Raw genomic sequence first — 48,940 nt, forward strand, 5'->3', positions numbered from 1 at the left:
TGGTCGGAGGCTGACAACAATATCGCGGAAAACGCGCTGCGGACGGTGAGCCTGGGGCGGAAAAATTACCTGTTCTTCGGGTCAGACCACGGCGGGGATCGTGGCGCGCAGCTGTACGGTTTAATCGGAAGCTGCCGGTTAAACGGCATCGATCCTGAACGTTATCTTCGCCATGTGCTGTCGGTAATCGCCGACTGGCCGGTCAACCGCGTTGGTGAGTTACTGCCGTGGCGCGCCACCCTGCCCGGGGAATAATCTCAGGGTCATCCTGTCAATACGGTTCTGACTGTACGCTTACCGTGATTGTCACGGCGGACAGTAATCAGGGCATGGTCGACATACACGATCGGCGTCCACTGGTACTTTATCCAGACGCAGTACGGGAATGGCTGAGTAATGAAACACGTTCAGAACGTGCTGAAGAGATCATTTACCATGGTGTTCTTCCTGAATCAGCATTTGCCTGGCATCCGGTGAGTCGGGCTGTCGGCAATATACGTAATTATGGGGAAAATCTAATAGCCAGAATTGAAAACCCGGAAATATGACAGGAGCCTGTTGAACATACTCCTGTCCCCCTCTAATAACCTAACCCGAGCTCATGCTTAAGAGTCATCGGCCGGGCCATACAGAACTGGAGTTTTCAGCGTTGGCCAACAACAGATACACCGATGAGGATTTGTCCCCGTCAGCAAGTCTACGACGCCATCCGCAACGGTTTAGCAGTTTATCCAGTCCTGCCAGGTTGCCAGTGAGTCTTGCTGTAAGAGGAGTAATTTGCTTTCCTTCACCATCGAACGCGGTATTTAGTGAAGTTCGGGGCAGATAAATACCATTTACATTCTGGTTTATCGGTGCAGCGTTGCGCCCGGACCACTCTCTGTCACTGAGTTGCCGATATACCCATTTCATCTGTTTGGCTGTTTCGATCGCATAGGTCAGACGGAATAAATCATTCTGCTGTGTTAGGTCGCCGGTGCAGGAGCGCCAGAGATAATCGAGTTTATGCCGCAGCTTGGCTCTTGTTCCGAGCATCCTGCCCTGCTTCAGCAGCCATTGAATATCTGTTGCCACTTCTCGTGGGAAACGATGTTGTTTGAGAGCAGTCGCCAGCCAGCGTGTCAGAAAAATATTCTCCTGGGACTCGGAGCTTACCTGTCCGTCATGCCTGGCCAGCTCAAGAGCAACCAGAGCGCACCATGCCAGATGCCCCGATTTCTCTGTCATCGATTCAGTAATCACACATTACCCCTCCCTGTAATTAACAACTGATCCAGTATTATCCCGGCTTATGCGCTGACGGGTTTATTCATATTGAAAATCGATATCGATATTTTCCTCAGGAACATTCACGGTAATCATGCATCTGGTCCACATTGCCATACCCCTGTTCGTATTTTCTTCGATAAAAATGCGCTGTAACTCTCTTAATGAATCAGACAAGTCGGTTACGGCATGCGGATCAGGATCAAACCAGTCTGGTTCACTATCAGCATCCAGGTAATCGAATTCAAATTCACCACCGTCCTCTTCCGGAAATAGTGTTGCTTTTACGTACAGCTCGGTAGCATTGTCTGGACCACAGCTAAAAACGATTTGTCCGATTTTTTGATACAAATCTTCAATCTGCATTATATTTCCTTAAACAATTAATTCTGTTACCCGATCAATCTGCTGTGTATCGTATGGATGGGAGCGATATACTTAATCAACGAAAACAATCTTTCGTCATTCATCGTCGGAGAAACGGGATTTTATCATCATGAATGCTTTCCGACCTGGTTTACAGTCCTGAAACAAAGAAAATTACGTTTCCTTGCAGTACTTCAGATTTTTTCTGATATAAATAGTCCGGTTACAGAGTAACGAAGGTGATTTAAAGGACCCTCTAACGGACCAGAATAAAATCAGGCTTCTTGTCATTTATTGCGTTAACTACTACTTTTCTGTAATGTACCAGGTGTATACAATCCAATCAAAGCAGTCTTCATAATCATGAGGACATTATTAGTTGATTTTCTATAACCCAGATTCTGGAGACGGACATGAGTGAGTCACTTAAAGCACTAAATAACATTCGTACACTGCGTGCGCAGGCTCGTGAGCTGGCACTGGTAGATCTTGAAGAAATGCTGGAAAAATTCAGTGTTGTTGTAGCTGAACGTCGTGAAGAAAGTCATGCAGAAGAAGCTGCTGTTCGCGAGAAAGAAGAGAAACTGGCTAAATATCGCGAGTTGCTTCTGGAAGAAGGTATTGATCCATCCGAATTGCTGGGAGCCCCGCAAGGTTCAGGCAAACCGCGTGCTAAACGTGCCCCTCGCCCGGCCAAGTATAAATATACCGATGAAAATGGCCAGGAAAAGAACTGGACTGGTCAGGGGCGTACTCCTGCACCAATCAAAGCTGCGATTGAGAATGGTAAATCTCTTGATGATTTTCTAATCTAATCTCCTGAAGTTAATGAGTTAGAAGCTAAGAACATCATCATCATTCCAGCTCATAGATATATGTGGTGTTTGAATTAGCTCATTTCTGAGCTAATTCATTTTTCTTAACCGCGAACATGCCAATGGTTGCTTTCATCTAAAACAGTCAGCCCGGCATCCGTGGCAGCCTTTAGAAATTTTTGCTTATCATCTGCCGTCATATCATTACTTCGAATATCTGCCTGATTTCCATTTCTATGTTCTTTATGGGGAGGACCCCAATCCTGGTTTAAATCGAACCGACCTCCCCACTGAAGGCTGGCGTCGGTGATTGTCAGAGGTTTATTTGTTGCCTGGTTATATGCAGCTGCGCAATGATTGAGTTTTTCAATCATTGTCTGAGTAGCCCAGTAGGGGGACGGATGAGCAGCAGTTGGCGTTTTCAATTTTAAACAGCTTGAGGATTGTATAGGCTGAAGTCCTTGTATCATTATTTCAATAAGATGTTCAATTACTGATGGTTTTGCAGTGCGAACTATCAGTCGCACACTACCACAAGTTTCAGAGGCTGTGTAAGTAGCCGGTACATTTTGAGGATAGCTCGATGGAAGGACTATCGTGGTAGGTGAGATTGCTCCAACCACTAACGGATCGTTTGTATTAGAGCCATGGAAATGGCCTCCTGAGTCAGGAACCCGTTCCAGATTAATGGTTAATGTTCCTCCCGGAGGGCCATTAGCGTACCAGGTTAGAGCACCGCCGGGCACTACCTGTTTAATTTCTTTTTCTTCAAAACCATCCCCGATAGTTAATTTTACAGGAGTTAAAGATACGATAATCGCATCGGATGAAAAAACGCCCTGATTCAAGTTAATAGGTTTGCTATATTTTCTGTTCTTTTTAGCTGGATTTGTTTTCTTCATTGGTTAATCCCCCTTAGTTATTGTTCGACAATTCCTACTCAGGAAAACCGGATTGATGATAAGTATTTACTATTTAAACTCAATACCCACGAAAAAACTAAGAGACAATTGTAATAGCTCAGTATTCCTACCTGCTATGCCACCTTATCCGGTCAGTGGATATTGACATGAATAATATAAGCATGATTTTCAAATGTGGTAAATTTGCTCAGATTAATTTTGGGATATCTTTCCCATTTAGAAGAATGGAGCTGGTCGCAGCCTTTCCCTGATAAGCCTGACCTCCTGTCAGCGATGATTTACTTAACGCTAAGCCCAACGCCCCGGTGAGCAGATTTTGTGGCGCCTGCGACGCGAAATCAGTGATTTCCGGGGTCTTGCCTTTCCTGTTTTGTGAACAGGAAAGGTTAGAGGCTTAGTTACAACAGACATTAAGAGCTACTTAAAACATACGGGCCTGCGGCCCGGCGGGGCGGCCTGTCAATGGGCACTCGGAGTTTCAGGGTGCACGAGGGTGTTCCGAAAGGGCACTTCGCTCAGATTCAGCTCTGTGGTTTGTATGGAGGGGCTGGATGGTGGATTTTGGCAATGACGTTGAGTTAAAAGCGCCATTTGTTTGTTGTAACTAAATAGTGGGGGAATGTTTGAGCCCCGCCTGAAAAACGGAAAAGTTACCTTCGCTTTTCTAAATCGGCTAACGCATACATCCCCCGTTCGGCAACTGATGGTGATGTATCGGATGCTAATACTTTTGCTAATGTGAATGCTTCCTCACCAATATATTCTAACTCCCTGATTAGCATTTCACCTGCTATACGACGAACCATCGGAGAACGATCAATGATTGCCATTTTTAAATTTTCAATAAAAGGTTTTGTTGTGTGTATCATTCGTTCATTCAAAACAGGAACAAGTCGTTGCTTTCCGTATACTTTGTCTATCCACTGCCATGTCATTCCCTCAACCCAAACAAATTTACTTTCAAACTGGCAGCGATAAGCCTTTGCGCGCAAAGAGGGTTGAACTGATAGTTCTGCAATCTCTGTCAAAAAGGTATCTAACGCCTTGGTTCGGCCCGCTTGAGTGAATATTGCAGTAACAGGGCCCGAAGCGGATATCATAAGCCGCCTTTTAAGGGCGTTCGCTACTTTATCCATTGTAATAATTTGCAGTACTACATGTTTTTCATCATCACCCATTCTTCCCCATGAATCCCAAAAGGGAAGCGTAAGGAACAAGACATCAACGACAGTTTCCGGATCTGTCAATTCAGCAATCCGTGGTAATGTATCACATGCTGCATTTCTTACCTGATTAACCCAGTCATTAAGTCTTCGGAATACTAAAGCAAGTAAAAAACTGTTTGGCGCCCCTGCTGCTAATGTCCTTAAAGCTCTCTCTCGTTTGTAGCCATCACCGTTACATAAATCCAGCCAACCAAGAGAACCCATTGAATTGCTCTTTAGTTTGACGTTTGGAGCGAAAGATGAATAAATCGCCCCGCGGATCAAACGCTCCCATTCATCTAGCTTTTTTAGTTGCAGATTCGAGGTTACGGCAATGAATGTTGATATGTCAGGCCTAATCCGTTGATAAAAATTTTCGAAATCGAATGTTTTGTTTACAGCTGAGATTATTTCCTGTTGAAGACTGTTTTGGGATTGCATAAGAAAACTTCCTGTTAAAATTTTATAACGTCTTCAAGACAATACAAAGTCGGCATAGCATACAACCAACTCATATTAGTCCTCATACCACTTGTTAGCATACAGATTTCGCCCAAAAAATGGTTAAGTCTGCCTGGAATAGAATCGGTAAAATTATCAAAAACTTTAGCACTCTAAATCTCTATCTATCAGATTTCTGAGCAATAGCAGTGATACTTTTCCCGGCGTTAAGACGTACTGCTATGGTTTGTTTTTGTTACTCACTCAGGGCGGGTGTGCGACAAAACGTCCTCCCCAGGCCCTTGCCCGGCCAATACCTGCCTGGATATCCACTCTTCAGCGCTATGTAAAGCACTGGTTGATGAACTCAGCATTGATGTTAAACAGTGAGATGGCAAACGCGTCGCTTTAAACCTACTCTTCCCGTTTAATTATGCGTGGCACTGCAACTCCCCTTTCCGTCTGAATATCTTCTTTTCTTTTGATCTTCTCTTTCTGACCTGAAGGTCAGGAATGTTTTGCGGCATACAGCGTCATCAGTTGCAGATTAGGTTATCTCTCCGTTTGCAGATAAGTGTGGGAAAGAGTCTGAAGCGTGCTGAATGACGACCCGATCCGCAGACAACACACATTTTTAGCACATTCGACTGAGCTGACATGAACCGGAACAAACAACTTCACCGCCAGTAAAGGCGGTAAATTCATAACAGTGAATATCAGTGAAGCGGTTCGGGCAGGGTTAGCTCGTATCTGAGTCCCAGTTCAAGCCGGTTAAGGTTCTGCCACACCAGGCGATTAAAACTGTCGCTGTCCATATTAAACAGCTCGTGAGCGGGATATGTTCTGATTATCCACGCAGCCATTGCGTATCGCCTTTCATCCAGTGGCAGGCGTGCCAGGTGTTTCTTCTGCTTCCCGCGTAGCGCCCTTTCCCGCCGCTGACGCAAGGTGGCGATCCGTGCATTGTCGTACCACCGTTCGCGGGCTTCCCGGACTGAATCCCCGGTACCAGATTCGCTGCAACCCGCCGCCTCTGATGCCAGCCGGGCATTGCGCTGCGCCAGCAGCTTATCCATATTCACACCGCACAGCTTCCAGAACAGGTCCGTCACTCTGATATTCCGCGGCAGCCAGTATTTCTCAACCGGATCCCACTCAAGCGCGGGCATTTCGGTAATGCCGAAGCGGGTAAATTCCTGGAACAGGCGTGACAGACGGGAAGGTTCTACGCGAGTCTCCGGAATGACGTTCCCGTTTTCATCTTTGGGACTCATGTCCTCTGCCAGCTGACCCACATTTGCCGTCACAATCCAGGTCGCCAGGTCGGTACGCTGAACCAGCAGCGGGAAGATGGCATCGATAAGGGCGGCTCGCTCACGGCGGAACCTGCGCGTGCGCCCCGCCGCTTTGCGCAGAAAGACAAAAAAGGGATCGAGCGACACCCGTCGCCGCAGCCGCAGAGTCCCGGTGGCTTTATCTTTGATTACCAGCTGGCGCATGGCGTGCCCCAGTTCCCCGGGCAGTGAACGGTAACTTTTGGGTGCGAACCACTCAGGAGAGGGGCACTTACATGCCGTGGAATGTGTGCCGCGATGGCGGCGATCAGGTCGCAACTGCGGCTCCGAAATAACCGTGACCTCACCCACCGCAGCCTGCGCTTATGCTGCGCAGCCGGAGTCGATGCAGAAAACATTTCATTTTTTCTGGCATAAATTTATACTCCCCACACAGGTCAGCAGTACCTGTGCGGTTTACGTCAGCCCCGTTAATCTTCCAGGTCGCCAAACTCAGGAAAGATTTTCGGGGTTTTCCTTTTTCTGGCTCCGGCACGTTAATGCCATCCCAGCTCCCTGCCACCTTCGGGTGTGGCCCGCCCTCACGGATCCAGCGTTTTTTCTGGCACCGGGTGAGATCCATCCCGCCCGTGCCGTGAAATGTTCACTTCATCATTCATAAAATGCTGCCTGTTTCCCTTCGCGGCCTGTTCCGTATCCGGGTATTCACCGGCGATATCCCGCAGCGCTTCTTCCGCCTCATATTCAGTGTCCGGATCGCAGTCCTCTTCCGGCGCAGGTTGATCCTTTTCTTCAGCCATATCCGGTTCCCTGTCCCCGGTTTTAAAGGCTTCTTTCACCGCTTTTTCCAGCTCTTCATGTTCCTTAAATGACAGCTCTTCCCCGCCGGTCTCTTCATTGGCGTCAGACTGCTGTTGATCTGTTCCTTCACTGCAATCAGCTGGCAGTTCAATCCGGCTATGAGGATGCTCAGCCATCAGCACCCTCGCTTCACTGATGTCCGCGGCCTGCAGGGCGTTGCCGGGATCATCGCCCTGTTGCAGCACGATGCGATCGCCGTCGGTTGCTCCCTTATAGTGGGCCTCGCTGAAATCCATTTCACCGGTCGCCGGTGAGAACGGAACGTGCCAGTTACCCCGTTGTTTTCCATGCTCATTGACGACCTGCCAGAGCAGCTCCGGGGTACTCCCGTACCGGAAGCGCGCATCGGCCGTCAGCGCCGGATCGGTTCTGACCGCAAAGCGCGTCGCCGACACCGGCAGGCTTTTATTCCACAGCTGCGTTTCGCGCCCGGCACGGATATCTTCCGCGCGCATCACCACATCATGTACCGTCTCGCGTTCCCCGCTGTTGTGTTTAACGACCCCCAGCCATTCCCCCATATCATCTGCATATACCTGGAGATGCTCTGCCGCCCGTGAAAACGCAACATAGGTGCTGTCCAGCGCGGCCATAAATTGCCGTCCCTGTTCAGTCCCCACCAGCGCGATGACATACGGGATGGACGTACCCTGTGAGCTGTAAGTCGTCACGGCATAGCCATAATCTATATGCCGGTCGGCATGGCTGCCGGCAGGATCCAGCGACAACGTTCGGTCACCGGTATTGAGCAGAATCGTACCTTCATCAGTCATGCCGGTGACCGTGGCCATATCGCTCGCCCGCAGGTTACGCTCCCGGTCGGTTGCCGTCAGCCTGACCTTCTCACCCACGCTGAACTCGCGTTCTGCCGGTTCGAAAACCGCCACATTCTCTCTGCGCAATTCAGCGGGCCTGAACCAGCGGTCAGCCAGGCCGTCCAGGCCCTCCATCCGGATAACACCACTTTCTGCATCCGGCGCACTCACGCGGAAATACGCTTCCCCGACTCTGACAATATTACCGGTCTGCTCCTGCCAGAAAGCCCGCCGCCCCAGGTCAGCCTGACTGTTATTGACCCGACAAAGCACCGGTAGCGTGACGCTGTCACCCAGAGTGCCATTTTCCTGCAGCCGCTGATGGATGGCGTCGTTTATCGCGGTGCGGTCGGCATTCAGCTCTGCCACGATCAGCGTATCCGCACGCGCCTGCGCGGTACGTCCGGCATAGTCATCGGCAATCATGCCGGTGAGATCGGGGGGATCGTCTTCCGCCAGGTTATACAGTGATTTACCATTCACCGTACTGAACGCCGGGATAAATGCGCCCGCCTGGCGGGATACCACATCCGGGCGTGTCTCTGCGGCCACGCGCAAGGCTTCACTGACATTTCCGGCTATCATGGCTTCCACCACCGGACGCAGCGCCGGCGTTTGCCGGACAATTTCGCGCATCACGGCCCGATCTGCGGCACTGCGATCGAGTGCAAGGGCAAAAGGCACACCGGACTCCATCGATTTCAGCTGGTTACGGTCGCCACTCAGCACCGCACGGCCTCCGCCTTCCATGATCACCGTCAGCAGGGAGGCCAGCTGGACATTGCCGTTCATCGATGACTCATCGATAACAAACAGTCTGTTCCGGTAATCCTGTGATTGCCCGTCCACCTGCCACTGCCCGTTTTCACTGAGGAAACTGGCAATGGTCTGTGCCGGTATGCCCGCATGACTCAGTTCACTGACCGCCCGGTGGGTAGGGGCCAGGCCGGTAATCTCAGGCGGGTGTGTAAGCTGCCCGAGCGCGGCGGCAACCGTGCGAAACTGCGTGGTTTTGCCGACACCGGCATAGCCCTGAATTGTGGTGATGCGATCCCGCGAGGTCAGGATAAGCCGGGCTGCCTTTTGCTGGCCGGTGGTCAGCCCGGTTGCGTCTTCCTGGCTTAGTCCCGACGCGGAAAAAGGCGGCACACTTTTCCTGCCTTCCGTGATATGCCGCAGGATGGTCACTTCATTCTCAAAGTTCTCACGGGAAATAAAACTGCCTGCTGCGCCCTGCTCAGGCGTCAGAGGGATAATCTCACCGCGCGCCGTCAGCCTCTGTAGTTCCTGCTGAGTGCGTTCAATGGTCAGATTCCGCTCGTCGGTGATGACCGTGGCAAGGACATGTAATCCGCTGAAGGTGACGCCGGTACCGGTGATCTTTTCGATCGTCAGGCGAACAGCACGTTCCGCATGCGACATTTTCTTCGCCTCCACGCTGCGGATCGCGTCGGTCAGGCTCTCCTGACCGGAAAAGGCTTTCAGACTCTCAGTCACGGTGACCGACGCCCGGTTTTGCGCCAGTCGCCGGTTGAGGGTGTTTTCATCGAGTGGCGAGAAAGCAACAACCCTGTCGCCGCCGCGCCGGAGCATGTTGATCGTCGCATCCGTCACATCCTTCCCTGCCAGCACCGCGATGACGATGCCGGTGCTGCTTCTGGTCGCACCGAAGGATTCGGCATAGTCGTAATCCACATACAGAGGAGCGTTCCCGTTCAGATGCAGAACCTCACCTTTTGTGTTCTCCATCACAAATTTGTCTTTAAACAGCCAGTTACCCGATTTATAACCTGCCACTCTCAGCTTTGCATTGCGGGGCGCTTTCGGGTTGATGAGGGACGTCGTACGAAGCTGTTCTCCGTCGCGAAGTTGCAGCTTTTTTTCACGAAATAACCTCCACTGGCTGTCAATGTGGCCGATATTCAGCCCCTGTGTCTGTCCTTTTTCATCCAGAACGGTCAGCAGATTGAGCCGTTCACTTACACCTGTGATGGTAAAAATCTCCGGCAGACCGTTCCTCTGATTATGCTCCAGCACCATACCGGCGTGGTAACGGCTGCGATCGTTACGATTAGTGGCGTCAAGCCAGACCGGCACGCGGGCGGTGACTTCACCCAGCACCGCGCCGAGCTGCCCCGCCTCAGTCAGAGCCTCCCGGGTACGCGTTGTCAGTTGATCGCGCATGCGGGCATTGCCCGCCTGCAGGACAACATTTCCCCCCTGCGCTTTTTCCTGAGCATACAGGTGGGCGGCAACAGCCAGCCGCTGATCAACATCGTCCTGCTGCACCAGCGTAATACTCACATTTTCGGTTTTGGGTGACGCGGTGAAATTCACCACACCGGCGGCCCGTAAAACCTCCGAGGCAAAACCGGTAGCGCGGCGGGCATGGGTGTCGGTCACAAGGGTCGTCGCCCCCTGCTGAGCGGCCGCTTTCAGTACATCATGCAGACCTGAGGTGCTGAAACGTTCGGATTCACTCACCAGCACCAGGGCGTTTTTAGGCAGTGCGCTGACGTCATGGCTGCCTGCAGTCACCAGCAGCACGCTGCTTTTGTCGTCAAACATCGCTGACTGGCGTTTCAGTGATGCGGCATCTGCTGTCACCACCACCAGCTTACGTTTATTACGCTGTGCCATCTGATTAATACCGCGGTTCAGTTCGGTGAGAAAGGCGGTTCCACCTCTGACATCGATCAGGCTGACTGCCCGGTTAGCATCCGCCACCTGCGCCAGCACGCCCTTTTCATTTTCAGGACCCGGCAGGCCGCCACGTTTCTCAGCCAGACCGGCTGCCAGTTGCGCAAGGCGGGCCTCATCTCTCAGGTGCCCTGCCGACGTGAACAGCGTCTGGTGCTTGTCCACGGCCAGCATCTGACCGCGCCCGATAGCATCATCGATTGCCGTCCGTGCTTTAGCGTATATCCCCGGCACAATGGCGACATGATTCAGCACGCTGGTCATCACGTCATCCCAGGTAAAGCGCACGCTGCGGGCAGAGAGACGGTCAATGGCCTGCCTGACCGCTTCATCCAGCCCGGCTCCGCTGGCAACAACATGGCCTTCTGCTGCTTTGGCCGCGCGATTCAGTGACACGGCTTCCATAAAAGCGTTATGGTCAAACCCGGTTGCAGAAAGCTGCGCCTGCCAGTGCTCACGCACCACGTCCATATTGGTGAAATGCTTTGCTTCCCGTGTATCCAGAGCAGCAATGCTTTTCTGTCTGGCACTCGCCTCAGGACCGACTTTAGCGAGAATCGCCTCACGCCGGGAGGAGAATGGCTTAACCGGGACACCGGTAATGTCCCACTCGCCACGGGGACCGGTGTCGGTGATGGGATAACCCGCATCAGCCAGGTCTTCACGCAGGAATCCGCGGTAAAGCATGCCGATGCTGACCTGCTGCTTCCACACCCTGTCGGTAAATCCCTGCTTCCCGGTGATATCGGTAGAAAGCGTTTTCCAGCCTGCTTTCGCCCATGTGGCATTGGCCAGCACCGTATGCTCATGCAGGTGAGGTTCCAGATCCCGGCTGGTATCGTGGCCAAAGCGGGCAATGACCAGATTGCCGGTCCGCTCCATCGACGTGATACCGTCACACATGGTGCGGGTGGTGGCGATCTTTTCCACTTCATCCAGGGTGCGGCTGACGGCGCGTTTATGTGCGTCCACCAGAAAACGATCACCGGTCACCAGCGCCAGCACCGAGACGCTTTTGGGTGCAGAGAACGTCAGGTCATAGCCGGGCCGGTGCCGGTTGATACCGCTTTCCATGCGCCGCATGTCTGTGCCATCGGGCAGACGCCCCTCCATCACGGCAGTAAAGGTGGCCCGGTCAACCGGGCCTTCCAGTCCAAGCCGTTCTGCCCCGATGCCGTACCATTGCGTTGACTGATCTCCCAGGAAGTAATAATTGTCCTCCGCCGTATAATAGGCAGCCGCCTTCGCGGCATTCTTAACACCAGAAACTGACAGCATGGGTGACCTCAGAAGCGGTCCCAGAGATCGGGCGGGTTATCGGCGTGCTTCAGCCCGTCTGAGGATTCGATGGGCGCGGGTGGTATAACGGGATCGGCTACAGTGGGCGCAGGAGACGTATCCGGTGGTTCGCCAAACACCCTGCGCAGCAGGCTGCCGACCGCTTCATCGTTACCCTCGCCTTCCAGCTGCGTCTCCAGTTCCTCGTCGAACAGATCTTCCACTGACCGGTGAATACGTGCCTCGGCGATGACGCGGAATTTCCTGCGCCTGAGTTTCATCCTGACCACCGGCCATTCCCCTGGCAGGGTGATATAGCATTCAAGATCGTTCAGGCTCTGGATGTCGGAATAGCTGACGAGATATTCATTCACCTCGTCTTTGGAGAACTGCACGCCATCGCGAACAATATCAATGCCGTAGCTGTACTGGTCGCGAAACTTTTTATGGCGGCACTCGCCAATTTCTTTCCGCACCCAGTCAGAGACCGGCCCGCTCGGTGCCCGGTAGAAGATGCGGGAATTCAGCAGATCCCAGATGGATTCCGCGCAATTAACGCCATACACTTCCTTCAGCTGCGGGAAGTTCTGCAGACCTGCGATAAGGCAGCCGCCGAACTTACGCCCCTCAGCACAGAACTCCGGCAAAATGGGTTGCCTGTGCAACGTCGGAAGTTCATCCGTCACCACCCAGATACGGCGCGAGTGACTCGGCGTCAGGCCAAGGATGCCGGTCATGGCCATATGCAGCCACGCTGATAACAGCGGCTTGATGGCCGCATGGTTGCGACCATCGCTGGAGACAAAGATCCATGCGTTATCACCATCCGCATCTTCGGTCGCCAGCCAGTCCCGGATATTGAAAGGTCGCTGCCCCTGTTCATCCAGGCCCTGCAGATAGCGCAACGACCGGACATAGGTGGTGAGGATGGTACGGATAGTCATGGCAGTTTTTTCAATGCTGCCATCGACCAGGTTGGCCGCATCAGTACCCTGCAGATAGACGCGCAAATCGGCCAGGCTGATGGACATCAGTTTTTTCAGCAATGACGCGATGCTGCGGTCTTTATCTTTCGCCAGACGCCGGGCGGTTGCCACAAACAATGCTCGGGCAGACAACACCCAGAACGGATCGCTGCTGCCACCGCTATCCGGTAACAGCGTGGTGGCGAAGTTATCAAAATCAGCCACCGTCTGGCACTCGGCCCATAAGTCCCAGGATGCACAGCGGGCATCAAAAGGGTTGAGAAGTTTATCTTTCCCCTGCCTGAAGAACAGCGGGATAAAGTTATTACCCTTGTCATAGATAATCACCCGATCCCCGCGTTGCCTGAGCTGCCACAGGAAATCATTCAGCACCGTGCTTTTGCCGGTGCCCACAGTCCCATGCAGCCCGATGTTCTGCATCTCCGAGTCTTTCTGAAGATGCAGGCCACAGATGTTCAGGGGCGACAGCATGTCGGCTTTTTTCAGTAACCGGTTAACTTCCCGATAATTATTCGCCAGTAAACGGCCACCGATAAATTCGCTCTCACGCTGTTTAGCGCCCTTACGCCCGAGAAACCAGGTGATACCGAGCAGCGCGCCAAGGAAACTGAATACTGCAATACCCCAGCCATAAAAGGCGGCATCCCTGACATGCTGCCCCATCAGCACAAAATAGGGATCGGACATCACTTCTGCCGCTGTTCGCCGGAACGCCACCACCTCACCCGAGGCCCGTTTAAAGTGAAAGGTCCAGTAGCTGGCAGAGGCGTGTCCGTTGAGTGATTGCAGGGGAAAAATAAACCATTTGATCAGCCAGTACGCACAGCCGTGGCTAAACTCCTGAAGCGTGAGACGCAGCAGCATCCACGCCATAAAAACAACGATGGAAAAAAGGACGACCCAGTAAGAGGCGATATTCATGATCTGCAGGAACATACCGATCATGTACTTCATCACCTGCCCGCCCTGGGTGAAATCACGGGCGTTGAGGCTCATGGACTATTCCTTAGTCTGAGAGGGGAAGAGGAATAATTTGTTCATCAGGAACCTTGCAGGTGGAGGATTTACCTTCTCTTAATCTTCATCAAATTTCTCTCTTAACGCTTCGATAGCGCCCAAAACCCCTGCCAGTTGATAACGTGATATATCCAGATTAAAAGTAAAAAACATAAAGAAGGTAAAAATAAAATTGCCAGCCACCAGGATAAAAATATTCAGAACTGTCAAAACACTTGCCACACCTGCAACAACTAAAAATATCAGCCAGGCGATGCCATACGCACGGAGTTTCCTGGCAATTAATCTGCTTAAACAAAACTTCTGCATTAGTGCAGGATCGGCCATCGCAAAAATGTTAGACCATGAGAAAACGAAGCAACAAAGGACAAACCAATGGAACAGACCAAAAAACACTATGACAAGCCAGATAGGAGAGAATCCAGCTTTAGGATACGAAAAATATGTTGCCACCAAAAATATTACGTAAATGGAAAAGTGATACTTAATTTTTTCAAAAAACGAGAAAAAACTTGGAACTTCTTTATTAGAGTTAGACAAAAGAGTAATTATCTCTTTGGATTCTTTTTCAATTTGATCATAAGTCATTGCCATCATTAATTATCCTTTTTATCAAGATAGTCCTTATAGTTTTTGCTATCCCGGGGGTTACTTAATTTTGTTTGCTGTTGAACATCTGCGGCTTGTTTATTGAGTGCATATTTTTCTTCCGACTGCCTGTATGCATTTTGCTGTTCAGAAGAACCAATTTCCGTGATTTTATCCCCTTGCGAAAGCTCAACTTTAGTATAGTTTTCCATATTTTTCACTACCTCATGCTGCGCATCAACATCTTTCTTTACATCCGTGCGGATGGCATGTTGCTGGCTGCCTGTATCAATACGCTTATCCGCTTCATCAGAAGCCTGTCCAAACTGTGCATCGGCAATGTTGGGCGGAATATCCATACCCTGACCTGTGCGTCCGGCATGGCTGGCATAGTCCTGTGCAACGCGGCCCTGAAGTTGCTCCTGCACAAACGCCTGCACCATTTCCTCCCTCTGCTCCGCCACACCGGCATCGGTTGTATTGGTCAGGATGGCCTGCGCACTGTCTGGTGCTCTTTGACTGACCCATGCCACAAACTGCTGGTTGTAGTTCTCACGTGCACCCGCACTGAGGGTCTCGGTTTGTGATGCCATACGTTGCAGCTCGTGGGTGTGTGACTGGCTTGTGGTGTACTGCTGGTACCGGCTGTCTGAGGTGGTGACACCCGAAGAAATCTGGTGCATCAGACCTGCGGCATTGTTATCAACATGCTGGCCGTGCCAGGTCATACTGTAATTGCGCAGCACATCCATCCCACGGCTGAAATCCAGCGATTCACGGGCTGACAGTGTCTGTGAATTGTCCTGCCCCTTACTGCCACTTTCCGTGGTTTGCGAATGTGAACCCGTTCTTCCGCTCAGCTCTATGCCGCTATGAATATCCCCTTTCACTGATGCGCCGGTTACCCACTCACCCGCTCTGCCCCACAATGCCTTACTGCTGTCCATCCCCACCTGCCCACGTACTCCGCCATTGACCGCCAGGCTGCGTGACTTATCCTCCAGCTCGGAGTAAGCCTGATTCAGGCTGATATGGTTGCGGGTGGCGTAATCCTCCGCGACGTTCTGCATGCGGCTGATTTTCTCCGCATCGGTGATACTCATGCCGGTTGAGGCGGAGAGCGTCTTCGTATCGCTGTTGCCAAACTGCTCGTGAAACTGTTTCAGCTGCGACCCGCTCTTTTGCAGCGAATGGTTATAACCCTGGAGAGCCGATGCCGTCTGGCTGACGCTGTCGCGCGTCATCTGCTGGGCGGCGCTCGCCAGATGGCGATCCAGATGCAGATCCACCGGCAAACGGCTGATGGCACCCGAGGTATCAAATACCGTCTGTCTACTGGTGGTGTGTGACTCCAGCGCGCCATTAGCCAGCTGCTGGGTTGCCATGCCCGCACGGTAATCATGATTCAGGTTGGTCTTAAAACCATTTATGTTATCCACCTGCACGTTACCGGCACTGAGGTTGCCCGAGGCCACCGCTGACGAATCCGCAGACGCGGCACTGCTCAGTGCACTGCCCAGGCTGGAACTGAGGCTGGCAAAACCGGAACCCAGCGCGGTAAACAGCCGGAATGCTAGGAAAGGTATCGACATCATCAGCCAGCCAGCGATACCCGCCGTGGTGGAGCTGGTCTCCATCAGGCGATTCATATTAGACAGGGTCGGCCCGCTGGCGTGAAAGCTGTGCTGGGTGCCAAAGTTCACCGCAAAGTTGAAGATGGCGAACATGATGGGCCACAGCATCAGGCTGCCCATAAAATTCAGGTAGCTGCGGCAGACCGGCCAGGCGATTTCCCGGATATACAGCGCCAGCACCATCACCGGAAAAATGCACACGCTGAACAGCAGCAGAACAGTATGCAGCTGCGGCAGCACCTCGGTGGCGATGGCATAGCTGACGGCGTGAGACAGGCGCAGCTTCATCAGCGACGTTTCGGACGCGATGTCCACCATTGAAGCGGTATCGTTCATCCCCTTCATGTAGCTGCTCATGCCCCGGCGCAGCCCGGCCACCGCGATGTTCTGCAGCATGATGGCCTGCGCGGATTTGCTGCTGTTAAAGAAGTAGTTATAAGAGCCCACCAGCTGGTCGGCATAGGCCGTCTGCGGTGCCTTGTTGCCCGGCAGCATCCTGACGGCTTGGCTCATAAAGGTGGTGCCGTTGCTGCTGCTCTCCGTCTGCAACAAAGTTCTGAGTTTTGGCGCAGCCTCGCGGCAGAACATAAACAGGCTGCCGCTGGCATCCCGCCAGTAAATCCCCCGCAGCGGGCTGGGCTGGCTGAAGATAACCGACTGCACGTCGTCCGACGCCATCACATCCTGATAGCTGTATTTGTGATTCAGCATGATGTCCGGCACCACGCAGTTTTTGGTGTACTCCACCAGATTGAAGGCCAGTACCGGATCGCGACTGTCGATGGTGAAACTGTCCTGCATCAGCTTTGCGGCAAACATCATGCCGCTGCGGGTGTAGGCGCGTTCATCCGGAAAGTGGAAGGTATCTTCATAGGCCGTCGCCAGGGTGTAGCCGGTGCCGGTAATCAGGTAGAGCGGGAACGCCAGCCCTGCCGGGACGTTATCAACGCGCCCTGTATTTTCCGGTGCGGTCAGATCGTTGACGATAACCGTCACCTTTGGGGTGATCAGCAGCGCAGTGACCAGGGTAAAGGTCAGTCCCCAGGCAAACATCACCTTCAAATCATGGCTGCGCAGATAGGTGAACGCACAGAACAGAATGCCCAGCATCTCGGCAATCCACACCACGGTGCGCCAGCCGCCGTCCTGCATCAGGGTGGCCACGGCGTTCAGCCCCATGGTGATCATGCTGCCGGAACTCACCACCCAGATATCTGTCGCCACCGATCAGCCCCCGAACTCATAGTTAGACATCACCTGGTCTGACAGCGAGGTCGAAAGCTGCTGACGGATATCACGCAGGCTGCGGTCATACTCAGCCAGGCCGTTCTGCTGCACCTGAATACGCGCCACGCGCTGGCTCAGTTCGTTGCGCACCTGGCGCAGATTTTCGCGGAAGTGCTGGTTTTCCGCTTCGGTATCCAGCGTCCCGGCCGCGCCGCTCGCCGCCACGTCAATCAGGCCGTTGATATAGGACATCACCATATCTGCGGCGATGTATTCCGCCAGGCTGCTGACCACGCTCTGGTCCAGCCCCACCGATGCAGAATCGATGGTGTAGCGCAGGATCCGCACGCGGGTGCTGCTGATTAGCGCCCTTTCGTTCTCCGACAGCGCCATGTCGCTGCGGCTTTTGTCAAAGATGTCATTAAGCATGTTGCGCACCTGGCCGGTCATGCCATCGGATTCCGCCAGGGTCATGCTGACCACCACCGGCGACAGGCAGGTGTCGTTGTCATTGCAGCGGTAGATCTTTTCGCTGCCGCCATTCAGCAACGTGTTGAACATCGACTCACTGCCGCCCCGCGGTTGCAGGAAGGTGGGATTACCGATGCCGTCATAAATCACCGTCCCCACCATCGACATCAGGAACTCCTTCAGCAGGCGATCGCTGCTGAAAAACTGATTGAGCTTACTGAACGACTCCCACGTGAGGTTACGATTACGCGGAATGCGCTGGCGTTCCTCGTCCGTGGCTTTACTGAACACGCTGTCCGTTTGCCCACCCACGCCACAGCCCTGGCGCGAGGCGGCCCAGTCAGAAAACACGTCGTGTTTCGTGCCAAGGTCCTGACAAATCTGCGCGTTTGCCGCCTGAGTTTTCGGCCATAAACCGCCAACGATCGACTGTGCCGCCTGGCAGGTGGAAATGTTCATGTTGTTGGTATCGGCTGCGAGCTTCTGCAGATAATCTTTCACCGACTTGCACTGCGGGCAGATGGTTTCCAGCCCGAGATCGAAGGCATATCCCGCCGCGTTGCTCAGGATCTGCTTACCCATAATCTTGATGCTGTCGCTGTTGATAAAACTGAACGAGCCGAGATACGCATCGATGCCGCCACAGCCGGATTTGATATCCGGCAGCGTCACCGATATCAGCTGGATGTTGCGCACCGGCGTGCGGATAAAGAGGTTGCCGCCAGTGAGATAACCGGCAGATTGCCCCTGCCAGGCCGCCGCCTGGGTGTAGTTGCCGCCACCCATATCATTAAAGAACCGGCGGATGTCGCTGCTGACATCTGCCAGCGCTGGCACTGTAAGAAACAGGCCTACCAGCAAAATTGCCGCATTACCTGGCCGCTGCATCACAGCACCCCCAGCTCAACCGCAAGGGCAAAGGACTCCGACAGTCGCTGCTTCAGCGCCTCTTCGGAAATGTCGCCCTGCGACAGGGGGATGGTAACCAGCGACTGGGTGTTGATCAGAAAATCGGTCGGCGTAGCCCGTGGCAGTTCGGCAAAAAAGTCATTCACCACGCGTTCATTCACCGGCACCACCTGCGGGAATACCGCATCCCCCAGGCTGTCGAAACTGAAGACAAACACCGCCAGCCCGGTCTGCTGCGCAACGGATTTCAGCACCGGATTAAAATGGTGGCAGAACGGGCAGTCGGACCGCAGAAAATGCACGATTTGCCAGTGGCGGATATCAACCGGCCGGCCATCCGCCAGGCGAAACCATACCGGAGCCGGATCCGCAGGCACCGCGGGGTTCGCCTTGCCTTTTGCCTCTTCCAGCCGGGCAATCTCATCCAGCGCGCCCGCGTCGGCAATCAAGGGAACCAGCAGCATCAGCACAGCAAACAGGGGGGTAAGCATCGGTTAATCCTCCGGGCGAAAGTCTGTGACGACGTTGAGCATGCGGCGCGCAAGGTCATCCTGGGTGATAAAGCCATAGGCCAGTGGCTGGTATTTTTTGCTTTCGGGTTCCACCAGATAAATGGCCGGGAAGTGAGTGATGTTCATGTTGTGCGCCTGGCCGCTGTCGTGGCGGCTGTCGGGCAGATCCGGGTTGATACGACCATCGACGGTAACCGGCACCACGGCCAGGCCATACTGCTCGCTGAATTCCTTCACGATGCTGCCAAGCCGGTTATCCAGCGGCTCCTGACCACGGTAGAAATAGAACACCCCGAAACGTTGATTCACGAGGCGGATCGCCGCCTGTTGCTTCTGGCGCTGGCGGGTGTACTGAATGTTTGCCGTGCCGTTGTAGAACGGGTGTTGCAGGCTGTAATCCAGTTCGGGATGGTCCAGCAGCACCTTCTCCCAGCGGGCGGCGAACAGGCTGGCCTGATTGACCATCCAGTCCTGCACAATTTTATAGCGGCGGATATTTTCCACGGAGGGGTGGAGCATGGCCTCATTCATGACACTGTCACGGAATGCCTGGAGTCGCTGCATGCGGGTGGTCGGGTTGTCCGGCGGCAGCGGATCTGGCGTCTCTTCTTCCTGCGCAGGCACCGACTGGTTATACCAGTACCAGCCCACCGCTGGCTGATAGTCGTAGCCGTCTGATTTTTCCGGTGCTGCATACAGCGGGCAGGTCAACAGCAGCAGCGCAAGGCAGGATGCGTTTCTCATCAGCCGCCTCCGCCAGGTCGCAGGCTGTTCTGGATATCCGACAGAATGCGTTGCAGGAGTGCCTCCTGATCGGGCAGTTCGACGTTGTTGTTGAGGTCGTCATAAAAATCAGTGAAGTCGAGGCGATCGAATCTGATCCGCTGCAATTCGCTGATGCTGATCCCCCGGCAATTGGGATTCTCCCCGGAACCCAATCCAATGCCGAGCTGATCACGACGCCCCTGCACCTGCAAAATGCGGGCAAGTTTGCTGTCAAAAACGCAGTACCCTTCTTTCTTTTGCAGGCAGACACCCAGCACTTTTCTGGCGCAGTAGCTGCCGACGCTGACCACCAGCTTTTTCTCCTTGCCGGTGCCAATCTGTTGCTCCTCGCTGTTACAGTGCGCCAGCCCGGCATCCTGCCCCCAGCCACCGCTTTTGCAGCAGTTGCTGAATCCCGCCGCGCTTTTGCGACATGCCATCCCCCGGCCGGTAAAGGCACGGACTGACGCCGGATCCATGCCGGCAAATTCCTTACCGGCAGCCGCCAGGGCAGCCAGCTGCGAGACGGCAGCCTCAAAGTTCTGACTCTCCCCGGCCTGCATCGCGGCGCAGCTGCCATCGGAACAGTAGAACTCTGAACCGCAGACATAGCCGGTGCTCTTTTCGGTGTGGGCGCACTGCCAGGTGAGATGATGGAACACGCAGTAGTTACCGATTTTCTCTGCGCAGGTGCGCGTGCCCTCGCTGCAGTCGGGATTATCGATATAACTCTGGCAGCTGTTGGTGTCGTCCTCATACAGGTTCCACTGGGTGGTGTACGCCCAGCAGTCGCTGTACAACGTATAAGGAATACCACCCAGCACCACAGTGCGTTCGCCACCCGGGTCGCTACAGACTTCACTCACCCATACGGCATCGCCCATCTCCGCCGGACAACTGTTCGTCCATTGCAGCACCGGTTTCAACGTTTCCCGGATGACCTCCATCGGCAGAGTGATACGGACAACGATGGTGCCGCTGGCGACTGAATTCAGTAAACCGCTGGCCGCCTGGTCGTGATGGCCATCGGTGTTGTAGCGGATACGCAGACTGATCACCTGTCCCTGTTTCACCGTCTGCGGGGCGATGACAAAAGCACCCGAGTTATTCAGTTTTGCTCTGATGGTCTGCCCGAATGCCTGGATGGAGTAATCCAGCCGATCACCGTGATAGCCGGGCGATGAGGGATAGCGCAGTTCCCAGCTGCCGCTGCTGAGTGAGCCGTCCTCCGGCACCGGGATGTCATATTGGATCCAGTAATCTTCGATACGCCTGCCCGTAACACTTCGCGCATCCAGCACCAGTTGGGTCTGAACACTCTCCAGCGCACCGGTGGTGACGATAGTGGCTTTACGAGTACAGGACTGGTTCAGATCGGACGCCATATCGCACTGATGCGTGGTGTACGTGATTTTACTCAACTCCTGCGCCACGCACTGGCCTGCATCCCCTCCGGCGATGGCCTCCGCGTTGCTGCGCACTTCATCGCTGTGCTTCATCATGTCGGAGTCAGGACTGATGCTGTCGGCGGGATTATTGATATACGCTTCCTGCGCCGTCTGGCCCAGTTCCGACGTATGCAGTTCCGCTGCGCCATGCACGGCGATACTGGAATCGGTCTGGGTGACGCCACCGTAATACGATCGTTGCGGTGCATCCGCGCTGAAGTTGTCGAAGTAACTGCCAGGATCGGCCTGAATCCTGCCTGATGCCTGCTTGCCAGCCTCAATCCCTTCCTGATTCGAAGCATCCATACCTGCCGCAGCGGCGCAGGTAATGAGGATCCCCGCCAGCAGGAGACGATTGTTTCTTTTCATCTGAATTTCCGCGAAGTCGGGTCAGTCAGCGCTGACGAAAGGACGGCACTCTCCCCGCTCAGCCAGCAGGGTGAGTGCGTCACTGAGGGCGACATTGCCATAGAGGATGTCGAAGCGTTCACCGCAGCTTTGCACCAGTGCCGGTACCTGCTTCACGCCGTAACGCTCAAAGCGCATCGGATCAATCAGTACTCCCCTTACCTGATACTGGCTGACCAGATGCAGCATGTACTGCGCGGTCTGCTCCATGCTGTCATTCACCAGCCCCCGCAGATACACCGGGATACCACGGGCCTCCGCCGCTTTCATCAGGATGGCGAGCTGTTTTTCCGGAATGGAGGTGGAGAGAAAAAAGGCCATCTCACTGGCATGACTGACGGACGATATCCCCGCCATCAGTACGGATGCCAGCACCATCCGGCACCTTCGTGTTAAAGCACGACGCAGTTGCGTTTTTTCCATATCAGATACCCGTAGTTCTTCCGTGAAACCGGCATCTCTTTGCCGGTCTGCCATTGCATAACGTTGCGCCCGGTCGGATGGCAGGACGCCACGTCGGGGATGGGGTTAACCAGCTGATATCGGTAACGCCCTTTGGGCATGATGGCGGAGGGATACTCATAACAGACCGCCGTGTTTTGCGGCACCGTGTCCAAGATCAGCCCCTGCCGATGCAGTTTGAAGTTCATCCGCTCCGAAAGCAGCACCGAGCTGTTGAGACCACTGGACTCGTTCACGATGTTGCCGGTGAAGGGATACAGCGAACCGTGCGATCCGGCACACCAGAACAGCGCATCGATGGGTTTACCTGCAACCGCCGCCAGTGCATCGGCGGCACAGGCCATCTGCGCGACAGGATTGGCAAACAGCATCACTTCCGGGTTAATAAACAGCGCGAGATTGTCATTCTGCCAGGTGGGATCCAGCTCCGAGAGATAGCCAATATCGTATTCTCCACCCTGCATGCACATCTCCGAGGCGATGATGTTAAGCCATGACACCAGCGGGTATTTGTACCAGTGGACGTGATAGAAGGTGCCCGGATGCTGATTCGCGACCTTTGTCCCGGCTCCGGTACCGGCTCCGGGGATCCCGACGCTGAAACCGCCCATATTCACCATGCAGCCTGGCGCGCGCGTCACGTCCGTCATGGCAAACGGTTCCCAGAAACCGATGGCGATACCGGGCCGTTCAAATATCGGCGGCGGTACCGGGCAGAACTGAATCGGTGACGACGGATTATCCGTATCGGGCTGATGACCCGGTGAAATCTGCGTGCTGCCGACGCTCATGGGAAAAAGGCAGTTCCAGCAGATGTCCGTAATCGGATTAACCCAGCGGCCCTCGCAGGTCGGGTCTGCGGCATTTGCCTGCCCGGTGACCAGCACCAGACAGACGGCAGTGATATAACGTTCCATGTTTTCCTCCGGATTATTCTTCGGGCAGACCGTATTCGGTGATACTGAAAACCCGTTTTCCTGGCACCTGTTTCACTTCGGCGGGGATCTGCCTGATCCCAAACTTCCTGACCAGACTGCCGCTCTGGTCAAAGTAGACACGATCCCCCAGTGCGCTGGCGCTGTCCCGAACATTGCCGTTCACCAGGATAATGCGTCGGCTGGTCGTTAACGGCCGTTGCTGCCGCATCCAGGCCACCTGCCGCACGTCATCCCCATCAATGAAGTACAGCGTTTCATCAAACACCGGGATAACATCGAACGGACTGATCCGCTCCCCCCTGCGGGCAAACACATTGCCCTGCTGATCGCTGAGATCCTGTGCCACGGTGAAGGCCGGGTCGTACAGCCGGATATGAGTTTCCCGGCCGGTGACCAGACCGTCCACCGGCGGTGGACGCATCACCAGCGCTTCCACCTGATCACGTAACGCCTGTTCTGTGTCTGCCTGCGTCTGCCCGGCAAAATGTTGCTGAAGATTGTTCTGCAACACGGTGATCAGGTTATGTTCCCGGATATCCCAGGTATCACCCCAGGTACCGAGATCGGCAGCGGCTAACGGCCAGGAGAAAGCAGCCAGCACCAGGCCGGTCAGTAAGGATTTCATCGGGTATCTCCCGCAGGTTTCGGTGATCGGGACGCGTTATGGCAGGTCGCTGGCCTGCATCTCACGGGCAAGCCGCGCCTGGATGTCCCGTGTGACATCCGGCACACCGGCTACCGCTGCCGGGCTGACCAGAATGCTGACGCGAAGTTCCCTGGCATATTGTTCAGTGACGGACGTCAGCTGCCGGTTAAACCGTGCCACCAGCTGCTTACGTTGCTCATCCGTCAGTTCCAGTCCGGCACTCTGGCGGGTAAAGGCATTCATCGTGCCCTTCATATCGAAAGCCACCACGCCGGGCGGCCTGAGCAACATAAGCCACAGCGCGGTACACAACCCAAGACTTGCCAGCGCAGAACACAGCCCCGTCAGCACCAGGTGGCGCAGGGTCATAGCGTCATCTCCCGCAATGCTCTGACGATATCCCGCTTATGGGCGTCGTTGTCTGCCATCTCAAACAGGATGTCTTTGATATCGGCTCCCTGCTGCAGTCGCTGCTGGCGATAAGTAAAATCCTCACCCTTTGAGGAAAACAGGCTGTCGCTTAACGGATCGAGGATCAGGCGGTGAAAGCTGGAGTATTCACCCACACTCAGCAGGAACGCGCTGTAGCGCGCCTTCTTCGCCGGAGGAAACTTGCGGATCATGCTCCACTCCAGCTCGTTAAAAGCATGCGGTTCTTCCTTCTGGAATGCCGCAAACGACTTCGCATCCTGCATACAGGTGAACTTAAAGGCGCTGTTGTCATAGGCCGCCAGCATCGCCGTGGACAGGTTCTTATCCCGTATCGACTGGGTGACCATGCCATAGGAACCGTTGTGGCGACGCGCGGTACGGTATCCTTCATCGAAGAAATCGCTGATCTTCGGGCTGGATCCGCCAGCAAGTTTCCAGCCCTCATCGGTAATATTCATCTTGCGCATGCTGCGCGGGGTCACGTACATCATGTTTTCATTCCAGATCATGATGGAGAACAGCGTGGCAGTCAGCAGATCCCGCTGCTTACGCAGGTCCCCGAGGTCGGTCACCACAAACTGCAGGTCCGGCTGCAACGTCGGTTCGGAAGAATTAAAGAACCTGCCGTAGATACCCTTTGTGCTGTACTTGCCGAGCAGCGTCGTGATCTCGTCAATACGGCCGCTAATCTGCAGCGAATGCTGGCGGGCGATGTCATCTTTGCGCGCCTTCAGATAATCAATCACATGATCGATACGCATATCCTGCTGGTATGACGGCCAGTACTCAGTTATCGCCTCCAGAATCAGCGATTCGTGGACTTCATCCAGCAGACCGTTCGGGCTGGCGAGGATGCAAAGCTGATCGCGGATACGCTCAGCGGCCAGCGTGATAGAGGTGACATTGGCGAACGGATTGAAATGCAGCGACGCGCCATTGATGTAGGTGCCCCCCAGGCTGCTGCAGGCGGCCAGGTAAGAGTCGCCGATATCCTGAATGGTCACCGTGCCGCCGGTCTCCAGTACCGAACGGGCGATAGAGTTAGCCAGTACCGACTTACCTGCGCCTGAGGTGCCGGACATAAACCAGTTGAAATTGGCATTCGGCAGGGTTTCATCAAACACATCAATAAACGCCAGCTGATTGCGATAGCTGGGGATCAGAATGCCTGAAGCACAGAGTTTGTTGTCGCCAATCACCGGCAACAGGTTCACCGCATGGAACGTTTCCCCGCGCTGCAGGGCACCGGTCTTTTTACAGTCGCCGCGCAGCTTTTTATCCACCATGGAAAACGGGATCAGCGCCAGCACATTGCGCAGCTGCATAAAATCCGCCCGCACAAACCGCAGCTTCTGAACGGCACAGGCATGGAGGGCTTTTTCGGTATAGCGCGAGGTCAGGTCGTCGTCATCCGGGCAGAACAACGCCATGCCGCAGAAATAACTGGTCAGGGATGTCTGATTCGACAGCAGGCGGGGACGGATATCACTCCACTCTGCGTACTGACTTTTGGTGGACGGAATGTACTTCGCGTAGCTGGTATTCACCCGTGCATCCAGCGACAGGAAGCGGCTGTTGGCCTCGCCCTGACTTTTCATCTGCTCCTCGGTCACCAGCACCATCGAGAAGATAAACGGACAGGGGATCCCATTGGTGGGCGACGCCAGGTCCTGCAGGATATTGCCGTTCTGCCACAGATAATGCTCCTGGGGATTACGGTCCAGGTTGAGATTCACCATCCGCGCGCTGAATGGCCGGTTTTCCCTGTTCATGCCCTTAATACGGATATGTGAAGGCTTCAGCAACCAGGCGGTAGAAGGATCGACAAACTGCGCGCGCAGATCGGCAGCGGGATCATACGCCGCGCTGTATCTTTCCAGACAATCGGGATCGTGATTAAAAAATTCCCGCAGCACATTGTTGAACTCCGACACACCAATCGCCTGTGACCAGATATCTGCTGAATTCAGCGCATTCAGCAGGTTACGGCGGATATCGCGCAGCCGGATAAAGTCAGTTTCGCTGACGGACTTAACCGGCGTGCTCCAGATAAAGAACAGCCGGTAGTCGCGCAGGGTCAGCGGGTGATCCAGACCGTTGCTGAAGTGATAGCGCGCGCCATTGAGGTAAAACCGGGCGGTGATGTCGTTGCATTCATCAGCCCGATGCCCGTGCCAGGCGAAGTTCTTCAGACCATATTCAACCTGATCTTTTATCGCCCGCGAAGACACCAGCATCACCTGTAACGGCGTCTCCCGGGGGATAATGTCCCGCGCGATGTATTCCAGACTCTCGGCCAGCGCTTCATTGGCCCCAATCAGCGGCTGCGCCTCAATCACAAAACCGAGTGAATCCTGATTCACCCAGATCTGGCTGTCGCTGTCATAGTCGCGAAAGGGCAGCAGATCGCGGATATGCGGATAATCCAGCTCCAGGAGTTTTTCACGTGTCTCTGACGTCGTGTCATGTTCACCGAGGATCCCGGAGACGGTCTCAACGACATTCAGCGGATCGAAGCGAAAATCTTTAGGCAGTTTCATCGCGCCTCACATCAGCATGCCGTGCCAGTCTGCCGGGCTGGCGACGGTGTAGATCACCTCCCCCATATGCACGTTGTTGTCCGGCGAGACATACGGGGCAATCCAGATGCGGGCGACGTTATCCGGTCGACGAAATGCCGCGGCAGGTTCGGGAAAGCAGTGCGCGGCATTGCAGTAAACCGTCGGCGGGTTGCCCGTGCCGGTTCCTGCCTGTACAACTTTTTCCTCTTCCGGCAGCGTCACGGTCTGCGGTGCCAGCGCAATATTGCCGGTATCAATCAGCCGGTAATCGCCGGGATTAATGCCGGATACGCCACTGGCGGCGGACATCTCATCCGCCTCCGCCATCCATATGCCGGAGTCCCTGGCCGGTTTGCTGAATTCAAACTCACCGTTCATGCCCGCGCACCCGGTAAGCAGCAGAGAGAGGAAACCGGTGTAAACCGTCTTCGCCTGCATCAGAGTTTCCTCTGCATCAGATCCCAGAAGCAGGAGGTCTGCGCCCGCGTCACCGTATCTGATATGCCTATGCTCCGGCTGCTGCCCAGCTGGGACAGAATGCTCAGGGCTAACGGGTCCTGAGGGGACAGCTCCAGCAGGCGGCAGAGCGTTTCGCCCAGCAGAATGACGTAACCGTCGTCAGGGATAAGGCCGGGTTTGCAGTAAAGCTTCTTAAACCTGAACCCCAGCTCCCGCAGATCTCTGATCCGTTTATCGGCTTCGCGCCCGGTATAGGTCAGCGTCTGGTCGGTGAAAATCATCCAGCCGCAGTGTTCGGCATAATCAAAATGCGACTTCCTCTTTTTCATGGTGCTACTCCCTGTGGGGTGGGTGGCTGACTCTTACCGGAGGCCGGAACCACAAAGTCATCGATGCTCAGTTTTGACGCGTCGCCCAGCCGGTCAATAAGGTCAGGTGGCAGGCCGTTGTTGCCCTGGCTGCGGGTGGCAGATTCATTCACAGTGCGGGGTGCCTGTTTTGCCGCCTTTTCTGCCTCTTCATCTTCAATAAATTTCGCGCGAAAGCCTTCGATAAAAACCACTTCAACCCGGTTAGCCGCGCCGATGGGGATAATCGGGTGGTACTGTTCGGCACGTTCGATGTAGTAATCCGCCAGCTTGTCGGCAGCTTTACCCACGCCGCTGCCCACCGCGCTGCGTGCTACCTCTCCGCCGCTGATGCTGGCCGTTGCGCCGATCCCGGTCACCGTCTGCCCCACCTGGGAAACGCTCTGTCCGAGGCCACCGAGCGCACCCGCCGTGAACGCCAGGCCGAGAATTTTGCCATTACGCATCACCGGCACACCCTTGATGCCGTTTTTGCCATAGAACGCGACATGCCCCTTAACCGGCTGATCTATGTGTTTGCCGTCGATGATGCAGGAGAGGCGTTGTAACTGGACGATGGCGCGTTCACTGGAGATATCGCCATAAGCCGCCGCGGTGACAAAGCAGTTATCCAGCTGGCTCAGGCGCTGATTACCCGGCAGATGTGCCTGCCCCTTCAGTTTGAACTGCATCGGCACGAGGTTGTTTTCACCGCGCACCGACGCGTTGGCGTCGGCTCCCTCAATAACGTTCGCGTTAATAAAGGCACCGGTGGGCACCCAGAAGGTGTTGTCTGGGGGTTTAGGTTTAAACGCCGAATCATCCAGCAGGGTGTGATCAATCCGCCCGGTCTGGATCGGCACCGGACCCAGTGAGTATGCCGGGCGCGGCGGTGAATCCTGGGGTAGCGGGATTTGCGGTTGCGTATTCTGCTGCGCCACTTTCTCCAGCAGTTCTCTGACACTTTGCTGAAGACGCTGGTTATCACTCAGCACCACATTCACCTGGTCCTGCAGCGACTTAAAATCTTTTTGTATCGTCGCCAGACTGTCCCGGTTCTGCTTCTCCCGGCGCTGGGCATCCACCAGCAGCGAGTTCTGCCCGGTACCGTCGAAGGTGTTGGTGACGGATCCGCCAGTCAGATCGGGTTCAACCTGCGCCGCATCTGCGCCGTCAGTTTTGCTGGCTTTCATCTCTGCCGCCTGGCGATTGAGGAAATAAAGCCCCCCGACAAACGCTGCAATGACGCCGAAAATGATCGCCAGCAGCCTGCGCTGTTTACCGCGGATCAGTTTGTTAAGGTTCATCACCTTTTCCTCTGGTGCGGAAAACGGTGATGACGGAAACCGTCTTGCCAGGAGCGATCACATCCAGCCGGGGATGAAAGGACACCGCCATCACACCCGGACTCCAGAAATAGCGCTCGCTCAGGCGCAGCGGCAGTGAGGAGCGACTGGTTACGTCTGTCCGGACAATGCGAAGCTGGTCGCCCTGCCAGGCGGTGACGGGTTGCAGGGTAAAGGCCACAGCGACGGCATCGCTCACCGGCACCTGCGTATTTTTCGTGAGGACATAGCCGTCAGGTTTTTGATTACGGATAAAACGGCTGACCAGGTCGCTGATAAGCCCGCTGTAACTGCCCTGCCTCTGCTCAAACTGTCGCGCCCTCTCAGTGCCGCGCACCTCAGGGTTATCCACCGTCAGGCTCAGACCGGGACGTTTGCCAGGCCGGGCCTGCATGGAAAAGCTGAAACCCGATGCCGTCTGGATAAACAGGGTAAACGGCTGCTGTGCCAGCGTTGAGAACACCACCCCGCCGTCTGGCGTCGGTGTTTTCGACGACAACACCCCCTGGGTGGCCTGAAGGCTGACGATGCGATCGTCGCTGACCCGAATAGCGTTGGGGTCGGTGTTACTGACTTCTGCGGTTATGCGGGTGCCGGAGTGCAGAGTCATCTGCTGGGCCTGTGCTATACAGGAGACCAGCAACAGCAGGATGCTGAAAACGAAACGTTTACGCATGGGGAACCTCAAGAAACGCACTCCAGCAGAGCCGGTTATTGCGCAGATCGGTGCGGATGCGATAGTGCTTATCTACCGGGCTGCCACTGTGCATGCCGTAACTCAGCTCCAGCTGCCCGGTGATATCGACGATGCCCTTCTCCGGCCAGACCTGAAAATCTTTCGGATAGAACACCGAACCGCCACTGTTGCCTTTGACCCGAGCAGACTCTTCGGCCAGCACCGCCTGAAGCGGGGTTTCAGCCCCGTCGCAGGCGGCCGCCAGCAGCATTTCATGACTGGCATCGGCATTGGCGCTATTGATATTGAGTCGCAGATTGCCCCACGCCAGCGCCATCAGGCGCAGATAGCGGGCATCGCCCCGTTCTCCGGTGAAGCTGAACGGCGAGTCAGCGCCGTAAGGCACCACGATGACCTGCCGGTTATTCACAATCTGCGCCATCAGCTCGCGGTTATCGCTGTACATCCGCCAGCAAAGTCCCAGTGCGAGAATGGCGATAATCAGCAACACCAGGATGGCCACCGCCATGTTGCGGTTCCCTGCGACGCGCAGCCTGTATTCCATAAGATCTCCGGGCCGGGTCAGGCGACCCAGTGTCGTTTGTAACTTTCAGGCAGGACGCTGATGAAAAAACGCATGAAGGATGTAGGCAGACACCAGTACGCCAGATTGAGCAGATACTGCGATCCGCGGCCTTTCTTGAGATGCCGGATACCCACCACAGCCGCCAGAAGTGCGGGGCCAAAAATCCACATATTGATGAAGAGCGCCAGCAAAGCCAGGGGGACAAAAAGGCAGAATTCATCAGGTGGCAGCCCCACAAAGCGTCGCTGCTCAGAAAACGTAGCGGGATATCGATAGCGGTCACGTTTTGGCATCATCTGATCTCAGGGAATGATGCCGAACGCCACGTTGATATAAATCATGACGGCGGCGATGCCACCGAACATGGCCAGGTTTTTGGTTTTGATATAGACCCAGGCCCCGGCAATGACTTCGAGAACATACAAAATCCATACTACTGTCGAGTCACTCCCCAATGTGTCTTTGATCATCGGCTTGCCACCGATAAAAAGGTCAACCGCATGAACCTGCTGAGCCGTGAAGATCATCAGAACAAAAACCAGTAAAACCGACATTGTGTATTGCGTATGCCACGCTACCGCCCCTGCCTTGCGACAGTGTTTTAACGACGAGAGAATCCTGCTCTTCATAGAAAAAAGCTCCGGTTCGGGACTTAATTGATCCGTTAATAACTGATAGGATTGGGTTGCTGCTTATGAGCAGCGATCGGATTTGGTTTTTTCTGAGAGACACCTCCCTGCGTTTTTTATCGCTTTCCTGGCGGTACCGAACCCCATGCGAGGGCGTGAAGATAACGGGTGTTTTTTTACGCCATGGGTAACTTTTGTTCAATTTAAAGTATTGATCTGTAAGATCAATTTACCTCATTGACTTACGCTGACATTTTACCGTTCTGCTTAACTGAGGGACTGGGAAACCGGGATGGAGAGTCGCGGGCAGCTGTTTATTCACATTGCGGGTCCTGCCGGCATGACGGTCAATATCTGCAACATCAGTGATGCAGAAGCCTTCAGCGGCGTGCTGACCTACGCGCTGTATCACTTCAGTCGCAATCCCGGATGGTTTCAGGCTACGGTTGATGGGGAAAAGTTCTTTGCCTGTCAGACACAGACACTTCCCTTCCTTTATTTCCTTGACCATCGCATTGCCACCGCACAGATAAAGGCATTCTTTACTCACGCCATGCAACATATCTGTCTTGCATCTGGTTCAAAGGATCCTGATGTCTGGATCGCTGTGCATGAGGGCATATTCCTCCCTCTCCCCCACCCTGAGGAAAATCAGACCTAAGCACGGAAATTCACCCGCAGCCTGGGTAACGCCAGCAATGTTGATGACTTAGTAGCCGCTTCCCAGATAGCTGTGCAGAAGCAGGAATCGAGAGAGACGAAGGAAAGTGACGTGATGCAGCGCTTCCATGAGGGATGGAGCGTGGCGGAGATTGCTGAAGATACGGGTTGCTCTCTCTCATACGTCTATAAATTTCTCAAAAAGAAGAAGGATCTTGCGGCCATGGAACTGCGCTGGCAGCGCTGGAAAATCATTGCTGATATGTACTTTGCCTCGCCGAGAAAGACGCTGGACGAAATAGAACGTACCTGTCACGTCAGCCGGGCGCAGATTTATCACGCGGTGAAAAAGATCAGTGAGAAAGAAGGGATTTCTATACCTGAAGAACGTCGCAACAGGAAAATATCGAATAGTGATATTGAAGAGATAAAAAAGAAACTGGGTGAAGGCGCGCTCAGAAAGGATATCTGCTGGGAATACAACATCAGTATTGATACGCTGATTAAATATGTTGGTCGAATTTAGGACAACCTCATCACTATTGACATGCTAAAATAGCATATGGTTGGTTTGAAGAATAGGGTAAGCACATCCTATAAATGAGGAATGTTATTTATTTTTAACTTTTTTACTTACTCTGTGCCATTCGCAAAAAATAACAATTTCATTACAATACTTATCACACAGAAAAAATCACGAGGCTAAAATGTCAGAGCATCAAGTTTTGTGTATCAATAAAAGCAACCGGACGAGTTCACACGAAAGAATATCTCATATTGGAGGTAAAAATTCTGATGGTACGCGCTGGAAGATAACTCAACAAGAAGCTATCAATGGAATCGAGACAGGAAAATGGAAATTTTATGTTAGTGTAGGAGGTCATCTTGTATGGGTAATTATTGCTGTAAGTGCATCAGGTAATAAGTATTTAAAGACTCAAAATGATGGAGAACAACCTAACAATCTTTTGAGTCTTCCTGAATGTGCCTGATTCGATAAGGAAGGGCCATGTGGCCCTTTCTTCTATTTACGACGCTTATCAACTTCTTTTGCTACACCTTTGAAAGGTGTTCCATCTTGTTTTTGGTCAATAAACTGACCATTGTCAGTATCCCGTTTTGTGTAATTACCGTTTTTAGGATTCTGAACTTGCGTACGGTCACGAACAGAACCCTTTCTTGAGTCATGCCCTGTATTTGTAGCCATAATAACTCCTAAGATAAGGTCAACTTCCGAAAAAATATTATTCGCTTAAATCCGACACTTCGCAATAGCTTGTGACTATCACATTTCATTATGGAAAGTTAATTCTATAGTAGATAATAGCATTATGAAATTTAATATTTACAATACACCCGCCAATTTTTTGGCGAGGGTACTGACACAGCGACTACTTAAAATATTCCTGCAACTTACCGCTTACCCTTTCGTTAACAACTTTAGACCAATTAGGATCCAGAACCATCACATTGTTTATCACTTTATCTCTGTTTACCGTTTCCTTCTGGATACTAAAGATTGCATCCGTAACAAATCCATTAATAATGACATTCTTCGCGATTAGTTCGAGTTTCTGGTCCAGCGTTTTATCGGTAACGTTCTTACTATTTTTATTCTCATACACCCGCAACCCCAGCCTGAATATTTCCATGATAAAAGCTGACCGATTCGCAGTCTCGCGCGACTCCCCATCCTCCAGCTTCTTTGCAACATGAGCGTCAACCTTCTCAAGTATCGAATAAGGGACTGTCAGGCTGACACGATTACTTTTTGATGCTGAAATATTATTCATATTATCTTCCATGTTAAACAGCATATGACGCAGGGAACGATTCAGATAGCCAGGTACACTATGGTTCCCAATGTAGTCCGGTTTTGACGATTAGAAAAGGCTTCAGCATCACCGCGAAGTTACTTCGGAGCAACTTCCCAACCGAGATTTTATTTAACATGCTGATTTTTATGGTCACACTTGCAATCAACACTGAAGCACCAGCGCAGCATCTCCTGAGTTGCTTCGCAGTAACTTGTCATCAGGCAACAGACTTCGAATAGCCAACCTAATGCACTGATTATAAATAGATAATTATGGAAATATATATTTGCGAGTGGTGTGTAGGAAATTGGGCGTTAATGATATCTCAGATAAGATACGCTCCTGGAAATTTTAAAACCAGGGACGGCTATGCACATTTCAAATCACATTATTTTCATGCTGATCTCAGGACTTTTCTCCACCAGCACAACCGCAGATTGCTTTATTAGGGCGGGAAAATGGTTTGCTATCGATCCGGATTATCTGCGCGCTATCGCCTGGCAGGAATCACGCTATAACCCTTCAGCAATAAATTACAACCGTAGCAGTAACGGTAAAGTGATGAGTGCAGATTATGGTGTGATGCAAATCAATGATGCAACCTTACGGACTTTTCAAAAAGAATATCCTTCGCTGACAGCTAAAAAACTGTTAGAAGATCCCTGCCTAAATATTCACCTGGGTGCGATGCTTCTCAGACGAAATTTTGACAGATATGGCATCAGCTGGCTGGCTGTCGGTATCTATAACGCTGGCGTTAAAAATCGCAGAGAATCGGCTATAAAACGCCATCAATACTCCATACTGATCAACAGACATTATAAAAATATAAAATCAGGCAGGATCCCACGTCAGCCCTTCGATAACTAAAAAACCACAAAGAACGTCACTCATGATTTATCTGCTAAATGGGGAGTTTATTATTACAGGAAGGAGGATTAAGTATGAGTGGATATATTACAGAGGGGAATGCCGCTTACCACATTCCCCCATAGGGATTTCAGGATCAGGCTGCTGCTGTTTCGCTGATCTCAATATTGACGATATGCATACCGGCATGCGCCATCATCGTAATCAGCTTATCCACGCTGAAGAACGAGATTTTTCCATTCACCAGCTCGGAAATACGCGGCTGAGAAACACCCAGCGCTTTTGCCGCATCAGCCTGGCTCAGTTTATGGCGGGCAATCCAGTTATTGATACTGTTCATCAACTGCGCACGCACTTTCATGTTCTCGGCTTCTTCCGGGGTATCGCTGATGGCATCCCAGATGTTATCGAACGTTTTCATACTCATTTGTTACGCTCCTGAATCAATAACCTGTAGCGCCGTTTTGCGAGTTGCACATCAGACTGACTGGTTGTCTGTGATTTTTTCTGAAAACAGTGCAGGACATAAACCGCATCTTCGAACTTCGCCACATACATAACCCGGTAGCTGCTGTCATCGCCTTTGCGGCGAATTTCCCGCACACCCACACCTATCAGGTTAAACGGCTTCCAGTGGTCAGGGTCAAGCCCCTGCTGGATCCTATCCAGCTGATACCCCATATCCTGACGCATATTGTCCGGAAAGGCGCGGAGGTCATCGAGGCTGGTATCCATAAAAACGATCTGCTTGCGCATTTCAAACTCCATTTTATACGAAATTACGTATAACAAAAAGTGCATTCACTTCGACTGCCAGACGCAGGCCGCGCCTGGCAACTTTCTCCCGTCCGGCTTATTGCTTCCTGCCCTCTTCGAAATCGATCAGCGCTGCCAGTACCTCCGGGTGCCCTCTCCAGACTTCATCAACCAGCCGGGCCCCCACCTCATCTGAGGTTTCCAGCAACATGCGCGCGGTTTCGTAGTTGTCCCAGCCACTTTCAAAGGCGGCCTCTTCATACAATGCCTGCTGCTGGATCTGAATCATGGCGATCTCATTCGGATCGGTCGCGGGTTTGTACCAGGTGAGATGACGAACATTTCCTCTGATGACGATGCGCCCGGCCACGTCTCTGATAATCGCAAGATGAGGCTGAAAGCTGACTGGTCCGGCATCAATACCCAAATCAGGATCAAAGAAATCTTTACCCTCTTCCCTGATGGGCCAGTTTCCACGCGCTTTAATCGCTCTGAGGCGGTTCATCGCCTCCGGAATTGAATCTGCCCCACCGAGAGTAATGGCGCTGTCCCTGAAAAAAGTCCCATACCAGAGATCATCTTCCAGGTACTCCATCCGCCCATCTACTTCAATTTGGAAGGGTCGCTTACTTTCAGCAATGAGATTTCTAATCCGGTCGCGTTGATGTAACGCATCGGCACGGAGTTCTTCCAGTGGCGGCAACCCTTCGAAGCCACACTTCCAGGCATCGCAGCAGACCTTTTGCGCCAATGTCTGCACAGAGGTTGCCAGCGCATAAATGACAGGGGTGGCGATTTCACCATTTTCAATCATGCAGGCAACATGACGGGCAGCAATGCGAGGCGTCGCCCAGATGTCATCCACTTCAGCGATTTCAATACCGAGACTGTCGAAAGCACTCAATACCATCAGATCCCCTTCGATTTTTGCCAGCAGAACCTGCGCATTGGTGCGGACGGCCAGCTGAGTATCGAAATGATTTTCAACCCATGTTTTGGAAGATTCCGTTGTGGCGGTTTTGATGTTGTGTGTGTACATGCTGTTACTCCTGTCAGTGATCGTTATCCATGTTTCGGTGAGTTCACGTCGCGGCAGGGGATGAAGGAGCAACGGCGGCAGTCCCAAACAAGGGCGCCCCTGGGCGCTCGTATACCCTTGTGCGGGTCTGACGCTGGTGCTACAAAAGCCCCCGCGTCGTGGGCTTAACGAAACGTGACGCACCATGAAGGGATGAGCAGGAACACACCCGCCCGCAAAGCGGGTGTCCTCAGCGGCCACGCCTTCTGTGGCCAGTGAAAGCGCTGGCGTCAGCCAGCTGCAGGGGTGTCGTGGATGTCAGCCATCGGCCCCCCGAAACGCGCCTTCTGCGGTTCGGCGGAGCTTACCGGCTTAGCTGGTTAGCGCAGCAGGGCCTGACGACCCGGTTTACCGGGGAGCCGGAGGTGGCCGGGAGGCGTGTGTGAGGTGTATTCATTTGTCAGGGTAGGATAGTGAACATCTGACGGGTTCTTCAGAAAATAAACAAAAAGCAGCTGCGCTTCTGATAAATATAAAGGCAAAGGGGAAGCCGGTGCATCTGCACCGCCCCTTTCCCGGCTTAACGCCCTGACGGGCGAGTTCTGTAATGGTCAGTCCCTGATCTCCTCCCATCGGCAACCGCTCCCGTCACACACTTCCGGCACATCCGGGGTTCCGGTGACCGTCCATTCATCAAGAAATTCCAGAGGGGTAAGAACGCCGCTGTCTGATGGCGTAAGCGGCAACATTGTTGTAAACCAGACATAATTGGTTAGCCCAAAGCACCAGTAGCATCCGTCACTTTCACGCGCTTCACTTCTCCACCATGTTCGCCCCATATGCATGACACCCGCCTCTGCCAGCTCACTGTCATACGATCGGATAAGGACATGATGCTCTGAACAAACGCCCTGCCATTCCACCAGGAAGGACACAAGCCAGGCCTTCATGATCTCGCTCCCCGCCATATCAGTAAGGACTCCTCCACCGGCAGAATGGCTGATGGCCTGGTCCTGCAAAGCTGATGTTTCTTTAGATTCCTGAGCTGCGGTTGTGGTGTTTCGCTGTGACATATTGTCTCTCCTCTGTCGTTTTACGTGATGTTTCTTTGAGTTCCTTCGCTGCAGAGGCAGAACCTGCACACAAGGTAAGGCAGCACGCGGGGGCAAACGGCAAAGCCGCAGCCCGCAGGGACCGGGTGCCGCCGTTTAGCTGGCGGCCCTTGCGTGATAACGCCCGTGTGCCAGATTTCTGCGCAGCGCAGGAAGACAAAGAAAAGACGGGGAATGGAGGAAACACGAGCGGCTTATTTTGGTCACCGCAGGAACAACAGTACCTGCAACACCGCTTTAGCTGGGGTCAACGGGTTCTACCCGGATGGAACCAGGAACCTTTTCAGACCGGTAGCTGCGCAAGCCAGGAGGATTAGCAAAGTGTTCGTGAAACCTGAGTGGATTGGCGGCCAGTTATGATAAAACTGAGGCTGCACAATCAATTAAAAGGAACTGTCATCGTGATTAAAGGATCATGTCTGTGCGGAAATGTTACGTTTGAACTCGCCTCCAGGCCCGTGGCATTTTACCGCTGCCACTGCTCGCTCTGTCGTAAGCAGACCGGCACCGGGTATAATCTGGCAACACTCATCAGGCTTGCGGATTTTTCTTGGACACAGGGAGAGGATGGTGTCCGGAGCTGGTCCAGGCCGTCAGGATATCGTACCGACTTCTGTACAAACTGTGGCTCGACCGTTCCTAATGTTCTGCGGGATTCACCTTATGTCTGGATACCAATTGGCTTACTGGATGATGACCTGACACTCATGTGCACTGGCGATTACTGTGTTAGTGACGCTCATTCCTGGGATAACGTCAGATCGGAGATAACCCATGCAGGCCCAGTTGAATCACTTCTGTCGTTAATTGAAAGTCTGAAACTCAGTTAACCATTGCGCTAGGGGGGGTCGTGTAGCCAACTGCTGATAAGGACTTTTACGGGGTTCAGGCAAATCATCCGGACTGCAAAAGTGGCCCCTTCACTGAGCACCAATATCTTTATTGCAAATACAATTCATTCTATTCAGAAACGGGGACAGGGAAGTTGTATGAATACAGTATTTCAAAATAAATGGAGTTCAGCAGGCATTCTTTTGGGGGTTCTGGCTCTGGCGCTCACTCTTTTCCATTTTACGGCAGGCCCTTTTGATCCACCGACACCGAATCTTGAAAACAGAATCGCCGAAAAAGTGTCGGCTATGATGACCGGTATTATCGCCGGTATTAAAGGTGAAGAACCACCCATCATTACTAAAAAAACGACTCTCACTATCGATAACATCCTTAAGAACGTCGGTATTGGCATGGCTGTAATTGGGATGATGTGTGCATTTACAGCAGCAATAACCGGTGAAAAAACCGGGTGCGTGAGTGTTGCGATGATTTGTAGCGTCAGCACGCTTGCCTTCTATGCAGTCCTGCTCTGGATGGGCCTGCTGCTGGCCTTAGTGATATTGTTTTTGGTCGTTTCAATATTTGCAGGACAACCTGCTTAAAAAAGAAGAAACGCAACGTGATCATAACGTTGCAGAGTACTTATCATACTCACCCTCAACACTGTTGCGAGGGGTAACTCATCAGTGATCAAACGGAGACATCTATGGATAAGATGAGAGAAGAATTTGAAATATGGGCAGATTTAGTCGGTTATGATCTACTCCGTGCTGATGCCGATTATGACGACTCTGCTACCGAAAATGCGTGGTCATGCTGGCAACATTCATGGCGGGCCAGTCGCGCAGCCATTGAAATTGATATGAACATCAGCACCGTGGGAATCCACGGACGCTTTGCTTCGATAGCTGAGATAACAAAACAACTTAATAATGCCGGGGTTAAGACTAAGAATTTGTAATACCCTTTATCGCAACTAATGCGTTGAATGCCAGCCAACGTTCTTAAGCGGGGTGCGATACAGATATCGCAAAACGAAGCAAAAAAAAGCGCGTTACCCCGAAGGGTAACGCGCCGGATGGTTGTCACTCCTCAGGGGCAACCATCGCCTGCAGCTGGTCAATCACGCCGGGTTCAACGAACACGCAGGGCTGCCTGTCCCCGACTGGCACGTTGAACACGTCGGTAAAGACTTTACGTCTCAGGTGCGCCACACGGCCCGTCCGATATGCCTGCTCAGGCCTGATGGACCCACTTTCGTGGCAACCACTGCGCTGCGGATCACACTCGACCAGCGCGACAAAGTCATCGTCATACATCTTCTGATGTTCAGGGCACAGGCCCCAGCCCGTCAGCGTATGACGCGACAGTTTCGGGCGCAGATGCTTGTCCAGCAGCAGCGCGCCGGTGTCGTAACAGGCAGCACAGACCAGGCAAATGTGTTGTTCAAGGGAAACGTGTGATTTATCGTTCATGACGATCTCCGGTTAAACGGGCGGAATTGCCCGAAACCGTGGCCCTCACGACGCAGCGCAGCTGTCAGGGGGCGAAGCCGGCCATCGGACGCCAGCGTGCAGGGCACGCGCAGCCCTTGACCGCGAGAACGACGTGATACGGTGGAGGGAACAGCAAGACCGCCCTCCTCACATAAGGCACCAGCAGGCAAGCGAAGCGCGCAGGCCCTTCAGGGCCGGAGGCTTAATGGGTCGGATTTCCGACCAGGTAACATATACGGCTTTGTAATACCCGCTTCCCTGCTTTACCGTATCCAGGAAGACATTACTCACAGGAAAAAACTTTGGACTCTTCTTTGACGCTCGCTGAAGATCTTCGCCAGGTGGTAAGCACTTTTGTACGTCAGGTGCGTGTTGCCACCGATACGGTGCGCAATTCACAACATGAAACCCTGGAGTTACTGGAGATGCACGGCCCGCTTTCCATTGCCGAACTGGCACGGCTACGCGGTGTAAAACACCAGAGCATGCGTCTGGTAATCAATGAACTCGAACAACAGGGCAGCGTAATACGGAGGAAAAGTCCTGAGGATTCACGTGCACAGCTGCTGGAGCTGAGCGATACCGCCATCCGGCAACTCACAGCGGCACGCACGCAGCGCGCGCACTGGATTGCTGACGAAATTACAAAAAAACTGGATGAACAGGCACAGATTGACCTGCAAAAAGGGCTGGCTGCGCTGCGAAAGTTACTTTAAGTCTCAACATGGTGTTTTTTCAGTTGGGTAACCACGCTGGGCAGGGTGTTCATGCCCCAGTGTTCCACATACTGGCCGTTTTCAAGACGAACCATATCTATCACATCAATGGTCACGGCTAACCCTGTAGGCGCGACACCCAGCAGCGTTCCGCTGTGTATGCCGCTGATGCGCTTACGGGTGGTAACCCAGTCACGTTCGGCCACCAACTCATCAATAACAACGCTCAGCCCGGACAATGCCGGACGCAACAGCTGATCAAAAGTTCGCCACAGACTTTCACGATCATCAGGTGTACCCGGCAACGCAGAACGGTTGATAAAACTGGCGGCAACAAGCTCGTCGAATGCTGCACGATCTCCGGCAGCAATCACCTCATGGTTAAAACGCCATACAGCCTCTTTGTTGATTACTGCCATATCTCCCCCCTTCGCATATATACAGTTAAACTGTATATGTCAGTAAGGGATTATGCAAGTCTCAGGTGTTCGTGTGCGCAAGCAGCCTGGCGGCGATTCCATTGACCTTTCGATGTACCGGTTCGTTCTGAAGAAAATCAGAGTCTTATTGGGGATAGTGATACCCGCAGGCTGGTGACTGTCTCACTTTTGACTGGCATGTTACTTACTCCAGGATTCATCTGGGACCATGCCCCTGCCATCTATGATTTGCAGCCTCGCTGCCATTACCGGTTTAATATTCATTTCTGTCTGTGTTCCCCTTAAATCGTCTTCATGCTCTGCTGCAATCTGCATGATAAATTTATGCGCCGCGTCTTTTATGACGAACACCTTCTCTCAACAGAAATTATTTATCCCGGAGTTAGTCTGGCGACTTTCCGCAACAGGACGTTAAGCATTAACAGAAGTCCTGGATTTAAATTCAGCCATTTCAATCAGCTTTCTCAGCATATTCCTGGAAAACCTTCAATTACCGGAGGCAATGGCGAACACAGCACCTCCTCAGGTTATCTGTTAATTGTTAACTGGAACAACCTTTTTCTTTGAAATTATTTTCATTGCAAAAAACCTTGTGAACCACATCAAATATTTCATAAAGAGCCTGGAAACTTTCAGTGACACATTAATAATAAACGCGGTTTACTATCATGGTCGCCCGGGGAATGGGTGAATAATTATAAAAAGGATTTCACGTTGAACACACTGAAGTTTGCTAAATACGCGGCAATCGCGCTGTATGGGCTGGTCGGCATGACTGGCTGGTACTCATATCAGTCCCGGATTGACCATTCTGAACAGCCAGTCACCATTAATAATACCTTATCACCCGACATGACAATAAATTATGTCCGCGCCATGGTCTGGTATCACTCACGGGGAAAGCTTCAGGAATTACGTTCAATTCTGATGGCTGATGATTTAACACAAAAAGAACGGATTGAAATTCGCATAAAAAATATGCTCCAGCACCGATCCAGTGCTTACGTCCGTGAATTTAACAGCTTAAACACACCTGTCAGGAACCTGGGAAACTGGTATCAGGATAATTTTGACTTCAATGATTTTCTCCAGGACGTTTACGCAATTGTTTTTGACGAGAAACTTAATGTCGATGAGAAGATCCGTAATATTACCGATGTGATGGAAGAGTATCAGAACATAGCAAGCAGGAAACTGATAGATAAATTAACTGAAGAGGGAGTTTACCATGAGTAATAAAAAGATTGCCGTGATTCTGTCCGGTTGTGGCGTTTTTGACGGAGCAGAAATCAATGAGGTTGTGCTGACCTTACTGGCACTGGAGAATCATGAAACCACGTACCAGTGCTTTGCACCGGATACAGAGCAGTATCATGTCATCGACCATCGGAATGGCGACACGCTGCCAGAAACACGAAATGTTCTGACAGAATCCGCAAGAATTGTCAGGGGGAATGTTAAACCGGTCACCGAGTGTGACAGTAATGACTATGCAGGAGTGATCGTTCCCGGCGGGTTTGGCGTTGCCAAAAACCTGTCCAACTTTGCGAGAGGCGAGCCTGAGTTTCATATCGATCATGACACGCTCTCGGCACTTAAACAGTTTGCTGCCGTAAATAAACCTGCGGGATACATGTGCATTGCCCCCGTCCTTATCCCCTCTGTCTATGGACCTGACGCGAAACTCACCATCGGTAATGATGGTAATGTCATTGATTTCATCAGAAGGGCTGGCTGCCAGCATCAGATCGCCAGCTATGACGAAATTGTTGTCGATGAAGTCAAAAACATCGTGACGACACCGGCTTACATGCTGGCGCAGACCATCAGGGAAGCGAAACAGGGCATCGATAAACTGGTAGAGAAAATCGTGTCGCTGTGCTGATGATGTTTCTGTTCGGGTGTGTACTTGAGGTCTTATTGTTCGCGCTGGTGATAACACTGATGGAAATAAATCCTCTTCCGGCTGAGCATCATCATCCGTCAGTAAGACCCACTCTCTTATACGATTACGAAACGCGCTGCGTCATTTTAGATGGCAGATACATTGTCGCATCCTTCCGTAGTCATTCGTTAAACCATTCACTGTTTGAGTATCTTTATAATAATCCCGACAGGAAGATAGAACTTGCTGAGCTGGAGACTGTGGTACTCAAAGGGCGAATACTGAACCTCACGAAAGCTGCTGATGCGATGGGCTTCAGGAATGAACTGCGTCGATTGTTATTTACGGCTGATGCAGATTCAATCGTGTTCCATCCCTCCAGACTTATTGGTAATAAGGATATGATAAAAGTCATCTGATTCTGGTGGCGAATATCAGAGGCTTATCTGATCAAAACCTGATTAAAGTGGCTGTCATAGCATGTTTTGACAGCCATTTTTTCCACGCCGCCACGGTGAAAAGACCCGTAACCCGCTGAAACAGAAGGTTTGCAGACTTATTCATACTGACAGGAATCCCACCTGTTCCAGACATACTCCTTCTGACTGGTTCCGACTTCCCATTCCCCACTTTCACATCAGCACGACTTCAACTAATTTCCTTCGGGTACAACTCACTGGTTAAGTTAAATAGTCATCGCGTACTGAGTGTTTTGTCATGCGTTTTTTAAACTCAAAAAACCTGTAAGTGAAAGCGGTTTGTAGTTAACAACTCCGTTAACCGGACCGCATCATTTCAATAAAAATGGAAATAAAAAATGAAAAAGAAAGCCATAGCCAGAGACTGGCATAAAGAAGATATTCTCGCTGAAGTCAGGAAAAAGAAAAAGTCGCTCGCTGCACTCTCAAGAGAATCTGGTCTGCATTCAGGAACGTTAAATTATGCACTCACCCGGTCCTACCCACGCGGAGAGCGTATTATTGCTCAGGCCATCGGCGTGTCACCACAGGATATCTGGCCAAGCCGCTACCAGCACACGGATGATAAGCGTCGATCTGTGACAGGCAACACATAGTTCAACACTCGCTGAATCCTTACACCCCGGCAGCCTCACCGCCGGGGTGTAAGGAGCACCGGCGCGACAGTGCGGCACATCCGGCAACAGATGTCGCAAGCGCGGGGTGTTGCGTCAGGGATGAAAACCCGCTGCCCTGGAGGGGTCGGGCAGAGACAGCCTAACTGGCTCTGTGCAAAGCATGACAGCCCGCCTGGACGTCATTCGAATGAAGAAAGCCTTTTCCTGATAGACGCCTGGCAATCAGAAATAGCACCCAGTGCTCCATTTGTGTCAGTTTCACGCGTTCCAGCTTCTCAGCTCCCCCTCACCGAGCCACCTGTAATTTTTGCAGCGGGAATACCCAAACCAAAAAAGAAAGATGAAGGCGGCCAGCAGCGCTGCAGGCGCGGCATTCCGCCTCATCGGCTGGCACAGCCTGCCAGGGGTTTACTCCCGGACGCAAACCGGCAACGGGGCCTCCCGGCCCCGCTTTCTGCCAGCCCAGCGCCCTGAAGATTGCTACCGCTTCCGGGTGACGGTTGGCAAATTTCACCAACTGATCATAGCGATGGCAAAAGGCGCTACAGAGTTCATGTGCATCATGATGGCTGTGCATCCAGCTGCGATGATTCAGCACCAGAGCTGTGATGATAATCCCCGCCGCTTCTGCCGAAACAACTTCATCACTCCAGTTTGCCGGATTCTGAAAGCGCCAACGCTCCCCCGGCGGCTGCATAAACCCACCACCAGCCGCAGGCCGCACGAACTCCTCCTCCCCGCCGCAGGCGGCATGGGTGAGGCGCGCAGCAACATCCTTTCTCTTCTGATATCCTGCTGCAAATACTGATGGCATCAGACAATTCAGTGCTAAAAAGGAGATATTCATTTGGTTACGACTTCGTCCGGTGTCAGTTCGGGTGCTTTAGAATACGTCACAATTAACAAAAAATTCTGTACTTTGATTATCAAACTAACCGTCACTAAGTGACGTTGCCTCCAACTTTTTCTTGTCGCCTGCGTCTCAACTGCCTAACAAACTAGTTTGTCCAGACACCTGACCGCTACAACAAATGGGCTCCGTGCGGCCAGGAAACTGGCCAGCTTTGGAGCTTTTTCCTGCCAGAAGCGTCATCAAAGAGGTACGCCGCAGCGTCCTTTATATAAGAAAATTATCTTCTTGCATTGACCTCCAACTTTTATAAGATGAAATACGAAAATGAAAAAATACTAACAACAGCAATCAGGGGAGTTTTATGGATACTAACAACCTTCAACAAAGCACTCTATTTGACGAAAGTGGCGTACCTGTCGCATATGCAAGAGAATGCATTTCCTTTCCTGAAAAAGTACTATTTCCAATAACTCAAAAAGAAGATTTAGACAGAATCAACAACCTCATTTCTCAGTCTATCCAGGGCGTGATTAATACCCAAAGCCGTACTGTTGAACTTGTTTTTCAGCCTGAAATTCATGATGGCTTAAAAAAAGGCACGTTCAAAATGATGCAAACAGGGACGGGTGAAACACTGGCCGATGTGATTCATGTAAGTGGTGAAAAAGCCGGCAAAATTGCTGGTAAAGGTCGAATTATTGAAAGTGGCAAACTCAAGCAACTTGCTACCGGTTCTTTTCAGATAGCGAGTTTAATTGTTGCACAGGCACATCTTGCAGACATAAATAAAAACCTCACTGAAATAAAAACAGAAATTGAAAGCTTGCATGAAAAGATTGACATCCAAAATCTTTCAAAGATTAATGGTCGCATTAATTACCTCAAAGAAATTATTAAGAAGATGCACCGTGGTGAATTTGACTACGATATATCCTTGCAGATAAGAAACAAAATTGAAGATACTGTTGCTGATGCATATGAATGGCAAGAAATGTTATTTTCTGATCTAAAAACACTTATTTCCACAGTGGGAAATCTCAAGGGCTCAGATACTTTTGGAACCGGGGATACTTATAAAAAGCTAAAGAAAACGACCGAAAACATTCACCCATTGATTAATCGGCGTAATGTTTTACTTAAAATATCCTCATTGCTAGCCTATATACAATCCTGCATCGACCCCATGGGAAAAGAATTTAGTCAGTTTGATTTGATGGAGAATGATTGGAGTCTTGCATTGCAAAATCTTACAGAAGTCATTACTAATAAAACCGAGTCTTTATTATCCAAAGCAAAATTTAATAGCGAGGAGCTGCTTGAACATCGCCGTTTCTTCATTCTTAAAACATTAGAGTCTGCAAATAGTTTAGCAACTCATAATTATGAACAGTTTGAAAATTCATTGATTAAACTCAAAAACAATCATCGAAAAGTACTGTCTGAAACAGGTAAGTTACGACTTGCCATAACTCATGATGATAAAGGGAACGTAGAAAGAGCAGCCATTGTTGACTAATTTGACCAGAAGATAATTTTGAATCCAATCATGTGCATCTGAATAAGATGTCACATGATTATGCGTTTATGGATTTCCTCTGAAAACCTCCAATCATTTGGTGAGGTATTCAAGCAATCGGTGTAAGGCGTGTTTCTGTCCACGGTAGTGCCCATGGTTGGACACAGGGGAAAAATGAAAGACGGTCTGAACGATATGCTTACTGATGATAATCCCCGCCGCTTCTGCCGAAACAACTTCATCACTCCAGTTTTCCGGATTCTGAAAGCGCCAGCGCTCCTCCGGCGGCTGCATAAACCCACCACCAGCCGGAAGCCCGACGAACTCCCACCATCCGCCGTCGTAACCTTCGAGATACTTATGTGCATAGAGGTAGACATTCATTTCTGCCTGAATGAAATCGTCAGAAAACAGCATTGGCAGAAATGCCATACGGTCTTCGACCGCCACAGTAAAGGGGGCTTTTGGACCTTTCATACATTGCTCTCCGTTAAGGTTAATTACAGTCACGGCCTGTGCCGTGCCTTAACGACAGCCCGGCGGAAAGCGGAGGATGCAGGGGCGCCACCGAAGCCGCAGCGCAAGCGAGCAGAGGTGGAGTCATGGACGGCGGTAACGTGAAACCTGAGCGGCACCGCGACGGGAATGGATACACCGGCGCGAGTGCGAACGGGTGAGGATGGCGGCGAGCGAACCCTTGCAGACGCAGCGGCCGGGCTAAAGTGAAGGCACAGCACCGGCCACAGGCCGTACAGGCTCCTCCTCCCCGCCGCAGGCGGCATGGGTGAGGCGCGCAGCAACATCATTATTCTGTTATCCACATTTCAGGTGCATATTCAGATCAACAGCCTGTGGATAAATGACGTCATGCTGCATTCTGTCGATGAATACAAAGAAGTGATCAATGAATGACCAGCTCTATTTTTTATTGGGACTATAAAACAAACCAACAAATCACGATCCCAGAGCCAGCAATATGCACCGTTTTACACTGTAAGACAGTGGTAAGATCGCCGTTTCCTCTCTCAAACTGGTGATCCAATGAGTAAATCTATGTCTGTTACATTCCGCATTCCATCTGATTTAGCAGATGAATTTATGGATGCTGTGACCTCTTCCGATGTGGATAAAACCAGCTGGTTGATTGATGCCCTTCGGCAGAAATTAAACCGACCAGCAAACGATGTGGAGGCTCGTATGATGGCACTGGTTGAACGAATGGAAGCCGCTGCAGCGACACTTATCGCGGGTAAATAAAATATCAGCGGTGCCATGAGTAAAAACGAGGAATACAGGCATCGCAGAGAATGCCAGATGGCAGGAGTTCAATAATAGCTGGAAATCTCTGGATTACTCAGAAATGACTGTGCATCAGGAGAACAGAAATGTATTCTTAAGCTCACAATGCATCCGCCTAACCACGTTGAGGGACTAATTACTCATATAGTATTATGGATGGAAATAAATCATTGCCTTATCAGAGGAAGATCACATAATTAAATTATAAATATTATAATTTCGAACTACCGAAGCATTCACCTGTCACATTCTTGTAGATTAAAATCAAATCAACAATGGAGTGAAATGAAATGGACAATTCGAAAGATAAGAATATTAAAAATATTATGAAAATCCTTAATATCAACTCTAAAAAGGACTTCCATCTGGTGATGGACTATCTGGTATCGGAACTACGATCCGAGGCTATACCCGATAATAAGGAGGAGGAAATTAAATATACAGACTCTCGTAAGCCACCTTCAGAACGCGAGAAAAACTTATATCACATTAATGCCTTAGCTCGCCATTATGATTTTATTTATAACGTCTGGAAAACCCAGCTTTACCGCTCACTCAGGGCAATAGATTCCCCCATTGCGAGCAAACTATATGATAGATTCACCGATGGTTCGGTGTTCCTGTCGTTTATTAAAAAAGCGGCGGAAAAACAACTTCTTCCAGGGGAAGAAGCCCGGATAGAGTAAAGCAGACCTGGAATTATAATGGAACCAGCCCTCTCTACCAGGTCTCTCTGACAGTGAATAGCGCCATAGGGCTGACGACCCGGCAGCGTGGGGGGACCGGAGGGGGCAGATGTTTTTCATGCTGGTGCAATACCGCTGTAGCAGGAGCAGATAACAGAGCCGCATCCGTCGCCGTCATGGCCACAGAGAGGCAATGAGTATTAGTTATAGGATTACGGGGCGGAGCAGGACCAGGCGAAGGGCGTATACCGGTGCGTCAGTACTGGCTTTGACCGGCCAGGAAGGCCTGCCGCATCGCAGAGTGGGTCTGACCTGCTCCCCGTTGATTAATACACCGCGATGTTAGTAATGTCTTCATAAGCCACATGAGGACATCCCCATGAAGAAGCGATTTTCCGACGAACAGATCATCAGTATTCTCCGCGAGGCCGAAGCCGGGGTTTCGGCCCGGGAACTCTGCCGCAAGCACGCCATTTCAGACGCCACCTTTTACACCTGGCGTAAAAAGTTCGGCGGCATGGAAGTCCCCGAAGTAAAGCGGCTCAAGTCACTTGAAGAGGAGAATGCACGTCTCAATGTCGGCGCGACTGATATAAGTCCTAAAATCAGCATGAATTTTGTCCACTCCACCCAACATGGGTTTCTCTTAAGGTTCCTACACCATCCGGAGAAACCGCATGTTAAGCAGAGGGGACCATCTCATGATAAAGCAGATGCGCATTCATGGCGCACATATTATCGACATCGCTCATCACGTCGGATGTTCTGAACGCACGGTCAGACGTCACCTTAAACAACAAAGTAAACCGGCAAGGCCAGACCGCCAGCCTATGAAGAAACTTAAACCCTTCATGCCTTACATCGATCAGCGGTT

At 52.0% G+C, this 48,940-nt stretch carries 54 protein-coding genes and 3 pseudogenes; 22 read left to right on the forward strand and 35 right to left on the reverse strand.

Features of this window, described 5'->3' with window-relative positions; translation table 11 throughout:
* Both CUN67_RS26320 and CUN67_RS26325 read left to right on the forward strand, forming a co-directional pair.
* Positions 1 to 255: transposase domain-containing protein (locus tag CUN67_RS26320; RefSeq protein ID WP_208718416.1), on the forward strand; the 255-nt coding region annotated here is incomplete at its 5' end.
* Entirely contained in the window at positions 228 to 548 is a 321-nt protein-coding gene (locus tag CUN67_RS26325; RefSeq protein ID WP_439332299.1) for an SOS response-associated peptidase family protein, read from the forward strand. The genes CUN67_RS26320 and CUN67_RS26325, both read left to right, overlap by 28 nt.
* A 64-nt stretch (positions 549 to 612) precedes the next feature.
* Here CUN67_RS26325 and CUN67_RS26330 read toward each other — a convergent pair whose 3' ends face one another.
* Positions 613 to 1,227, reverse strand: coding sequence for a DUF2913 family protein (locus CUN67_RS26330; protein WP_208719518.1), 615 nt, complete (start codon positions 1,225 to 1,227; stop codon positions 613 to 615).
* Between the two features lie 78 nt (positions 1,228 to 1,305).
* Complete coding sequence (locus CUN67_RS26335) at positions 1,306 to 1,632, reverse strand: hypothetical protein (protein WP_208718418.1); 327 nt, start codon at positions 1,630 to 1,632, stop codon at positions 1,306 to 1,308.
* 413 nt (positions 1,633 to 2,045) lie between these two features.
* Here CUN67_RS26335 and CUN67_RS26340 point away from each other — a divergent pair, with 413 nt between their 5' ends.
* Positions 2,046 to 2,447, forward strand: coding sequence for an H-NS family histone-like protein (locus CUN67_RS26340; RefSeq protein ID WP_208718419.1), 402 nt, complete (start codon positions 2,046 to 2,048; stop codon positions 2,445 to 2,447).
* Between the two features lie 104 nt (positions 2,448 to 2,551).
* Here the strand turns inward: CUN67_RS26340 and CUN67_RS26345 are convergent, their stop codons facing one another.
* The 23 genes from CUN67_RS26345 to CUN67_RS26455 all read right to left on the reverse strand — a co-directional run bounded on the left by CUN67_RS26345 (position 2,552) and on the right by CUN67_RS26455 (position 31,012).
* Positions 2,552 to 3,349, reverse strand: coding sequence for a hypothetical protein (locus tag CUN67_RS26345; RefSeq protein WP_208718420.1), 798 nt, complete (start codon positions 3,347 to 3,349; stop codon positions 2,552 to 2,554).
* Positions 3,350 to 4,020: 671 nt separating this feature from the next.
* On the reverse strand, positions 4,021 to 5,016 hold the full coding sequence (locus tag CUN67_RS26350) for a hypothetical protein (protein WP_208718421.1): 996 nt from the start codon (positions 5,014 to 5,016) through the stop codon (positions 4,021 to 4,023).
* A gap of 716 nt (positions 5,017 to 5,732) precedes the next feature.
* Complete coding sequence (repA, locus tag CUN67_RS26355) at positions 5,733 to 6,662, reverse strand: plasmid replication initiator RepA (RefSeq protein ID WP_208718422.1); 930 nt, start codon at positions 6,660 to 6,662, stop codon at positions 5,733 to 5,735.
* A 230-nt stretch (positions 6,663 to 6,892) separates the two neighbouring features.
* Positions 6,893 to 11,965, reverse strand: a complete 5,073-nt coding sequence (gene mobF / locus CUN67_RS26360) for a MobF family relaxase (RefSeq protein WP_208718423.1) — start codon at positions 11,963 to 11,965, stop codon at positions 6,893 to 6,895.
* Positions 11,966 to 11,973: 8 nt separating this feature from the next.
* Complete coding sequence (gene traD / locus CUN67_RS26365; protein WP_208718424.1) at positions 11,974 to 13,947, reverse strand: type IV conjugative transfer system coupling protein TraD; 1,974 nt, start codon at positions 13,945 to 13,947, stop codon at positions 11,974 to 11,976.
* 78 nt (positions 13,948 to 14,025) lie between these two features.
* Positions 14,026 to 14,565 (reverse strand): hypothetical protein, encoded by a 540-nt coding sequence (locus CUN67_RS26370; protein ID WP_208718425.1) that lies wholly within the window; start codon positions 14,563 to 14,565, stop codon positions 14,026 to 14,028.
* Positions 14,565 to 17,414, reverse strand: coding sequence for a conjugal transfer mating-pair stabilization protein TraG (gene traG / locus CUN67_RS26375; protein WP_208718426.1), 2,850 nt, complete (start codon positions 17,412 to 17,414; stop codon positions 14,565 to 14,567). Before traG ends, CUN67_RS26370 begins: the two co-directional genes overlap by 1 nt.
* A 3-nt stretch (positions 17,415 to 17,417) precedes the next feature.
* The gene (locus CUN67_RS26380) at positions 17,418 to 18,776 is read right to left on the reverse strand and encodes a conjugal transfer protein TraH (RefSeq protein WP_254711503.1); all 1,359 of its coding nucleotides are present in this window, start codon (positions 18,774 to 18,776) and stop codon (positions 17,418 to 17,420) included.
* On the reverse strand, positions 18,776 to 19,288 hold the full coding sequence (traF, locus tag CUN67_RS26385; protein WP_208718428.1) for a conjugal transfer protein TraF: 513 nt from the start codon (positions 19,286 to 19,288) through the stop codon (positions 18,776 to 18,778). The genes CUN67_RS26380 and traF (CUN67_RS26385) overlap by 1 nt, the downstream gene beginning before the upstream one ends.
* A gap of 3 nt (positions 19,289 to 19,291) precedes the next feature.
* A complete protein-coding gene (gene traF, locus CUN67_RS26390) occupies positions 19,292 to 20,053 on the reverse strand; it encodes a type-F conjugative transfer system pilin assembly protein TraF (RefSeq protein WP_208718429.1) in 762 nt (253 codons plus the stop codon).
* Positions 20,053 to 21,891, reverse strand: a complete 1,839-nt coding sequence (locus CUN67_RS26395) for a conjugal transfer protein TraN (protein WP_208718430.1) — start codon at positions 21,889 to 21,891, stop codon at positions 20,053 to 20,055. Before CUN67_RS26395 ends, traF (CUN67_RS26390) begins: the two co-directional genes overlap by 1 nt.
* Positions 21,892 to 21,912: 21 nt before the next feature.
* Positions 21,913 to 22,353, reverse strand: coding sequence for a type-F conjugative transfer system pilin assembly protein TrbC (gene trbC, locus CUN67_RS26400; protein WP_254711492.1), 441 nt, complete (start codon positions 22,351 to 22,353; stop codon positions 21,913 to 21,915).
* Positions 22,323 to 23,309, reverse strand: coding sequence for a conjugal transfer pilus assembly protein TraU (gene traU / locus CUN67_RS26405; RefSeq protein ID WP_208718431.1), 987 nt, complete (start codon positions 23,307 to 23,309; stop codon positions 22,323 to 22,325). The genes trbC and traU overlap by 31 nt, the downstream gene beginning before the upstream one ends.
* A gap of 13 nt (positions 23,310 to 23,322) precedes the next feature.
* The gene (gene traW, locus CUN67_RS26410; protein ID WP_208718432.1) at positions 23,323 to 23,955 is read right to left on the reverse strand and encodes a type-F conjugative transfer system protein TraW; all 633 of its coding nucleotides are present in this window, start codon (positions 23,953 to 23,955) and stop codon (positions 23,323 to 23,325) included.
* 36 nt (positions 23,956 to 23,991) lie between these two features.
* Complete coding sequence (trbI, locus tag CUN67_RS26415; RefSeq protein WP_208718433.1) at positions 23,992 to 24,345, reverse strand: type-F conjugative transfer system protein TrbI; 354 nt, start codon at positions 24,343 to 24,345, stop codon at positions 23,992 to 23,994.
* Positions 24,342 to 26,948: a type IV secretion system protein TraC gene (traC, locus tag CUN67_RS26420; RefSeq protein ID WP_208718434.1), complete on the reverse strand. Its 2,607-nt coding sequence runs from the start codon at positions 26,946 to 26,948 to the stop codon at positions 24,342 to 24,344. Before traC ends, trbI begins: the two co-directional genes overlap by 4 nt.
* Positions 26,949 to 26,954: 6 nt before the next feature.
* Entirely contained in the window at positions 26,955 to 27,407 is a 453-nt protein-coding gene (gene traV / locus CUN67_RS26425) for a type IV conjugative transfer system lipoprotein TraV (protein ID WP_208718435.1), read from the reverse strand.
* Positions 27,407 to 27,757, reverse strand: a complete 351-nt coding sequence (locus tag CUN67_RS26430) for a hypothetical protein (RefSeq protein ID WP_208718436.1) — start codon at positions 27,755 to 27,757, stop codon at positions 27,407 to 27,409. The genes traV and CUN67_RS26430 overlap by 1 nt, the downstream gene beginning before the upstream one ends.
* Complete coding sequence (locus tag CUN67_RS26435) at positions 27,754 to 29,082, reverse strand: TrbI/VirB10 family protein (protein ID WP_208718437.1); 1,329 nt, start codon at positions 29,080 to 29,082, stop codon at positions 27,754 to 27,756. The genes CUN67_RS26430 and CUN67_RS26435 overlap by 4 nt, the downstream gene beginning before the upstream one ends.
* The gene (locus tag CUN67_RS26440; RefSeq protein WP_208718438.1) at positions 29,072 to 29,797 is read right to left on the reverse strand and encodes a TraK domain-containing protein; all 726 of its coding nucleotides are present in this window, start codon (positions 29,795 to 29,797) and stop codon (positions 29,072 to 29,074) included. Before CUN67_RS26440 ends, CUN67_RS26435 begins: the two co-directional genes overlap by 11 nt.
* Complete coding sequence (locus CUN67_RS26445; RefSeq protein WP_208718439.1) at positions 29,790 to 30,362, reverse strand: TraE/TraK family type IV conjugative transfer system protein; 573 nt, start codon at positions 30,360 to 30,362, stop codon at positions 29,790 to 29,792. The genes CUN67_RS26440 and CUN67_RS26445 overlap by 8 nt, the downstream gene beginning before the upstream one ends.
* Before the next feature lie 17 nt (positions 30,363 to 30,379).
* Positions 30,380 to 30,679: a type IV conjugative transfer system protein TraL gene (traL, locus tag CUN67_RS26450; protein WP_208718440.1), complete on the reverse strand. Its 300-nt coding sequence runs from the start codon at positions 30,677 to 30,679 to the stop codon at positions 30,380 to 30,382.
* Between the two features lie 6 nt (positions 30,680 to 30,685).
* Positions 30,686 to 31,012: a type IV conjugative transfer system pilin TraA gene (locus CUN67_RS26455; RefSeq protein ID WP_208718441.1), complete on the reverse strand. Its 327-nt coding sequence runs from the start codon at positions 31,010 to 31,012 to the stop codon at positions 30,686 to 30,688.
* Between the two features lie 340 nt (positions 31,013 to 31,352).
* On the opposite strand from CUN67_RS26455, the gene CUN67_RS26460 reads away from it, so the two are divergent.
* The 3 genes from CUN67_RS26460 to CUN67_RS26470 all read left to right on the forward strand — a co-directional run bounded on the left by CUN67_RS26460 (position 31,353) and on the right by CUN67_RS26470 (position 32,664).
* The gene (locus CUN67_RS26460; protein ID WP_208718442.1) at positions 31,353 to 31,673 is read left to right on the forward strand and encodes a hypothetical protein; all 321 of its coding nucleotides are present in this window, start codon (positions 31,353 to 31,355) and stop codon (positions 31,671 to 31,673) included.
* A gap of 114 nt (positions 31,674 to 31,787) precedes the next feature.
* Positions 31,788 to 32,198 carry a helix-turn-helix domain-containing protein gene (locus CUN67_RS26465; protein ID WP_254711504.1) on the forward strand — a complete coding sequence of 137 codons (411 nt, stop codon included), beginning with the start codon at positions 31,788 to 31,790 and terminating at the stop codon, positions 32,196 to 32,198.
* A gap of 181 nt (positions 32,199 to 32,379) precedes the next feature.
* On the forward strand, positions 32,380 to 32,664 hold the full coding sequence (locus CUN67_RS26470; RefSeq protein ID WP_208718444.1) for a DUF3892 domain-containing protein: 285 nt from the start codon (positions 32,380 to 32,382) through the stop codon (positions 32,662 to 32,664).
* A 32-nt stretch (positions 32,665 to 32,696) separates the two neighbouring features.
* Here CUN67_RS26470 and CUN67_RS26475 read toward each other — a convergent pair whose 3' ends face one another.
* Both CUN67_RS26475 and CUN67_RS26480 read right to left on the reverse strand, forming a co-directional pair.
* Positions 32,697 to 32,879, reverse strand: coding sequence for a hypothetical protein (locus CUN67_RS26475; RefSeq protein ID WP_208718445.1), 183 nt, complete (start codon positions 32,877 to 32,879; stop codon positions 32,697 to 32,699).
* 184 nt (positions 32,880 to 33,063) lie between these two features.
* Entirely contained in the window at positions 33,064 to 33,465 is a 402-nt protein-coding gene (locus tag CUN67_RS26480) for a relaxosome protein TraM (protein WP_208718446.1), read from the reverse strand.
* A gap of 393 nt (positions 33,466 to 33,858) precedes the next feature.
* Here CUN67_RS26480 and CUN67_RS26485 point away from each other — a divergent pair, with 393 nt between their 5' ends.
* Positions 33,859 to 34,359, forward strand: a complete 501-nt coding sequence (locus CUN67_RS26485) for a lytic transglycosylase domain-containing protein (RefSeq protein ID WP_208718447.1) — start codon at positions 33,859 to 33,861, stop codon at positions 34,357 to 34,359.
* Between the two features lie 136 nt (positions 34,360 to 34,495).
* Here CUN67_RS26485 and CUN67_RS26490 read toward each other — a convergent pair whose 3' ends face one another.
* From CUN67_RS26490 to CUN67_RS26505, 4 genes are all read right to left on the reverse strand, one after another.
* Entirely contained in the window at positions 34,496 to 34,786 is a 291-nt protein-coding gene (locus CUN67_RS26490; protein ID WP_208718448.1) for a helix-turn-helix domain-containing protein, read from the reverse strand.
* Complete coding sequence (locus tag CUN67_RS26495; RefSeq protein WP_208718449.1) at positions 34,783 to 35,115, reverse strand: type II toxin-antitoxin system RelE/ParE family toxin; 333 nt, start codon at positions 35,113 to 35,115, stop codon at positions 34,783 to 34,785. The genes CUN67_RS26490 and CUN67_RS26495 overlap by 4 nt, the downstream gene beginning before the upstream one ends.
* A 97-nt stretch (positions 35,116 to 35,212) precedes the next feature.
* Positions 35,213 to 36,154, reverse strand: a complete 942-nt coding sequence (locus tag CUN67_RS26500; protein WP_208718450.1) for a hypothetical protein — start codon at positions 36,152 to 36,154, stop codon at positions 35,213 to 35,215.
* Between the two features lie 590 nt (positions 36,155 to 36,744).
* Positions 36,745 to 37,206 carry a hypothetical protein gene (locus CUN67_RS26505; RefSeq protein ID WP_254711493.1) on the reverse strand — a complete coding sequence of 154 codons (462 nt, stop codon included), beginning with the start codon at positions 37,204 to 37,206 and terminating at the stop codon, positions 36,745 to 36,747.
* Between the two features lie 443 nt (positions 37,207 to 37,649).
* On the opposite strand from CUN67_RS26505, the gene CUN67_RS26510 reads away from it, so the two are divergent.
* From CUN67_RS26510 to CUN67_RS26520, 3 genes are all read left to right on the forward strand, one after another.
* Positions 37,650 to 38,075: a GFA family protein gene (locus tag CUN67_RS26510; protein ID WP_208719523.1), complete on the forward strand. Its 426-nt coding sequence runs from the start codon at positions 37,650 to 37,652 to the stop codon at positions 38,073 to 38,075.
* Between the two features lie 159 nt (positions 38,076 to 38,234).
* On the forward strand, positions 38,235 to 38,681 hold the full coding sequence (locus CUN67_RS26515; protein WP_208718451.1) for a hypothetical protein: 447 nt from the start codon (positions 38,235 to 38,237) through the stop codon (positions 38,679 to 38,681).
* 104 nt (positions 38,682 to 38,785) lie between these two features.
* Positions 38,786 to 39,040 (forward strand): hypothetical protein, encoded by a 255-nt coding sequence (locus CUN67_RS26520; protein WP_208718452.1) that lies wholly within the window; start codon positions 38,786 to 38,788, stop codon positions 39,038 to 39,040.
* Positions 39,041 to 39,164: 124 nt separating this feature from the next.
* Here the strand turns inward: CUN67_RS26520 and CUN67_RS26525 are convergent, their stop codons facing one another.
* A complete protein-coding gene (locus tag CUN67_RS26525; RefSeq protein WP_208718453.1) occupies positions 39,165 to 39,554 on the reverse strand; it encodes an ATPase in 390 nt (129 codons plus the stop codon).
* A 323-nt stretch (positions 39,555 to 39,877) separates the two neighbouring features.
* Between CUN67_RS26525 and CUN67_RS26530 the strand changes: the two genes are divergently transcribed.
* Positions 39,878 to 40,291, forward strand: a complete 414-nt coding sequence (locus CUN67_RS26530) for a MarR family winged helix-turn-helix transcriptional regulator (RefSeq protein WP_208718454.1) — start codon at positions 39,878 to 39,880, stop codon at positions 40,289 to 40,291.
* On the opposite strand, the gene CUN67_RS26535 is transcribed toward CUN67_RS26530, so the two are convergent.
* Positions 40,288 to 40,710: an ester cyclase gene (locus tag CUN67_RS26535; RefSeq protein ID WP_208718455.1), complete on the reverse strand. Its 423-nt coding sequence runs from the start codon at positions 40,708 to 40,710 to the stop codon at positions 40,288 to 40,290. The genes CUN67_RS26530 and CUN67_RS26535 overlap by 4 nt on opposite strands.
* Positions 40,711 to 41,055: 345 nt before the next feature.
* On the opposite strand from CUN67_RS26535, the gene CUN67_RS26540 reads away from it, so the two are divergent.
* From CUN67_RS26540 to CUN67_RS26560, 5 genes are all read left to right on the forward strand, one after another.
* Entirely contained in the window at positions 41,056 to 41,298 is a 243-nt protein-coding gene (locus CUN67_RS26540; protein ID WP_208718456.1) for a hypothetical protein, read from the forward strand.
* A 147-nt stretch (positions 41,299 to 41,445) separates the two neighbouring features.
* Positions 41,446 to 41,967, forward strand: a complete 522-nt coding sequence (locus CUN67_RS26545; RefSeq protein WP_254711494.1) for a hypothetical protein — start codon at positions 41,446 to 41,448, stop codon at positions 41,965 to 41,967.
* On the forward strand, positions 41,960 to 42,616 hold the full coding sequence (gene elbB, locus CUN67_RS26550; protein ID WP_208718457.1) for an isoprenoid biosynthesis glyoxalase ElbB: 657 nt from the start codon (positions 41,960 to 41,962) through the stop codon (positions 42,614 to 42,616). The genes CUN67_RS26545 and elbB overlap by 8 nt, the downstream gene beginning before the upstream one ends.
* Positions 42,617 to 42,675: 59 nt before the next feature.
* A complete protein-coding gene (locus CUN67_RS26555; RefSeq protein WP_208718458.1) occupies positions 42,676 to 43,035 on the forward strand; it encodes a hypothetical protein in 360 nt (119 codons plus the stop codon).
* Between the two features lie 413 nt (positions 43,036 to 43,448).
* Positions 43,449 to 43,691 (forward strand): helix-turn-helix domain-containing protein, encoded by a 243-nt coding sequence (locus tag CUN67_RS26560; RefSeq protein ID WP_208719527.1) that lies wholly within the window; start codon positions 43,449 to 43,451, stop codon positions 43,689 to 43,691.
* 307 nt (positions 43,692 to 43,998) lie between these two features.
* Here CUN67_RS26560 and CUN67_RS26565 read toward each other — a convergent pair whose 3' ends face one another.
* Complete coding sequence (locus tag CUN67_RS26565; protein ID WP_254711495.1) at positions 43,999 to 44,526, reverse strand: antirestriction protein; 528 nt, start codon at positions 44,524 to 44,526, stop codon at positions 43,999 to 44,001.
* A gap of 400 nt (positions 44,527 to 44,926) precedes the next feature.
* Between CUN67_RS26565 and CUN67_RS26570 the strand changes: the two genes are divergently transcribed.
* The gene (locus CUN67_RS26570; protein WP_208718460.1) at positions 44,927 to 46,081 is read left to right on the forward strand and encodes a hypothetical protein; all 1,155 of its coding nucleotides are present in this window, start codon (positions 44,927 to 44,929) and stop codon (positions 46,079 to 46,081) included.
* A 93-nt stretch (positions 46,082 to 46,174) separates the two neighbouring features.
* On the opposite strand, the gene CUN67_RS26575 is transcribed toward CUN67_RS26570, so the two are convergent.
* The gene (locus CUN67_RS26575; protein WP_208718461.1) at positions 46,175 to 46,558 is read right to left on the reverse strand and encodes an antirestriction protein; all 384 of its coding nucleotides are present in this window, start codon (positions 46,556 to 46,558) and stop codon (positions 46,175 to 46,177) included.
* Between the two features lie 303 nt (positions 46,559 to 46,861).
* On the opposite strand from CUN67_RS26575, the gene CUN67_RS30620 reads away from it, so the two are divergent.
* From CUN67_RS30620 to CUN67_RS30510, 5 genes and pseudogenes are all read left to right on the forward strand, one after another.
* Positions 46,862 to 46,993 (forward strand): hypothetical protein, encoded by a 132-nt coding sequence (locus tag CUN67_RS30620; protein ID WP_302882900.1) that lies wholly within the window; start codon positions 46,862 to 46,864, stop codon positions 46,991 to 46,993.
* Between the two features lie 129 nt (positions 46,994 to 47,122).
* Positions 47,123 to 47,335 (forward strand): annotated as a pseudogene (locus CUN67_RS26580) (hypothetical protein); the annotation flags it as partial.
* A 335-nt stretch (positions 47,336 to 47,670) separates the two neighbouring features.
* Complete coding sequence (locus CUN67_RS26585) at positions 47,671 to 48,066, forward strand: hypothetical protein (RefSeq protein ID WP_208718463.1); 396 nt, start codon at positions 47,671 to 47,673, stop codon at positions 48,064 to 48,066.
* Between the two features lie 379 nt (positions 48,067 to 48,445).
* Positions 48,446 to 48,640 (forward strand): annotated as a pseudogene (gene tnpA / locus CUN67_RS26590) (IS66 family insertion sequence element accessory protein TnpA); the annotation flags it as partial.
* Between the two features lie 103 nt (positions 48,641 to 48,743).
* A pseudogene (locus tag CUN67_RS30510) lies at positions 48,744 to 48,940 on the forward strand (hypothetical protein); the annotation flags it as partial.

Source organism: Pantoea cypripedii, assembly GCF_011395035.1.
In the GTDB taxonomy this organism is placed as follows: Bacteria; Pseudomonadota; Gammaproteobacteria; order Enterobacterales; family Enterobacteriaceae; genus Pantoea; species Pantoea cypripedii_A.

Bases quoted from the DNA above. Each gene is read 5' to 3' on its own strand.
- CUN67_RS26330 (WP_208719518.1), bottom strand. From the start codon at position 1,227: ATGACAGAGAAATCGGGGCATCTGGCATGGTGCGCTCTGGTTGCTCTT.
- CUN67_RS26335 (WP_208718418.1), bottom strand. From the start codon at position 1,632: ATGCAGATTGAAGATTTGTATCAAAAAATCGGACAAATCGTTTTTAGC.
- CUN67_RS26340 (WP_208718419.1), top strand. From the start codon at position 2,046: ATGAGTGAGTCACTTAAAGCACTAAATAACATTCGTACACTGCGTGCG.
- CUN67_RS26345 (WP_208718420.1), bottom strand. From the start codon at position 3,349: ATGAAGAAAACAAATCCAGCTAAAAAGAACAGAAAATATAGCAAACCT.
- CUN67_RS26350 (WP_208718421.1), bottom strand. From the start codon at position 5,016: ATGCAATCCCAAAACAGTCTTCAACAGGAAATAATCTCAGCTGTAAAC.
- mobF (WP_208718423.1), bottom strand. From the start codon at position 11,965: ATGCTGTCAGTTTCTGGTGTTAAGAATGCCGCGAAGGCGGCTGCCTAT.
- traD (WP_208718424.1), bottom strand. From the start codon at position 13,947: ATGAGCCTCAACGCCCGTGATTTCACCCAGGGCGGGCAGGTGATGAAG.
- CUN67_RS26370 (WP_208718425.1), bottom strand. From the start codon at position 14,565: ATGATGGCAATGACTTATGATCAAATTGAAAAAGAATCCAAAGAGATA.
- CUN67_RS26380 (WP_254711503.1), bottom strand. From the start codon at position 18,776: ATGCAGCGGCCAGGTAATGCGGCAATTTTGCTGGTAGGCCTGTTTCTT.
- traF (WP_208718428.1), bottom strand. From the start codon at position 19,288: ATGCTTACCCCCCTGTTTGCTGTGCTGATGCTGCTGGTTCCCTTGATT.
- traF (WP_208718429.1), bottom strand. From the start codon at position 20,053: ATGAGAAACGCATCCTGCCTTGCGCTGCTGCTGTTGACCTGCCCGCTG.
- CUN67_RS26395 (WP_208718430.1), bottom strand. From the start codon at position 21,891: ATGAAAAGAAACAATCGTCTCCTGCTGGCGGGGATCCTCATTACCTGC.
- trbC (WP_254711492.1), bottom strand. From the start codon at position 22,353: ATGGAAAAAACGCAACTGCGTCGTGCTTTAACACGAAGGTGCCGGATG.
- traU (WP_208718431.1), bottom strand. From the start codon at position 23,309: ATGGAACGTTATATCACTGCCGTCTGTCTGGTGCTGGTCACCGGGCAG.
- traW (WP_208718432.1), bottom strand. From the start codon at position 23,955: ATGAAATCCTTACTGACCGGCCTGGTGCTGGCTGCTTTCTCCTGGCCG.
- trbI (WP_208718433.1), bottom strand. From the start codon at position 24,345: ATGACCCTGCGCCACCTGGTGCTGACGGGGCTGTGTTCTGCGCTGGCA.
- traC (WP_208718434.1), bottom strand. From the start codon at position 26,948: ATGAAACTGCCTAAAGATTTTCGCTTCGATCCGCTGAATGTCGTTGAG.
- traV (WP_208718435.1), bottom strand. From the start codon at position 27,407: ATGCAGGCGAAGACGGTTTACACCGGTTTCCTCTCTCTGCTGCTTACC.
- CUN67_RS26430 (WP_208718436.1), bottom strand. From the start codon at position 27,757: ATGAAAAAGAGGAAGTCGCATTTTGATTATGCCGAACACTGCGGCTGG.
- CUN67_RS26435 (WP_208718437.1), bottom strand. From the start codon at position 29,082: ATGAACCTTAACAAACTGATCCGCGGTAAACAGCGCAGGCTGCTGGCG.
- CUN67_RS26440 (WP_208718438.1), bottom strand. From the start codon at position 29,797: ATGCGTAAACGTTTCGTTTTCAGCATCCTGCTGTTGCTGGTCTCCTGT.
- CUN67_RS26445 (WP_208718439.1), bottom strand. From the start codon at position 30,362: ATGGAATACAGGCTGCGCGTCGCAGGGAACCGCAACATGGCGGTGGCC.
- traL (WP_208718440.1), bottom strand. From the start codon at position 30,679: ATGATGCCAAAACGTGACCGCTATCGATATCCCGCTACGTTTTCTGAG.
- CUN67_RS26455 (WP_208718441.1), bottom strand. From the start codon at position 31,012: ATGAAGAGCAGGATTCTCTCGTCGTTAAAACACTGTCGCAAGGCAGGG.
- CUN67_RS26460 (WP_208718442.1), top strand. From the start codon at position 31,353: ATGACGGTCAATATCTGCAACATCAGTGATGCAGAAGCCTTCAGCGGC.
- CUN67_RS26465 (WP_254711504.1), top strand. From the start codon at position 31,788: ATGCAGCGCTTCCATGAGGGATGGAGCGTGGCGGAGATTGCTGAAGAT.
- CUN67_RS26470 (WP_208718444.1), top strand. From the start codon at position 32,380: ATGTCAGAGCATCAAGTTTTGTGTATCAATAAAAGCAACCGGACGAGT.
- CUN67_RS26475 (WP_208718445.1), bottom strand. From the start codon at position 32,879: ATGGCTACAAATACAGGGCATGACTCAAGAAAGGGTTCTGTTCGTGAC.
- CUN67_RS26480 (WP_208718446.1), bottom strand. From the start codon at position 33,465: ATGAATAATATTTCAGCATCAAAAAGTAATCGTGTCAGCCTGACAGTC.
- CUN67_RS26485 (WP_208718447.1), top strand. From the start codon at position 33,859: ATGCACATTTCAAATCACATTATTTTCATGCTGATCTCAGGACTTTTC.
- CUN67_RS26490 (WP_208718448.1), bottom strand. From the start codon at position 34,786: ATGAGTATGAAAACGTTCGATAACATCTGGGATGCCATCAGCGATACC.
- CUN67_RS26495 (WP_208718449.1), bottom strand. From the start codon at position 35,115: ATGCGCAAGCAGATCGTTTTTATGGATACCAGCCTCGATGACCTCCGC.
- CUN67_RS26500 (WP_208718450.1), bottom strand. From the start codon at position 36,154: ATGTACACACACAACATCAAAACCGCCACAACGGAATCTTCCAAAACA.
- CUN67_RS26505 (WP_254711493.1), bottom strand. From the start codon at position 37,206: ATGTCACAGCGAAACACCACAACCGCAGCTCAGGAATCTAAAGAAACA.
- CUN67_RS26515 (WP_208718451.1), top strand. From the start codon at position 38,235: ATGAATACAGTATTTCAAAATAAATGGAGTTCAGCAGGCATTCTTTTG.
- CUN67_RS26520 (WP_208718452.1), top strand. From the start codon at position 38,786: ATGGATAAGATGAGAGAAGAATTTGAAATATGGGCAGATTTAGTCGGT.
- CUN67_RS26525 (WP_208718453.1), bottom strand. From the start codon at position 39,554: ATGAACGATAAATCACACGTTTCCCTTGAACAACACATTTGCCTGGTC.
- CUN67_RS26535 (WP_208718455.1), bottom strand. From the start codon at position 40,710: ATGGCAGTAATCAACAAAGAGGCTGTATGGCGTTTTAACCATGAGGTG.
- CUN67_RS26540 (WP_208718456.1), top strand. From the start codon at position 41,056: ATGCGCCGCGTCTTTTATGACGAACACCTTCTCTCAACAGAAATTATT.
- elbB (WP_208718457.1), top strand. From the start codon at position 41,960: ATGAGTAATAAAAAGATTGCCGTGATTCTGTCCGGTTGTGGCGTTTTT.
- CUN67_RS26555 (WP_208718458.1), top strand. From the start codon at position 42,676: ATGGAAATAAATCCTCTTCCGGCTGAGCATCATCATCCGTCAGTAAGA.
- CUN67_RS26565 (WP_254711495.1), bottom strand. From the start codon at position 44,526: ATGCCATCAGTATTTGCAGCAGGATATCAGAAGAGAAAGGATGTTGCT.
- CUN67_RS26570 (WP_208718460.1), top strand. From the start codon at position 44,927: ATGGATACTAACAACCTTCAACAAAGCACTCTATTTGACGAAAGTGGC.
- CUN67_RS26575 (WP_208718461.1), bottom strand. From the start codon at position 46,558: ATGAAAGGTCCAAAAGCCCCCTTTACTGTGGCGGTCGAAGACCGTATG.
- CUN67_RS30620 (WP_302882900.1), top strand. From the start codon at position 46,862: ATGGGTGAGGCGCGCAGCAACATCATTATTCTGTTATCCACATTTCAG.
- CUN67_RS26585 (WP_208718463.1), top strand. From the start codon at position 47,671: ATGGACAATTCGAAAGATAAGAATATTAAAAATATTATGAAAATCCTT.